The organism is Pseudoalteromonas sp. c7(2019), assembly GCF_011378625.1.
GTDB lineage: Bacteria > Pseudomonadota > Gammaproteobacteria > Enterobacterales > Alteromonadaceae > Pseudoalteromonas > Pseudoalteromonas arctica.
Genome location: NZ_WTKS01000008.1, coordinates 115,344 through 173,014, shown reverse-complemented (window position 1 = coordinate 173,014; position 57,671 = coordinate 115,344). Strand labels below are relative to the sequence as shown.

Here is a 57,671-nt window from a genome sequence, read left to right as displayed (position 1 = left end):
AACAGGCCACCGGCTGCTGTTATTAAATCACTTACCTCACCACCAATCATTAGTGGATAAATACCAGGGAAAGTAACGTTCCCGCTAATCTCAACTAATTGCATAGCTTGCTGCACTGATGCTTGCTGCTTAAATTTAGCAATAATTGGCGCTAGTAAGTTATGGCGGCTAAATAATGCGTAATCTTCAGGTTTGAGTTCTTGGTCTTCTTCTTCTTTTGCTTTACGTTTAGAAATTTCAGCAATTGTTAGTATTTTATTGTCTTCAAGAACAAGCTCTTCGTCTTCTTGATTAACGCCAATATATTTTTCGAATTCTTTTTGCTCAAACTTATGCCATTGCTCTGCTTTTTGTTGCTGCTCTTGTTGCTCTTGGCTAAGAGCCATATTTGCTAGAGCTGATTGTTCTGCTTCTTTTTCTTCAAAACGGCTGAATACAACTATTTTGTCATTTGCTTGAAGCTGTATATTATTTTCAGAGTTTTTAATAATAGCTTGAGCAACATCGAACTGATGTGCTTCTATATCGCCGTTTATATTTATTTCGCGGATTACGAGTCCGTAGCTTAAATCTGCTTGCGGTAGTAAGTCACCACGTACTGATTTAAGTACATCAGAAATACGCTTACCTTGGTGCCATTGATAATTACCTGGGCGTGCTACCGCACCAATTAGACTAACCGAATTTTGATATTGCGAGCTAACTGAATTAAAGCGAATACGGTCGCCATCTTGTGGAATATAGTTAATTTGCGATTTTGAAAAATCTACCGATAGCACTTCTTTACGATCGAAGTTAAAGCGCTCTACAATTGCGCTTTTGGCATATGCATTTGGTTTAAGGCCTCCGGCCATTGCTAATAACTGCTTAGCAGACTCACCTTTTTTAAGTTCAAAGATAGCTGGGCGTTTAACCGCACCTTCAACTCTTACTTGAGCGCCAACTGATGGAATAAATACAGCATCGCCCGGCTTTAATACGATATCGTTACTGCTATCGCCATTAATAAGTAAGTCGTAAAGGTCAAAGTTTGCAACCACGTTGCCTGCGCGTTTAACTTGAATATTACGAAGAGAGGCAATGTCAGACACGCCACCACTTACAAATAATGCGTGCGAAACGGTTGTTAACGAAGAAACACTGTAGCTACCCGGCTTATACGCTTCTCCTAGCACTAAAATACGCATGCTACGAAGTTGGCCAAGCGATATAAAGGCTTTTACACCAATAACTTCCTGCTCTACTTTTACTTTTATTAGTTCTTTAATTTCAGCAAAGGTTAAACCAGCCACTTCTACAGGGCTCAGATCAGGAATACTAATACGTCCTTCACGGTCAACTATGACTTCAAAACTGTCACTTTCTTTACCATAAAAGTTAATTTTTAATTGATCGCCGGGGCCTACAATATAAGTATCGGGTACTGCGGCATTTTCGCTTGGCATAAATGTAGTGGGTTCACCTGCAAACAACTCATAACCATATGGTTTTAATTCGTCTGCTTTTGGTTTGAAGCGTTCTTCATCTGTTAGCTTTTCTTTTTCTGGCTCTGCGCGCTCGCCAATACTGTTTTGTTGTTCTGTATTATTTTGATTATTGGATTGGTTTGTACCGGTGATCGTTGAAACATCAACACCATACTGCTTAGCAAGCGCCTCTTGCTGAGCTTTTGGCAGCTTTTTAAATTGCTCAATTTGAGATGCTGTTGGCGTAAAAGCCAAAGTACTAAAACTACAAAGTAGAATAAAAGCACTAATAAATTGTGTAAAAACTTTCACGAGTAGGTATATCCCTAGGTCTACAACCAAAATTGGTGGCTATAATACCTTAATTTTGAGCAAATAAAAAAGGGACTTTCGTCCCTTTTGTCACTTTAGTGTCATTAACTTAGTTACATTGGTTAAAAACTGTAAACCAGAGTAAATGATGTTTCTGTGTCAGTGCTTTCTTTGTCGTCAGCAACATCTGAGTTGTTAGTGACATTAAAAGCGACTTTCATTTGTAATGAGCCGTTTATTTTTGCAAGCAATGCAGTTTCTGAACGAGTTTTAGTGTTTGTATCACCATACTCTACAGCAACTAATTGAGTAAAACGTGCACTCTCAGAAATTTGCCAGTTGTAATCTAATTTACCTAAGGCAATTACTTCGCCTTCAAACTCGCCAGCAAGAGAGTTACCGTTATCATCAATTTCAGAGCTGTCATCTGGGTATTCAAAATATTTATAACCAGGACCAACTTCGGCACTTAACCACATTGTTTTTTCGTTTAATAAACGTAAACCGTAACCTGCAGAAATTACTGACTCACTTCTATATGCTCCAAAATAATCTGAAACGTGTGAACCATAAATGAATAGATGAGAATGATCTTCATTTAATTTGTAATTACCTTGCGCTGAAATCGAGTACTTTTCATTAGTGCGCTGCTTATTTTTGTCGCCATTAGCATCTTCAACTTCATCTTCTTTATAGATGCCGTCTAGTTTGTATTCGTTGTTCCAGTTTTCAAGGTTGTGCTGTACTTTAATACCACCTTTGAGTGTGGTCGTTTCTGTATTACCACTTGTGATAATAGCACCAAGTTCACTGGTAACTTCCCACGTTTTTTGATCTGCGTCTGCAGCGAATGCATTTGTTGCAGCAGATGCTGCAACTAAAACTGATAAAAGCTTTAATTTCATTAAAAAATAACCTTTGTATAAATGTATATCTATTTTATTAAAGCGTTACTTGTTAGAGCAAGCAAAACAGCTAAGTAATAATGTAAAAAATTTCATGCAGCAAATACTGCATGAAATTTTATTTCTAATAGCCGCTTTATCACTACAACAATTAAAGATAACTTTAATTAAATAACTATTTAAAATTAGTCTTGCTTGTGTAAATGAACATCCATTTGTGGAAATGGGATTGCAATATTTGCATCATCTAATGCAATTTTAATATTTTCCATTAATGACCAGTAAGTAGGCCAGTAATCAGCAGCGTTAACCCAAGGGCGAACAACAAAGTTTACGCTAGAATCACCTAGCTCAGATACAGCTACTGTATAAGCTGGGTCTTTAAGTATGCGTGTTTCTGCATCTAATACAGATTTTAATACTTCTTTTGCTTGACGTAAATCTGCATCGTAACTAACACCAATAACTAAATCGATACGACGAGTAGACTCACGCGAGAAGTTAGTAATAGCGCCTGACATTATTTGAGAGTTTGGTACGATGATTACTTTATTATCTGGAGTACGAAGTTCAGTTGAGAATATTTCGATTTTCTTAACAGTACCCATTTTATTACCTGCTTCAACAAAGTCACCAGACTTGAATGGGCGAAGTAAAATAATAAGTACGCCTGATGCGAAGTTAGATAATGAACCTTGTAATGCTAAGCCAACAGCTAAGCCTGCAGCACCTAAAATAGCAATGAACGAAGTTGTTTCAATACCAATTTGCGAAAGTGCCATTAAAATAGTAACAGCAAATACAAGTGTGTACACAATGCTTGAAACAAACGACCCTACAGCTTTATCTACTTTCTTTTTAGCAAAACCTTTTTCAGTTAAGTTAGAACAAAACTTAGCGATACGACTACCAAGTAAAAAGATAACAAGCGCAACAACAGCTTGTATACCGTAGTGTAAGATTAGGCCTGAGTTATCGTTAAGCCAATTAAGTACTGAATCCATATTTACTCCAAATGTTTTTTATTAAGCGTTTTCCGAGCATTATTATACATTAATTTACAATTTATTCTCATAGAATAATGAATTAATACTATTAAATTCGCCTGTATTCGATTTTTCGCGAAGGTTATGCGACAAATATGTTACCTAATCCCCGTAAATACTAGCTGTCCAACACTGATTAAATTTGTTTATTTAAATTATTTTAATTTATTTCACTTTTAGACTTCACAACATTTATTATTTTATGTATTATGCGCGCCACACCAAACAAGGTGTGTGTAGTGGCGGTTGTAGCTCAGTTGGTAGAGCCCCGGATTGTGATTCCGGTTGTCGCGGGTTCAAGCCCCGTCAATCGCCCCACTTTTTCTCCTAGTAATACCCTTATTTATATTTTAATAATTCCCCTAAATTATATTTTTTAATATTCTATACAGCATACCCAAGCTTTGTTACCCAAATTAATATTTTAAGCTAAATTAGTTTATCAGCAACCTCTCCCCTTTAATTAGTTTAACTTGAAGATTTATTAGCAAGTATTTAGCCTGCAATTAAATAACATTTATTTAACCAATGTGATTGCATTGGCTGTACTTAAGTACAAAAAGTGCTAGATTTCTAGTACTAATACCAACCTGCATAAATATTTGAGCAACTTAACGAATTAAATTTCACTAAAACGTTGTTGAAATTTTTTATTTAGAACAACTAGATACAAAAATTTTCGCCTAGTTCTAGCGTGATTTTCTTAACGTTAAATAGACCTCACATATAAGCAGATTGGTATAACATCACTTTATTACAAAACATCAAACTTCCTATGGGATATAAAATTAAGCATGATTAAACAGCTTTTAAGAAATTTACTATGTAGTTATTTGGCCTTAATAAGTTTTAGCTCATTGGCTCAAAGCAATGATGAATATGATAATCTATTGATTGAACTGCAAAAATTAGTTTCTGAAAAGAAATATACTCAGGCTTACGAAAAAAGTAACAGTGAATTTCAATACTTAGGTGAGCCTGTTTATGATTTTTTACTTGGAGTTTCTGCGCTTAAAACAGGAAATGCGGCACCTGCTGTATTTGCTTTTGAACGCGTGGTTGAAAACAACCCTAGATGGTATGAAGCTCGCTTGTACTTAGTTCGTGCTTATTTAACCGTTAATAATTTACCTGCTGCCGATACCCAAGCTTTAATACTGATTAACTCACCTAATACACCTAATAACATAAAGTCTTCGGCACAGTCGTTACTTGATACAACCACACTTAAAAAGCAAGAAGCTGGACGTTCTTATAAGCAAAATATTGAGCTTGCCCTTGGCGTTGATGGCAACGTAAATGCGGGTACGGCAGAAAATACGATTATAATCCCTAATATTGGTGAATTTTTATTATCGCCAGAAAGTAAAAGTACGCAAGACAACTATGCGCGACTAAATTACAGAGGAAAGTACTCTCACCCTATAGATCAGAAAAGTTTAATCACTTTGAGTGTTAATACCGGGTGGTACAAGTTTGCAGAACTCAGCCAATACGATCGTATAAATGCGCATATTAATGCTGCCTATCAATATAAACAAAATGACATAAGTTGGTTTGCACAAGTATCGACGACTCCATTAATGCTTGATGGCGATCTTTATCGTACTGAATCAGCTTTAACAGCAGGTGCTAGTTATAAGCTGAATAAACAAGTTAATTTATTTAGCTCTGCGACTGCGGGTGTTTTAAATAATAGATTTGATGAAAAGCTCAATAATTCGTTTTATGCAATAAACGCAGGAGCTAGCTATGCAACTAAGCAATGGTTTCAAAGTTTAAGTGTTAACGCTAAAAATGAAGAAGCCGATATTACTGAAGGTGAATTTAATAGCCGTAATATTACGAGTTTGTACTACCAAGTGAACACTCAACTAGCTCAACATTGGCAGTTGTTATCTCTTGCTGGATACCAATGGATTAATTATAAAGATGATCACCCTTTATTTTTACAAGAACGTGCCGATAACCTCTTTATGCTCTCAACCACTGTTCGCTATTTAGTTAATCGTGATTTAGCAATACAGTTGGCTGCCAACTATCAAGATAAATCCAGTAATATTTCTTTATTCGAATATGACCGTTTAGATATCAATTTAAGCGCTTCTTACTCATTTTAATTTAAGGTATTTATGAAACATTTACTCCCTGTAATTACCACTTTACTTTGTGTAAGTTTTTATACACAAGCAAATGATCCTGCTGGTAAAACTATTTTAGCGCGAGGCTCTGTACTAGCGGTTGATGGAAGCTCTGAACAACAACGGCAGTTGCAGCGCAGAGATACCGTTTTTGGTGTAGATCGCATTACGACCGGAGAGAAAAGCAAAGCGCAATTTTCAATGTCGGATGGTGGTTTAATCGCTTTAAAAGAAAATTCAGAACTAAATATTGCTAACTACGAATTTGATGATAATACCCAACAAGGTTCTGCTTCTATTGAGTTACTTAAAGGTGGTTTACGCTCTATTTCGGGTGTGATTAAAAAAAATGGCGGCTCTTATAATGTAAAAACCCCCGTTGGCTCTATTGGTATACGGGGAACACATTTTGAAGTTCAGCTCGTTGAAGGCAATGTGTTTTTAGCTGTATGGGATGGCGCAATAGATTTAACTTTAGAAAATAATAGCGTGGTTTCTTTGGGTGATAACGAGGCATTTTCGTTTGCACAAATTACAGCCTCTGGTGAAGTATTAAAAACGACGCGTGCCGCACGTGTGTTTGATCAAAATATAGTAACGATCGACCCTAAAGATGACAACGAAGAAGAGACTGAACAAGCATCTGTAACTGAAGTTGAAGTAAATGCTTTTGAAGCAGATACAGATACTATGGATATATATTCTGAACAACAATTTCAAACAGTTAGCAGCGCATCTTTAGTCGATCAAATAGCTCAGCGCCAAGGTGTATTTAACTATGAAGCATCAAGCTTTAATGTAAATTCGAGTGTGGGTGCTGTTACTGACTTTGCTATGACTATGGCTGTTGATTTTGATAATGGCACAGTGCCTGATGGCGAAATTAGTTTTAATGACGCGGGCGGAAATTGGTATGCGGCTTACAGCGGTTTAATAAATTTAAGCGAACTTGACTTAGCCGTTACATTTGCATCCCATGGCAACAATAAAGCCGAGGGCGATGTTGATGCAATATTTTTGAATGACTTAGACAATATTACTGGCAACTTTAATCTTAACGAAATAAATAATCCTGATGTAAATGCTAGCGGTTCTTTTAAATTAGAACCATAAACACATTGGATACAAAGCTTTTATTATGGAGTATTTAAAATGACAGCAAAAAATATATTTTTGCTTGGTTCTATGGTGTTTTTGTTAAGTGCCTGTGGAGGCTCAGAAGAAAGCCCTGCTCAAGAGACAATACAATCACCTACGGCTGAAGTAGTAACGCCAACGGTGACTAGCTATATAAATTTGGCTGGTGTTATAGCGAGCAATCAAACCAAAAATACAAAAGTTTTAGGTGCTGTCACTTCAAGTAGAGGTGTTGTTGGATCAAGCATAGCTAATACACGCGCTAATATTGTTTTTTCACAAACAAACGAAACTGTGCAAGGCAACGTTTCTTTTTTACTTGAAGCTTCGGATACTGATGGCATTGCTGAAGTTAGTTTAGTGCTCCCTAGCGTCAATAAAAGCATATCACTGTGTTCTTCTGATTGTGGTTTTGACTACGAAAAATCAATTATAGGCCTCAGCCCTGTGCTTTATGGCGTAATTCCAGGAGAGATACGCCTAGAAATATGGATAACTGACACTTTAAATAATCAAGTCCTTGCTGATGCAATTACTTTTAACTGGCAACCATATCAAATTGAAGGTGTTACAGCTCAGCGAGACGAAGATAATATTAATCTTTCGTGGCAAGCTAACCCCGGACTTAATCGTTATAACGTTTATATTGCAACTCAAGCTGGAGTTTCATCTACTAATATTAATGAATTAGAAAACGGGCAACAATTTTTAAGTATTCAAGATACTGCATTAAGCATTACCGAGTCACTTACAGATAAAAGTTATCAAGTACTTATTACCGGTATTGATGGCAGTGGTGAAAGTGGCTTTGCTAATATAATAAACATAGCACCAGTGGGTGGAGAGCTTGCATTTGCACCAGAAGCTAATGCCGATCAGTTTCAGATAAATGAAGATCAAACTCTGCAAGGCAACGTTCTAACAAATGATACGAATCAATACAGTGGCGATTTACGTGTAAATGCAGATGCATTAATTCTACCGCAGCATGGCACCATTAATATAAATGAAAATGGGGATTTTACTTATATCCCTATTGCAAACTTTAATGGTGAAGATGCCTTTAGCTATCAAGTTGCTAACGAGCTAGGTATGACAGACACCGCAGTTGTAGAGATAACCATTTTAGCTGTTAACGACGCTCCTATTGCGCTTGATAATACTTATAACATCACAAACAATGGAACCTTAGTTGTCCTATCGCCTGGCTTACTTATTAACGATAGCGATATTGATTTAGATAACTTAACTGTTGATACAACGCCTGTTAGCGAACCGACAAGAGGACAATTAACCCTTTTTGATAATGGTAGCTTTGAATACCAAGGCGAGCAGAACATGCAAGGCCAAGACAGCTTTCAGTATAGAGTTGTTGATGCACAAGGTGCTCAGGCTATTGCAAATGTAACTATTGTAAGCTCGAACACTAACGTAGCCCCTGTAACAAAAAATGATAGCTATAGTTTAAGCGAAGATGAAACACTTGTGGTTACAGCAGCCAATGGTGTGCTTAGTAACGATACTGACCCAAATAATGACAGTTTTTCAGTTGATGAAACATTTATTGTGGCACCAACACATGGCCAACTATTATTAGCAATTGATGGCAGCTTTAGTTATGTGCCGGATGCTAATTTTAATGGTGTTGATCAATTTCGATATCAAGCTATCGACTCATTAGGTGCAACCTCTACAGCCACAGTAACTTTAGTAATAAACAGCGAACCTGATAGCCCTGTCGCACAAAATGATGCCTATCAATTTAGCAAAAATAAACTATTTGAAGTAACAGTACAAAATGGCTTGTTAATTAACGATTTTAATATTGAGGCTGGCGATTTATCAGTTAACACCACGGCAATCAATACAACTCAAAATGGCGAGCTTACATTAAAAGCTGATGGCTCATTTACCTACCAACCAGACTTAGGTTTTATTGGTGTAGATAGCTTTACTTATTCAATTTCAAATGAGCAAGGCTTAACTGCAACAGCTCAAGTAACATTAAGTGAAAGCGGCGTTAATACTTTTCCAGAAGCCAATAACGATCAATTTACGTTAGACGAAGACAGCTCTGCATCTTTATTAGACGTGCTAGCTAACGACACTGATGCAGATGGCGATACGATTAGTATTTCGAACATAGAAAATATTGCTGGAGAAGCGACTATTGTCGCCGGAAAAATACAGTTTACTCCACCAGCGAACTTTTCAGGTGAGATAGTACTAACTTACACCATTACGGATGGCTATAGCACTGGTAATGAAGGCATAAACGACAGAACAGCAAGTGTGACGATTACAGTTACACAAGTTAATGATGCCCCTACTGCAAATACTGATTCAGCAACGATGAACGAAGATGCTCCTGCGTTATTAGTTAACGTACTAGCTAACGACTCCGACATTGATGGCGATACTCTTACAATAACAGCTGCTACTGCAGATATAGGTTCTGCATCTGTTGTTGATAATAAAATTCAATACACTCCTGTTGCTAATACAAATGGAACAGCAATTATTAGCTACACAATAAGTGATGGAAGCGGCGGTACTGCAACTACTAACTTAACAATTACTATACTACCAATAAATGATACTCCAATTGCAAACGCTGACTCAGCTATAATTGATGAAGATGCTGCCCCAATACTAATAAACGTATTAGCAAATGACTCTGACGTGGATGGCGATAGCCTCACTATCAGCGCTGTCTCGGCAGATACTGGCTCGGTCTCAGTGATAAGCAATCAAATTCAATACACTCCTGAGACTAACAGCAACGGTTTAGCAACAGTTACTTATACTGTAAGCGATAGCAGCGGTGGTACAAGTACAACAACATTAACTATCACTATTACTCCCGTAAACGATGCCCCAGTTGCAAACGCAGACTTGGCTACCATGGCTGAAGATGCTGCGCCAATACTAATAAACGTATTAGCAAATGATTCAGACGTGGATGGTGATAGCCTCACGATCAGCGCAGCCTCGGCAGATATTGGCACAGTCTCAGTGGTTGGCAATCAAATTCAATACGCACCTGCAGCCGATAGCAACGGCTTAGCAACCGTCACTTATACTGTTAGTGATAATAATGGTGGAACGAATACCGCTACGGTTACTATTACGATAACGGCAGTGAACGATGCACCTGTTGCTAATAATGATACCGCGACCATGGCTGAAGATGCAGCGCCAATATTAATAAACGTATTAGCAAATGACTCAGATGAAGACGGCGATAGCCTGACGATAAGTGCAGCCTCAGCTAATATTGGTTCGGTTTCAGTAGTTGGCAATCAAATTCAGTACACACCTGCAGCCGATAGCAACGGCTTAGCAACAGTTACTTATACTGTTAGTGATAATAATGGTGGAACGAATACCGCTACGGTCGCTATTACGATAACGGCAGTGAACGACGCACCTATTGCCAATAACGATACCGCGACCATGGCTGAAAATGCAGCGCCAATACTGATAAACGTATTAGAAAATGACTCAGATGTAGATGGCGACAGCCTGGCGATCAGTGCAGCATCAGCCGATATTGGCTCAGTCTCAGTAGTTGGCAATCAAATTCAATACACCCCTGCACCGAATGAAAATGGACTCGCCACTATAACTTATACTGTTAGTGATAATAATGGTGGAACGAATACTGCCACACTCACTATTACGATAACTGCAGTAAACGATGCGCCTGTTGCCAATGACGATACCGCGACCATGGCTGAAGATGCTGCACCAATACTGATAAACGCATTAGCAAATGATACTGACTCTGATGGCGATAGCTTGGTGATTGCCTCAGCCTCAGCTGATATTGGCTCGGTCTCGATAATTGGCGATCAAATTCAATATACGCCTGCAACCAATATCAATGGACTTGCCACAGTAACTTATACTGTTAGTGATAATAATGGTGGAACCAATACAGCCACAGTAGCCATTACCGTAACAGCCGTTAACGATGCCCCCGTAGCATCAGTTCAAATTTTTAGTATTAATGAAAATGCTACAGATGGTGACATTATAGGGACTGTTAGCGCGTCAGATATTGAGAACCAGACTTTAACTTATAGTTTAACTGGCGGTAACACTGCTTTATTTGAAATTAATAGCAGCTCTGGTGTTTTATCAACCGCAGGTGAAAGCCCATTTGATTTTGAAACAACTAATCAATATATCTTAAATATCACTATAACTGATGATGGCACCCCTAATGAAAGTTCAAACGTTAACATAACCGTTAATATTACTGATGAAGTTGAGCTTTTTATTCCAATTGAAGATTTGACATTTGGACGCCCAATTACAGGAGAGCTTGATCTTTCAGACATTTTTTCTGGTGGCGAATTTAAAGACAGTATAGAGCTTAATGGCAACCTTTATTTTGTTGGCTTTACCAACAATGCTGATAAAGACCTTCTTATTATCTCTTACTCAAACAATGGTGATATGAATACTGCCTTTAATAACACCGGCACTAAAATACTCGATTTAGATCAAGACGAAGAAGCCACCGCTATTATTTCTGACGGTACAGATCTTTTCATTGCCTATTCTAGTTTTGATGGCACCCATAATGAAGCTTGTATACTTAAAATGGATCTCGCTGGAACGTTAAGTACTGGTTCGGATGATGACGATGATGATGACGACGATGAAAGTGGCGCAGATATTCAATGTACAACGCTTAATAGTACTACCGTTATTAATGACCTTGAAATTGATGGCGATAAATTACTGGCTGTGGGCAAACACTTTGACGGCACTCAAAACGATAGCCTATGGATACATTACAAAAAATCAGATTTAGATTTTGAGAACTCTACTCCAGCTATTGTCGATGTTAGCGGCGCTAATCGAGATGATGAAGGCTTTGCCGTTAAGAACTTTGATAAGTCTGATTACTTAGTTGTAGGGAGTGTTACCAATGCAGAGGGAACAAAAGACTCTCTACTTCGTTATTTAAAATCTGATGGCGATAATGACAATAACTTTAATGGTGGCGCTGCACTAACAATTGATATATCTGATAATGATACAGACGACGAACTTTTTGCGGTAGGCGGAGTTGTTGATTCTGAATTTACTGCCTTTGCCGGTGGGTATGTAACAAGAACCAGCGGTGAAAAAGAAGCCGTAGTATTAGCTATTAATGAAGATGGGGAACTAATTACCACTTTTGGCAGTGCTGGTATAGCAATTTACGATGTTGATAGTAATGGCGGAAATGGTAATGGCGGCGCTAAAATTTCCGGTATTAAACACGAGCCTATTAACAATGGTATTAGTTTTTCGGGGACTACAGGCGTATCAGCCTCAGAAAAATTATTTTCAGCACGGATTAATGATGAAGGTACTCTAGATGGCGCCTATGGCACCTCCGGCATTAATATAATTGATGGTATAAGTGGTAAGCAATTTGCCAATACTTTAGCTATCGACTCTAATGACACTATTTGGGTAGCAGGTGTTAACGATGACTCAAATACAAAACCGTTTATTGCAGCAATTGACGACCAAGCCACATTATTTAGTAACTTTGAAACCAATGGTCACTTTACCTTTACTAATTCAGTAGATGCAACTAACGATGAATCAATGCAAGTTTTACAGCTTAGTAATGGCCCTGATGCTGGTAAGTATATTCTTGCATCAACTGCTAAATCGGACTCAATTACTAAGTTAGTATTAACACGCTTTACGAGTGCGGGTGATATCGATACTGGCTTTAGCGAAAGTGGCCATAAAGAAATTGCCATAGGTTTGAGTAACTCACGCATCGCTTTAACCGAGCAAAGCGACGGTAAATTAGTTATTGCAGGCTCTAAAAATAGTGAAAATGGTGAAGCGGGTTTTGTAGTTAAAGTTGATCAGTCTGGTAATTTAGACACATCATTTGCAACAGACGGGGTATACACAAGCTCTGTAAGTGGCGCAGAATTGGTAAACCTGACAGATATTGCACTTGATAATAGCGGTAACATTATTTCTGTTGGATCAATCGTAACAAGCGGTACTCCTAGCCCAATCGTTATAATGTTAACGCCAGAAGGCACCCTCGAGCCTAACTTTGGCACTGGCGGAAGTATCATAGGCTCAGCCTTTGAGTACTATAACCGCGTACATACCGACAATGCAGATATTTTCATTGGTGGTAAATCAGTATTAAGTGGCACTTCAAAGCTAATTGCATTGAAGCTAAGCTCAAACGGTACTGAGGTCTTTAAATATGTAGGTGAAGAAACCACAGATACCGACAATAAAATAGCGCAGATTTTAACTGACACAACCGGGAAGTTATATTTAATAGCAAACCTTATTGATTCGCCAAATAAAGCCAATGTTATTAGGTTGCTTGTTACGGGTGCGCTTGATACTAGCTTTGCTTTAAATGGTGTCGGTGAATATACCTTGGCATCAAGTGGTGACACTGAGCTAAATGGTGCGGCGCTCAATAGCAGCAATCAACTTATTTTAGCAGGCAAGGCTAACGATAAAGGAATGTTAGCGCGTATTTTAACTAACGGTACTTTAGATAATACGTTTGGAGCCAGTGGTGCCGGATTTTATGAAGCAAGCCAATGTGCCAGCACACATGTATTTACTTCAATTATCTTGCAAAATGATACTCAAGTTGTCCTAAGCAGCACCTGTAATGATACTAACTCTAACAATGTTAGTATTTCTAAATTCAATTTTGAAGAAGATGGAGCTTAGCCTTAAATTATGAAAGTTGAATTTTTTGGTGTTAGAGGCTCAATGGCTTCAGCTGGAAGTAATACCCACATTTTTGGGGGAAATACCTCATGTGTGTACATTGAACAAAATAATGGCAAAGATCTTATTTTAGACTCTGGTACCGGTATTGTAGAACTCGGTACACGTTTATTAGAAACACAAAGCCCTATCAATATTTTGCTAACACATAATCATTGGGATCATATTCAAGGGTTTCCTTTTTTTAAACCTATATACCAACCCAATCGCGATATAACTATTGCGGTGGGTAACGTTGATGATAAAAAAAGCCAAGATGCCATATTAAAGCAAATGAGTGGTTCGTATTTTCCAGTGTGTTATCAAGATTTACCTGCCAACATTACGCTTAATACTGATTTATCGTCTCAAAAGCAATTTACACTTAATGGTTTTTTGGTTTCGACTGCTCCACTAAATCACCCAGGTGGTGGTACTGCTTATTGCATTAAAGCGGATGAAAAAAAGGTGGCTTACGTTACCGACAATGAGCTAAACCCGCCAGAAAAAGCAAAAACAAGCATTAGCAAATGGGTCAACTTTATTGAAGGCGCTGATTTACTGATTCATGATGCTCAATTTATAGATGCAGACTTGCCTCTTAAACACGGTTGGGGGCATAGCACTATAGATCAGGTTGCTGAGCTGGCTATAAAAGCGAGTATTAAAAATGTGGTTATTATTAGCCACGACCCATCAAGAACCGATGAGCAGTTATCAGCTATAGAAAAATACCTACAAACAAATTACGGAAAACAAGTAACGATTGAATGTGGTCGAGAAGGACGAGTTTTTGATTTTTAGCCTATCAAGGAGCGTTACTCATTAGTTCCTTAAAACCAATTACTTCAAAGCACTTTTTCATTGGCGCTGTTATTACATTATTAATTGCATCAATAGAGCTATTTTCAACTGGGTCGCTCGCAAAGTTAGTTAACCGCGTAGAAGGTATAATATACGACTCTCGGCTTTTACTAACACTTTCAGAGGCGCCTAGGCGCATTGATGAATCTGTAGTAATAATTGATATCGACGAAAAGAGTATGCAAGAACAAGGACGCTTTCCTTGGAGTCGCTCAAAAGTAGCTGACCTTGTTACAAAGCTTACCGATGCAGGTGTTATTGTTATTGCATTCGATATATTTTTTTCTGAGCCGGAAGAAAATCCGGTTACAAAAATCATGTCCGAAATACCCGATTTATCAAAAAAGTACACTATTCCCTTTGCTGAAATTACTAAACAGGTAGATGCAGACTCAAAACTAGCAAGCGCACTATCTAAAAATGATACTGTTCTTGGTTTTTTATTAATTGATGAACAACTCACAAATCAAAACTTGCCAGCTAAAAGCAGTGTTGTATGGGCGAATGCGGATCATACTAATTCACAAATAAACCACTTCCCTGGTGCTATTGTAAATATTCCTAAGCTGCAAAATGCGACAACGGGTACCGGTTTTATTAATGCACATAGCGATGAAGATGGTTTTATACGTAAAGCAGCTCTTGTAAATCGAGTTGGCGATACACTCTACCCTTCTTTAGCACTTGAAGTTGCTCGGCTGTATACCCTTGCTGAAAACATAGAAACCCGTTCCAATATATTAAATGATATAACCTTATTCGAAGGTATAAAGTTTCAAGATAAGTGGATTCAAACTGATGAATATGGGCAAATATTAATTCCTTACAAAGGGCGTGCACATAGCTTCCCTTATTATTCGGCTACCGATATTTTGACCAAAAAAATTGGTTTAGAGGAATTAGAAGGCACAGTAGCCTTTATTGGCACATCGGCAATTGGACTCGCTGATTTAAGATCAACACCTGTTGGTTTGCAATACCCTGGTGTGGAGGTTCATGCCAATATATTTGAAGGGTTAATGCACCCAGAGCTACTTCCCTCTAAACCTAATTGGTCACTGGGAGCAAGCTTACTCATCATTGCATTAACGGGTAGCGTACTGTCGTTTTTTAGCCACGGTAAGAGCGCACGTTTTATTATTGTTTTGTCTCTTACAGTTACAAGTGTCGTTATATTTTTAAACGTTTATTTATGGTCAGTGCAAAAAATTAGTTTACCTTTATTAATGCCTCTTTTACTCATCATTATATTAGCGGGTTATTACATCATTGTTGGTTCTATCGCTGAAATGAAGCATAGCCGAAAAATAAAATCTATGTTTGACCAATATATGCCTCCTGAGCGTATAAACCAGATGATACTACAGGGTAAAAGTTTATCTCAAAAAAGTGAGCGAAAAAATATGACGGTGTTGTTTGCCGACATTCGTAGTTTCACTTCACTATCAGAAAGTATGTCGCCTCATCAGTTAAGTGAATATTTAAACGAATATCTTACGGCTATTACCAAAATCATATTTGATCATAACGGGACTATTGATAAGTACGTAGGCGATATGGTGATGGCATTTTGGAATGCACCACTAAAAGATGAAAACCACGCTCGCCATGGTGTTGAAGCCGCAATGGGTATGATTAACGGGTTAACGCAAATAAATCAGTTATTTGCAGAAAACAATCAGCCTGCAATAAAAATTGGTATCGGTTTAAGTACTGGCGATATGAATGTAGGTGATATGGGTTCGGTTTACCGTAAAGCCTATACAGTTCTTGGTGATACTGTTAATTTAGGTGCTAGAGTAGAAAGCTTGACCAAATTTTATGGCGTAGCTATTCTTGTTACAGAAGAAACGATGAAGGAATGCCCTCATATTTCATTTCGTTTAATAGATAAAGTACAAGTTGTCGGAAAAACAACGGCGGTACAGTTGTTTGAGCCTATAAACTTTACAGATAAGCTCGATGAAGAGCAGTTAAATGAAGCTAAAAAATCACAGCAGGCCATGACGCTTTTTTATAATAAAAACTGGCCACAAGCGCTTAGCTTATTTAAAGAACTACACAGCACGACCGTATTTAGCTCTGACGTTTATACCATTTTTATCGAACGTATTAAGGGCACTGATTTGCAAACACTAGCTAAGGATTGGAATGGTGCCTTCAAACATACTAAAAAGTAGTAAACATATGCGACAGCACATTAAAGACAAAACAAACCTTCAGCATTTTATCGATATTAGTATTAGGCTAACAACAGAAAAAAACTCGTCTAAGTTACTTGATGAAATACTGCAAGTTGTGATGTCGATAGCAAATTCTGATGCTGGCAGCATTTACTCTATTACCCCAAACAAACAACTCAAGTTTGAAACGGTAATAAATAAGTCATTAAATCTTTATTTAGGTGGCACTTTAGGGAGCCCTGTAGATTTTCCTAATATAGATCTTTTTATTGATGGCAAACCAAACGAAACCGCTATTGTTGCCCACTCTGCAAATTCTGGCGAAGTGATTAACATTCCTGACGTGTATGATGCCCTGCCCTTTGATATGAGCGCAGCTCGCAAAATGGATGCCCGCACGGGTTACCGCTCTGAGTCCATGCTAACAATTCCTTTAAAAGATCATGAAGATGACATTATTGGTGTAATCCAGCTTATAAATGTAAAAGATGCGCAAAATAAAAATATCCCTTTTAGTGAAGAGCTTGTCACTCTAATTCGATCTTTTGCCTCTTTAGGCGCTATTTCACTAACTAACTCGACACTAATTAAGGGAATGGAAGATCTTTTTTCAACCTTTGCTGAAACAATTGCGATGGCAATAGATGAAAAGTCTCCTCATACCGGTGGCCATTGTAAACGAGTGCCAGCACTCACGTTAATGCTAGCTGATGCCGTACATGATATAAATAAAGGCCCTTTGGCTTCATTTTCGATGAGTGAAGCCGACCGACATGAACTCGATATAGCTGGCTGGTTACATGACTGTGGGAAAATCGCGACTCCCGATCACATTATGGAAAAGTCGACAAAACTAGAAACTATTTTTGATCGAATAAAATATGTAGATGCTAAATTTGAAATAATTAGCCGAGATTTAAAAATAGCGTATCAGCAAAAAATCATCTGTGCGATGAAGCTGCAAAAACCTATCGAAGTTCAACAATTTGAACGCCTACTTGATACCGAGCTTAAACAGTTGGCATTAGACCGTGCATTATTACAGCGTGTGAATGTAGGGGGCGAGTTTTTAGGTGATGCAGAACTTGAGCACATTGAACGCATTGCAAACAAATACCAACTCGTTATAAATGATATTAATACACCATTGCTTTCAGCTGATGAAGTTGAAAACTTAACAATACGAAGAGGCACGTTAACCGAAGCCGAACGTGAAGTAATGAAACGTCATATGGATGTAACTAAAAATATTTTAGATGCCCTGCCGTTCCCTAAACACTTAAGCAATGTGACTGAATATGCTTTAGGTCATCATGAAAAACTTGACGGCACTGGTTACCCAAGAGGTTTAACCAAAGAGCAAATGTCGGTGCCTGCAAGGTTAATGGCTATTACGGATATTTTTGAAGCGCTATCTGCGGTAGACAGGCCCTACAAAAAAGCAAAACCGGTCAGTGAGTGTTTATTTATTTTAGGGTCAATGGTTGCTAAAAACCATCTTGATGCTGACATTTTTGCTATTTTTATTGAGTCGCAAGTCTATAAAAATTATATCAATGAATATGCTAACCCAGAGCAGCTAGATGAGGTAGATTTTGATAACTTACCCGGTTACACACCTATAAGTTAGCACCTATAAAGCCATGCCTTTATTCAAAATACGCTTATTACAGCCTATACCTATCCAAACAAAAAAATGCCACCTTACGGTGGCATTTACACACGGGGTTATTTCTACTTATAGAAATCCTTTTACTTTTTATTTGTTTTTTTATGTTGTTTTATTAACAAAAAATATGTTCCCAAAGGTAGCATTTAGCGCTTTGGGTAGCAACAGTAAAAGGTAAAGTTCATATATCTGCCATATTAACGTCATAAAAAAGCGCGAAGTAAATTCGCGCTCGTATACTTAACTGCCGTTATATTTTAATACAAACGTATTTTTCTTCTAGGTACTCATCCAGCCCTTGATGCCCGCCTTCGCGACCTAAACCAGATTGTTTAACGCCACCGAAAGGCGCTACTGGGTTTGATATAACACCTTCGTTTACACCTACCATACCAAATTCAAGCCCTTCACTAATTCGGTAAATTTGCTTAATATTTTGGCTGTAAAAGTAGGCTGCCAGACCAAATGGTACATCGTTAGCAAGTGCAAGCACTTCACTTTCTTCATCAAAAGGAATAACCGTTAATACTGGACCAAATACTTCTTCGTGGTAAATATCCATCTCTGTCGTTACGTTGTTTACTATTAATGGGTTTTGAAAGCTGCCACCTAAGTCACTATTATCGCCAATCAACGTAGCACCTTTATCGAGTGCGTCTTGTACTAACTGCTGTACCTTCTCTTTGGCTTTAGGGTAAATGAGTGGGCCAATATCAACATCGTCTTCAAAACCATTTGCCACTTTTAACGCTGCAACCTTAGGCGTGATTTTTGACAGTACTTTATCGAGAATATTACGCTGTATAAAGATACGGTTTGCAGCAACACATGCCTGCCCACTATTTCTAAATTTAGCCGCCATTAGCCCTTCTACAGCTTCATCTAAATCTGCATTATCAAAAATGATAAAAGGTGCATTGCCGCCAAGCTCCATCGAGGTGCGTTTAATTGTGTCTGCACATTGCGATAGCAACTGCTTACCTACACCGGTAGAACCGGTAAATGTAAACTTACGCACGATTTCTGAGTCAGTCAGCATTTTACCTACTGTTTTGGCATCTTGTGAAACCAGTACATTAAATGCACCTTTAACAAAACCAGCTTGATCGGCCAGATAGGCAAGTGCAATAGCACATAGTGGCGTGTGTTCAGAAGGTTTAAGTATAAAGCTACAACCCGCAGCGTAAGCTGGAGCTACCTTGCGAGTAACCATAGCAACAGGGAAGTTCCACGGCGTAATACCAGCTACAACACCTACAGGCTGCTTAAAGCTAGTTAAACGGTGCGAGTTATCTGTTGGCGGAATTACATCTCCGTAACTACGCTTGGCTTCTTCTGCAAACCATTTTATAAAACCAGCACCGTAATCAATTTCGCCAAGCGATTCTTTGAGCGGCTTGCCTTGCTCTTTGGTCATTAGCTCTGCAAGTGTTTGCTTGTGCTTTATAACTAGCTCGTACCAGCGCATCAACGTTTCGCTTCGCTCGGTGGCATTCGCCGCTTTTAACTTAACAAAAGCCCCTTGAGCTGCAGTTATTGCGCTATTTACACCCTGCTCGTCAATATCGCTTACATCAACAATACTTTTTTCGGTCGCGGGATCGTTAACGCTAAAGTGCGTGTCTGTTTTATAAAACTCGCCGTTAATAAATGAGTCTGAGAAAATAAGATTACTCAAAATAAACCTCCGAAATAGATTTTAGGGATTGGGTTGAACTCGTAGCAGCGGGTTTACCCCGCGTTTATATAATCTGAAAAATACGTGATCATTTTGATGTTCAAGTTTGAGGTTAGAAAAATTTAACTTAAAACGTTTGAGATTTAAAAACGCGACATAAAGTCGCTGCTACGTGTTTATAAATGCTTTTTTGAAACAAAAAAGCCGCTGTATCAAACAGCGGCTTTTAATATATACATCGTTAAAAACTAGTGCTCTTCATTAACGATATTGAGATTGTACTTAGGTATTTCAACCACTAAGTCTTCATCTCTTATAATTGCTTGGCAACCAAGGCGTGACTCAGGCTCTAAACCCCATGCTTTATCTAGCATGTCATCTTCTAGCTCATCACTCTCTTGTAGTGAATCAAATCCTTCACGAATCACTAAATGACACGTAGTACATGCACACGACTTTTCGCAGGCATGTGCAATGCTAATGCCATTTTTAAGTGCAGCGTCGAGTACCGTTTGGCCTGTAGGAGCTTCAATTGCAGCGCCGTCAGGACATAATTCAGGATGTGGAAGAAAAACAATTTGTGGCATTCTAATCTCTCTTAAATGTTGTCTACTGACTGCCCTGTAAGGGCCTTTTTAATTGATGCATCCATTCTACGCGATGCAAAGTCGCTACTCGCATTATCGACTTTTTCGATAGCTGCTTTAATTTCGCCAGGCTCTTGTGCATTTTCGCGCACTTTTACCAGTTCTGCAATTTCAGCGCGTAAGTTAGCAAGTTGCATATCGTCAAGTAATGCAGCATCGGCTGCAAGTGATGCATTAAGCGCTTCTATTACGCGTAACGCTTCTACTTGTTGCTCTTTAAGCATACGTGCTTGCATGTCGCCTTTAGCGTTGCTCATTGACTCTTTTAGCATGTTAGCTACTTGGTCGTCAGATAAACCAAACGAAGGCTTAACCTGAATATCAGCTTGTACACCTGTTGATTTTTCCATAGCTGAAACACTTAATAGGCCATCAGCATCAACTTTAAAGGTTACACGAATATGCGCAGCGCCTGCCGCCATTGGTGGAATACCTTTTAAGCTAAACTTAGCAAGCGAACGACAATCATCAACAAGCTCACGCTCGCCTTGCAGCACATGTAATGACATGGCTGTTTGGCCGTCTTTAAACGTCGTAAATTCTTGCGCGCGTGCTACCGGAATCGTCGTATTGCGCGGAATGATTTTTTCAACCAAACCACCCATCGTTTCAAGACCTAGCGATAACGGTAATACATCAAGTAATAACATGTCAGAATCGGGCTTATTGCCAATTAACACGTCGGCTTGAAGCGCAGCACCTAAAGCGACAACACGATCAGGGTCGATTGAAGTTAGCGGCTCTTTATCAAAAAAGCTTTGTACTTGGCTACGTACCAGTGGCATACGGGTTGAACCGCCTACCATAATAACTTGCAGTACTTCGTCGTTTTCTATGCCAGCATCTTTTACAGCACGACGACACGAACGCAGTGTTTTTTTAACGAGAGGCATAGCCATTTCGTCAAACGTTTCGCGTGTTACTTCTACTGTGTATTTTTGATCGTCAAACTCAAGACCCACGTTTACTTTAGCGTATTGGCTTAATGCTTCTTTACACGCTTTTGCTTTATTGATGAATAAACGTAAAACTGAAGGTGACAACGCTGACACACCAGTTTGCTGCTTAAAGTAATCAACAAGTAGTGAGTCAAAGTCATCGCCGCCGAGGCTTGAGTCGCCGCCAGTTGCCATTACTTCAAACACACCTTGGTGTAATCTAAGTACTGATATATCAAATGTACCACCGCCTAAATCATAAACAGCAATAATACCTTCTTGGCCAGAATCTAAACCATAAGCAACAGCTGCTGCTGTTGGCTCATTTAATAAACGTAGTACGTTAATACCAGCAAGTTCTGCGGCATCTTTAGTACTTTGGCGCTGTGCGTCATCAAAGTACGCTGGTACTGTGATTACAGCCCCTAAAATTTCTTGGTTGCCAAAACTTTGCTCAGCTCGTGCTTTTAATGCAGCTAAAATATGGCTTGATGCTTTAATTGGACTGATTTTACCTGCCGCAGTTTCTATTGCTAGCGCACCATTGTGCTCACAAAACTCATACGGTAGTTGCCCATAACTTTGCTCTATTTCAGCCTGAGTTTTACCTAAAAAACGCTTAACCGAAATAAGTGTATTAGCAGGGTCTTGCGTTGCTGCTTGTGCAGCTTCTGCGCCAACAGTAATACCGCCTGCTTGATAACGAACAACCGACGGTAACATAGCCGCGCCAAGATCATCAGTTAACGTGCGGGCTTCGCCACTTTGTACTGTTGCAACTAATGAGTTAGTTGTACCAAGATCAATACCAATAGCTAGTTTATGTTCGTGTGGTGCCGCGCTCTGCCCCGGCTCAGCAATTTGCAATAATGCCATAATGCTCTTTAAACTCGTGTTGCTCGCTTTGCAGCAAGTAATTAATCGTCAAATAAACTGTCTTCAATACGCTCTAGTTCGTCACGTAACTTATAAACAAACTTCAGTTTACGAATATTATCTGCGGCAAGTTGATATTGCTGCTCATCGTTACTTGCTAGTTGCTCGGCAAGCTGTGCACTGTACTGCGTGTTTAGTTGCTTAATTTGTTTTTCAAAATTTGCAATCGCAGTATCAGGATCGCGCGACGATGTTAGCTCTTCAAGCTCTTCGCGAAGTTCCATTTGCTGCATTAAAAACATTGGATCTTGCAAGGTTTGCTGCTCTGCACGAATATCAACGCCTAGCTCGCTCAGCATATATTCAGCACGTTTTACTGGGTGCTTTAATGTTTGTAGCGCATCGTTAATTTCGGCGGCGCTTTGCACTGCCATTAACTTATCGCGGCTGCTCGCATTCGCGTGGCGATCTGGATGTACAGTACGCTGTAATTCCAAGTAGTGCTTGTTAACCGTTGCTAAATCAATATTGTAATCAACGGGGACTGCAAATAATTCAAAGTAACGCATAACTTCAACCAATAATATTCAGAAATAACAAAGCCCTACATTAACTGGCAGGGCTTATTTATACTACAAAGATATTTTAAGCTTAAACGGTAAAGCTTTCGCCACAACCACACTCATCTGCTTGATTCGGGTTTCTAAATTTAAACCCTTCATTTAAGCCTTCTTTAGTGTAGTCGAGCTCTGTGCCATCGATGTAAACTAAGCTTTTAGCGTCAACAATTAATGTGACACCTTTAGCCGCAAAAGTTTCATCGTCTTCGTTTAAATCGTCAACAAACTCAAGTACATAAGCAAGACCTGAACAGCCCGTCGTTTTAATGCCAACGCGCAGGCCTAAACCTTTACCGCGGTTTGCTAAAAATGATTGTACGCGGTTTGCTGCCGCATCTGTCAATGTCACTGCCATGAGTTTCTCTTCTTACTTCGCTTGTTTGCTTTTGTAGTCTGCAATTGCTGCTTGAATTGCGTCTTCGGCTAAAATTGAACAGTGAATTTTCACTGGTGGTAATTCAAGCTCTGCACTGATATCAGTGTTTTTAATTGTCGCTGCTTCGTCTAGCGTTTTGCCTTTAACCCACTCTGTTACAAGTGAAGATGAAGCAATTGCGCTACCACAACCGTAGGTTTTGAATTTTGCATCTTCAATAACGCCTTCGGCAGATACTTTAATTTGCAATTTCATTACGTCACCACATGCTGGTGCGCCTACCATACCCGTTGCCACTGACGGATCATTCTTATCTAGAGTACCTACGTTACGTGGGTTTTCTACGTGGTCGATTACTTTATCACTATAAGCCATTATTCTATCCTCATTACCTGCTAGGGTATGTGCTCACACTATTAGTGGTGAGCCCATTCAACTGAATCTAAATCAATACCTTCTTGATGCATCTCCCAAAGTGGAGACATCTCACGTAGGCGACCGATAGAGTTTTTCATTAATTCGACGGTGTAATCAATCTCTTCTTCGGTAGTAAAGCGACCAATACTAAAACGAATTGAGCTATGTGCTAATTCGTCGTTACGGCCAAGTGCACGTAATACATAAGAAGGCTCTAAGCTTGCAGATGTACAGGCTGAACCTGACGATACTGCAATGTCTTTTACTGCCATAAGTAACGACTCACCTTCAACAAAGTTAAAGCTGATGTTTACAATGCCAGGTACTGATTGGTCTTGCGTGCCGTTAAAGTATACTTCGTCCATATCAGCCATAATGCCGTCGATTAAACGATTACGTAAGGCGCTGATGTGTGCGTGATCTTTTTCGAAATCTTGCTTAGCAATTTTAAACGCTGTACCCATACCCACTAATTGGTGAGTAGCTAATGTACCAGAGCGCATACCACGTTCATGTCCGCCACCGTGCATTTGCGCTTCAAGGCGAGCACGTGGTTTACGACGAACGTAAAGTGCACCAACACCTTTAGGGCCATACACTTTATGTGCAGAGAACGACATAAAATCAACTTTAAGCTGTTGCACGTCTATTAGTACTTTACCCGCGCTTTGCGCTGCATCTACGTGGAACATAATTTTGCGTTCGCGACACATTTCGCCAATAGTCGCGATATCTTGAATTACACCTAGCTCGTTATTAACGTGCATGATGCTTACAAGTACTGTGTCGTCACGCATTGTGTCGGCAAGTTTTTGTAAATCAAGTAGGCCGTTTTCTTCAACGTCCATGTAAGTTACTTCAAAACCTTGGCGCTCAAGCTCACGACATGTGTCGATTACAGCTTTATGCTCAGTTTTAGCGGTAATAACGTGCTTACCTTTTTTCTTGTAAAACTGTGCTGCACCTTTAATAGCAAGGTTATTTGATTCTGTTGCACCCGATGTGAAAACAATTTCACGTGGGTCTGCATTAATTAAATCAGCAATATCTGTACGTGCTTGGTCAACAGCTTCTTCTGCTTGCCAACCAAAACGGTGTGAGCGTGACGCAGGATTACCAAACTTACCGTCCATTGTCAGGCATTGCATCATTTCTTTAGCAACACGTTCGTCAACAGGCGTGGTCGCTGCGTAATCTAAATAAATCGGTAACTTCATTTCTCTCTCCGCTGCAGGTCAACCTTAAAGTTGACAGCTTACTTGAATGTTTTCCAACTGCTTAATTGCATTATTAATACTGTTATCTTGGCGCGATGCTATTTCTTTCACATCTGATTTTTCCACCAATTCAGCAAGGGTAATATTATTCAAAAATTCTTCTATGCGTGCGCTTAGGTCTGACCACAAATTATGTGTTAAACAACGCATACCACTCTGACAGCCGGTATCGGCACCTTGGCAACGTGTTGCATCGACCGATTCGTCTACGGCGCTAATAATATCGCCAACAGAGATAACGCTCGCTTCACGCCCTAGTAAATAACCACCACCAGGTCCACGAACAGAACTTACTAGGCCATTTTTACGTAAACGAGCAAATAATTGTTCAAGGTAAGACAAAGAAATTTCTTGTCTTTGTGAAATATCAGCAAGGGCTACAGGACCTACACCTGTGTGTAGTGCAACATCCAGCATAGCCGTAACGGCATATCTGCCTTTTGATGTTAACTTCATAACGCCCCCTGCACAAAAGAGTGCAAATTTTAATTACCAGAGTAAATTAGTCAAGTATTATCACTTGATAAAAATTTGATTTAGAAACTCTTACTTTTAAATTGTAGAGTTAACAAATTTTCAATACTTGACCTCTTTGGTCAAGTATTACAGCCATTGTAATTACCTGAGTAATTTAGTCAAGTATTAGCGCGTTAATTAGTCTAGGTCTTTTATAACTAATAGCTATACCTAAGTTACTTAGGGATAGCCTTATTAATTGAGGTGAGAATACCGCGTAAAATATTCATTTCAGCATCTTCAGGGTGAGCTCGGTTAAACAAACGGCGCAATTTAGTCATAACTAAACCAGGGTGTTGCTTGATGATAAAGCCTGTTTTAAACAACGTGTCTTCAAGGTGATCATAAAACAGCTCAGTTTGCTTTGAGCTTGGGTAAACTGCATCGTCTTCTTCAACCTTTTTAGGTTGTTGATTTAAAAATGCCATGCGAGTTTCGTAGCTAAGTGTTTGTACGGCCATAGCTAAATTAAGCGAGCTGTACTCTGGATTAGCAGGAATACATACATGGTAATTACAAAGCTGTAATTCTTCATTAGTTAAACCACTGTTTTCACGACCAAATACTAGCGCTACAGGACCATTTACGGCTTCAGCAACGAGCTTTTCACCACATTCACGTGGTTCAACCATTGGCCACGAAAGCGTACGAGAACGCGCACTTGTGCCAATCGTTAATGTACAGTCAGCGATAGCTTCTTCAACGGTACCTACAATAACTGCATTGCCTAAAACATCAGTTGCGCCTGCAGCTAATGCACTTGCTTGGCTGTCTATTTCGCAAGCAGGATCAACTAAATAAAGTTTTGATAAACCCATGGTTTTCATGGCGCGAGCCGCCGAACCAATATTGCCCGAATGTGACGTGTTAACTAAAACAATGCGAATATCATCTAAGATCATTACTGTGCTACTTTGCTATGCCAAAAAATTGCGCAAATTCTAACATGAAAATGTAATAAGATCCTAGATTCAAAAGGCTAGATCCTATGATCAAACCCAATATAACGATTCTTACATGGATAAGTTCTAGGGATATAACGTCGATTTGTTTTGATGCTTAAACCATTGCCGCCTTTACATAGACATCAAAACGGTTCTTTTTGGTTTTGATCTGCATACTTGGGGTTTTTTCGTTTAAGAATGGGGCGTAATCGGGGCGTTTTACAACGACGCGCTTACTGGCAAGTGGGTAGGCAAAATCAAGTAGGTCGTCAGCGTCGTTGTCTGCACCAACAAGCTCTTGAAATACGCGCATTTCTTTTTTAACTAATGCTGATTTTTCGCGATGCGGGAACATGGGATCTAAATAAACAACATCAGGCATGCTTTCGCATTGAGAGAGCAAAGTATGGCTTGAGCCAAATATTAGGCTCATGTTTTCTTTCATCCATAAACCAATTTCAATATCGCTATAGGCTCGCTTTAAACCATCGTATAAAAGTGCAGCTACAACCGGGTGACGTTCATGTAATATAACTTTGCACCCTAGCGAGGCAAGTACAAAACCATCTCGCCCTAAACCAGCGGTAGCATCAAGTACAACAGGCGTTACGCCTTTATTTAAACCCACCGCTTTGGCAATTGCTTGCCCTTTACCACCGCCAAACTTACGCCTATGGGCGGCAGCACCGGTTACAAAATCAACGTTAATTGCACCTAGTTTAGGCTCGTCAGTTTTAAATAGACTTAACCCTTTATCATCGTAATGTAAGCTAAAGCCACTGCAATTTTGCGCCCATTGGGCTAAACCAAAGCGTGTTTCTAATTCATTTAAATAAGGGCGTAACTCTTTAAAAGCACACTGAATAACCACAATAAACTCCGACGATAAAATACGCCTGTAGTATATCAACCGCTTTACTTTAAAGCACTAAAATAGCTCTATATCACTATGATGATTCGTATTGACCTTTGCGGCTTCCGCTTTAGTACGTAAATTAGATATAAGTTCATTGCGGCTTTCGGCAACTTGTTTAAGCTGATATTTGATAAAGGCTAAATCGCTATTAGCCGATACAAATAACTGCATCGTTTGATCCAGTTGGGATATATATAAGGTGAGATCTGCAGGATTTGCTTGTGTTTGTTGTAGCTTAATGGCGCAGTCAAGCTCATGTAGCTGTTCTATAAATATTTTAGTACTTTTGTTTTGCTCTATATTTTGAGTAGTTAACTGCTTAACAATGTCTTGAAGGGCTGTACTTATTTGAGCTGCCTGCTCATAACTGCTTTCGCTTCTTTCCATGGTAACAACCTTCTCGTTGGTTACTTCTAATATATGCGGGAACAGATCTTTGTAGCGCCCATACAAAGCATCGTTATCAACTGGCATATTTTTTATCAAAAGGGACACTTTGGGGTAATTAATGATAGTGCTGCTACCAATATCAACAAATCGTTGAGCATTTCGATGTTGCTCAAGCAGCTCTTGCTCTAACGGGCAAACACCACTTTGCTGGCTGTAAAAAATACCTTTTCCTTGATACCAAAACACCACCACAACATCTAAATTTAAAGGAGCAAAAAAGGTAAAAAAGTATTCACTCAACGATTGAAAGTTATTAGCGTGATAACTTTGTCCAACGTAGCGCATTATACGCCCCATATCGCCTGACTCTGTCATTGCTATTTCAGCTGTTTTATTCGCTTTTACTATATCCAACTTTAGTTTTGCGCATTTTTGCCTATATTCGTAAAGTACCTTTATTCGCGCTATTAGCTCTTCTGCATTAAAAGGTTTTGTAATGTAATCAGATGCGCCGACGCTATAACCTTTTACCCGATCGCTTAGCTCTATTTTAGATGAGAGAAACATAACGGGAATATCTTGAGTATTTTGACTCTGCTTTATAGTTTTACATACGTCATAACCTGACATACCTGGCATTTCAATATCGAGTAAAATAATATCTGGGTTGTATTTATTGGTTAGCCTTAATCCTTCATCGCCATCTTTTGCATGAATTATTTTACAAAACCCTGCTAAAGACTCTTCAATTATATGATGAACATACTTGTCGTCATCAATTGCCAATACCAACTTTGCCATGCCTTAGTCCATTTTATTAGGTGTGCTAAAAGCATAGTACGGTAGGATGAAATTACTAAAAATTATTAGATAATAATTTTAAAATAATAAAAAAGCGCCATATAGGCGCTTTAATTTGGTTTGTGCTAAATATTAATTTTTAAACAGCAATACCACTATGGCGTAGTAACGCGTCGACATTTGGCTCACGACCACGGAACTTTTTAAATAATTCCATTGGCTCTTCGCTACCGCCTTTTTCTAAAATATTTTGCATGAAGGCTTGCCCTGTTTCAGCGTTAAAAATACCTTCTTCTTCAAATTTAGAAAATGCATCAGCAGAAAGTACTTCAGCCCATTTATACGAGTAGTAACCTGCACTATAACCACCGGCAAAAATATGGCTAAAACCATTTTGAAAACGGTTAAACTCAGGCGGTTTAACGATTGATGTGCGGCTACGTACATCGTTTAGTACTGCTTGAATTTGGCATTGCTCACCCACTTTGTAATCGTTATGGATTTTAAAATCGAATAACGAAAACTCAATTTGACGTAGCATTTGTACGCCTGAGTTATAGTTTTTAGCCGCTAGTAATTTATCAAGTAACTCTTTAGGTAACGGCTCACCGGTTTCGTAGTGGCCCGAAATAAAGCTCAGGGCTTCTTCGTCATAACACCAATTTTCTAAAAACTGACTAGGAAGCTCTACCGCATCCCAAGCTACACCATTAATGCCAGCAACTGGCGCGGCATCAACTTGTGTAAGCATGTGGTGAATACCATGACCAAACTCATGAAATAAAGTAGTTACTTCGTCATGAGTAAACAGCGCCGGTTTATCGCCAACCGCCTTATTAAAGTTACACACTAAATAAGCCACTGGAGTTTGTAGTTCGCCGTTAGCGCGTACTTTACGACCCATACAGTCATCCATCCACGCGCCGCCACGTTTGTGGTCGCGTGCATATAAATCGAGATAAAAACGTCCGCGTAGAGTATTGCTACTATCTACAATTTCAAAAAAGCGTACATCTTTGTGATAAGTATCAAAGTCAGTAACTTCTTTTACGCTAATACCAAATAGGCGATTAACGGTTTCGAATAAGCCGCTAAGCACTTTATTTGCTGGGAAGTAAGGACGTAGTACTTCGTCTGAAATTGCATACTTTTCTTGCTTAAGCTTTTCGCTGTAGTAACCAAAATCCCATGCTTCTAATTCAGAAATACCGTGTTTTTGCTCAGCATACGCTTTTAGCTCGGCCACTTCTTGCTCTGCTTGTGGTTTTGATTTAGCTGCTAGGTCTTCTAAAAATGAGAATACTTGTTCTGGTGTTTCGGCCATTTTAGTTGCCAGTGACTTTTCAGCGTAGCTGTTAAACCCTAGTAACTGTGCAAGTTCATGACGAAGCGCAAGCTCCTCGCTCATAATATCAGAGTTATCAAACTCACCGGCGTTGGGGCCTTGATCTGATGCGCGCGTAGAAAACGCGGTGTAAGTTTCTTTGCGTAATTCGCGGTTATCTGCGTAAGCCATTATTGGTAAATACGATGGAAAATCGAGTGTAAATAACCAACCATCTAATTCTTTACTTTTTGCTGTGTCAGCTGCAAGTGCTAAAGCAGATTCTGGCAAGCCTGCTAAATCACTCTCATCAGTAATATGTTTGTGCCAAGCAAGTGTGGCATCCATTACGTTGTTACCAAATTTTGAGGCAAGTTCTGATAAACGCGCGCTAATTTCGCCGTAACGTGTTTGCTGTTCTGCCGCCAGAGCAATACCCGATAATTTAAAATCACGTAGCGCATTAGTAATTGTTTTTTGTTGTGCTGTCGTCAGCGTTTTAAATTCGTCGCTGTTATAAAGCGTATTATACGCGTTGTATAAACCTTGGTGCTGACCTACAAATGTTGAATATTCAGATATTAACGGTAAGCACTGCTCGTAAGCTTCACGTAATTCGTCGTTATTCATTACTGAATTTAAATGCGATACAGGGGAGAACATGCGCGATAATTTATCGTCCGCTTCTTCAAGGGGTAATACTAAGTCATCCCACGTGTACGAGCCTTTAGCTAACACGTCATCAATGGCTTTACGACAAAGCTCGATACCGTCTTTTAGTGCTGGTACTACGTACTCAGGCTTTATTTTTGAAAATGGTGGTAAGCCTTCAAGGCCAATTAATGGGTTGCTCATAAATACTCTCTTTGCGTTAATGCATTACATTTTAAATTGGGTCTAAAAGTAAAAAAACAACTCAACTGCTTTTAAGTTGTGTAATTTTAATAGGGTTGCTCCAGAGCAAAACACAAATAACTCATTAGTGAATCAGCCACTTTATAACGCTCTAGTACCGTATCAACTAAATTATTGCTACATACTTGTTTTTGAGTAAGCGAGCTAATGGCTATAAAGTCTTTTCGTTTGAGCTCATCTATTAAGGGATGATCTTTTTCAAAACCTCTTGGCAGGCGTTTTAGCGATTCTCCTGACATTTCAAATATAGATTTAAATTACTCATCATAAATTGCTTTTTTATAGCTATTTGGGTTTTCATCTATGCAGGTTCTAATTGCGTTAAGCGCCTTTGATTCTGGTCGCCAAATACCAGCACCTACAAAACATTCGTCATTTGCTAAGTGAAAGTAAAAACCCGGGGCGTGTACGTCTTTTCCCATAAAATGGCGAAATTGAATTCCTACATTAATTTTATACGGGGTTTTATCTTTACTAAAACGCGCGTCTTTATGGATTCTCATTAAGCTACCGCCCACTTTTTTATCTGATGCGACAAAATGGCTAGAAACATCAGCAAGTGGTGCTTGCATTTGCCTAATGAAATCTAAAGCGGGCTCTCTTACGTATTCCTCATACTGTGATTTATGGTCGTTAAACCAGTCTCTATTATTGTTTTTATCAAGCTGAGCAAGAAATTCGAATGTTTTTTTACTAAACATAGGTCACCTAAACACTCTTTATTTTTAAAACTTAATGTTATGCTAATGCGCATAAAACTCAACGCCTAAGGACATAAAATGACACAACACTTTGATTATATTGCAATCGGTGGTGGCAGTGGTGGTATTGCCTCTGCAAATAGAGCGGCAATGCGTGGCGCTAAAGTAGCACTTATAGAAGCAAAACACATGGGCGGCACGTGTGTAAACGTGGGCTGTGTACCTAAAAAAGTAATGTGGCACGGTGCTCAGGTTGCCGAAGCAATTAATTTATATGCCCCAGATTACGGCTTTAATGTTGAAGTTAAAGGCTTTGATTGGAGCAAACTAGTAGAAAGCCGTGAAGCCTACATAGGCCGAATTCATAAAGGTTACGACAGTGGCCTTGCTAGCAATGGCGTTACTGTAATTAAAGGCTTTGCTAAATTTGTAGATAATAAAACAGTTGAAGTAAACGGCGAGCACTACACAGCCGATCATATATTAATTGCAGTAGGCGGCCGCCCAAGCATTCCGCACATTGAAGGTGCTGAACACGGTATTGATTCAAATGGCTTTTTTGAATTAAAAGAGCAACCTAAACGCGTTGCAGTAATAGGCGCAGGCTACATAGCCGTTGAGCTTGCTGGTGTATTACATGGTTTAGGTACTGAGACACATTTATTTGTACGTAAGCATGCACCACTTCGTAGTTTTGACCCATATATTGTAGATACGCTTGTTGAAGTAATGGCTGCCGAAGGCCCTACTCTTCATACAGAATCTGTACCAAATAAATTGGTAAAAGAAGATGATGGCTCTGTAACACTACATTTAGATAACGGCAAAACTCATAACGTTGATCAAGTTATTTGGGCCATTGGCCGCGAGCCAACAACCAATGCTATTAACGTTGCAGCAGCGGGCGTAGAAGTAAACAGCAGTGGTTTTGTAAAAGTTGATGAGTATCAAAATACCACAGCTAAAAATGTATACGCGGTTGGCGATATAATCGAAAATGGTATTGAACTTACACCGGTAGCAGTAAAAGCAGGCCGTACTTTATCTGAGCGTTTATTTAATAAAGAACTACCTGATGATTTAAAAATGGATTACAGCCTAGTTCCTACTGTTGTATTTAGTCATCCACCGATTGGTACTATTGGTTTAACTGAGCAAGAAGCTATTTCTCAGTACGGCGAAGAAAACGTTAAAATTTACCAATCTGGTTTTACGGCTATGTACACAGCGGTAACTAAACATCGCCAGCCTTGTAAAATGAAACTTGTATGTGCCGGCCCTGACGAAAAAGTAGTTGGCCTACATGGTATTGGTTTTGCGGTTGATGAAATGATTCAAGGTTTTGCCGTTGCCATGAAAATGGGCGCAACTAAAGCTGATTTTGATGCCGTTGTGGCTATTCACCCGACAGGCTCGGAAGAATTTGTAACGATGCGCTAGGCGCTAAACTCTAAGTTCTCAATTATAAAAAGCCCTTGCTAAGTAAATAGTAAGGGCTTTTTAATGCTTGTTATATTTTGCACAACAAACTACTTAAAACGTCACATTAAAAACATCCATTCAACATTAAATAAATATCTAAGCCATTATTTTAACAGCAAAAATTTTAGACCGATAAAAATATTAAAAGTTTAAATTTTGTTTTGGCTTTAAGGCATTTTTACAATTAGAATCTCGCGCATTTATAGTTTCTCTTGGTTTTTTATGTTTTTACTACGGTCATTTATTTACTTACTGTGTCTAGCGGGCGTTGCTCATTTAATTCAACTTGAAGGTTTTGAATTAAAACAGTATGCACTTTACAGTGAAGAAACTCTTACTGAACATATGCAAGATGTTTTAACTTTTTTAAGCTGTATTTTGTTTTTCTATGCTTCGCGAATTAACTTTGAACTTAAAATACCGGCAGTATTACTTGCTGCATTAACGGCCATGATGTTTGTAAGAGAGTTTGATACCTACCTCGACTTATACTTTTTTGATGGCGCTTGGCAAAGTATCGTCTATTCAATTTTAGCTGGTGTGTTTGTTTATTTAATAACAAACAGAGGAAGTATTTTTAACTCTTTAAAAGCCTATAGCCTCACTCCTAGTTATGGTATTTGCTTATCAGGCATGGTTACTTTACTCGCATTTTCGCGAATGATGGGCAAAGGCGCATTTTGGCATTCAGTAATGGGCGATGACTACGTACGTGCAGTAAAAAACATTGTTGAAGAGGGTATAGAAACGCTTGGCTATACTCTAATCTTTATTTCAGCCATTGAGCTTGTACTCATATGCCGAAAAAGAATGGCTAAAAATCACAAACATTGCACTGATGAAGTAACTCAATAGCGTTTCTCCATTTTTATTGGTTACTTTTTTTGCACTAAATTTGCTAATTGGTTTAATAAATCAATATACTGAGCCTGTTTTTATCAACTCGCGTTTAATTGGATATTATGACTAAAGATATATTGCTGCATCCGTTTCTTCTTTCAATTGTAATGATCACAATTGCATTTGTACTAAAAGTCCTTGTTGATAAGCTGGCTAAAAATCGCGCAGAAAAAAAAGAAAAAGATATTCGTTACATCGCACACAATATTAAGCATTTTATTAATTTTGTAATGATGATATCGCTGCTATTTGTGTGGTCTACCGAAATTCAAAACTTTGCACTTTCTATTGCTGCTTTTGCTGTGGCGATTGTACTTGCAACGCGTGAGTTTATTCAGTGTGTAATAGGCTTTTTTTACCTCGTAACAACCCGCCCGTTTAGAGTCGGTGATTGGATACAAGTTGGTGATTATTTTGGTGAAGTAGCTGAAACGGATTGGATAAAAACAACCATGCATGAAATTGATATACATACTTATCAATTTTCTAGAAAAACCATATACATACCTAATAATAAGCTGATTACCAGCTCTATTAAAAACTTAAACTTTGTAAAACGCTTTGTTACACATCATTTTATTATTGTCCGAAGAGAGAGCTTTAATCCGTACCCTATTCACGACACATTAACTGAGCAAGCTAAGCTGTATTGCGAAGAGTTTCAAGAAGTAGCAAGCCGTTATAATTCGATGATTGAGCGTAAACTTGATGCAAAAATATCTGGCCCAGAACCAGTAATTCACTTTGGTACAACCGATTTAGGTGAATTTAAAGCAAGCTTTACCTTGTTTTGCCCAACAGAAAAAGCGCTTGAGATAGAGCATAAATTAACAGAGTGCTTTTTTGCATTATGGTACAAAGAGGCTGAAAAAAATAAAGAGGATGAAGGAGAAGCCTAAACCTCGCCTACACAAAGTAAAAATACAAATCGTAGGTGCGAATTTATTTCGCGCTCTATTTCTAAGTCTGTATTTAAAAAGCGAGGTGTAAAACCTCACCTACCCAAAGTAAGAATGCAAATCGTAGGTGCGAATTTATTTCGCGCTCTATTTCTAAGTCTGTATTTAAAAAGCGAGGTATAAAACCTCACCTACAATAAACATCAAGCACGTAGGTGCGAATTCACTTCGCGCTTGAGTAATATTTAAGCTGTACCACCGACTGTTAACCGATCAATTTTAAGGCTTGGTTGGCCTACGCCTACCGGTACGCTTTGACCATCTTTACCACAAACACCAACACCTTTATCAAGCGCCAAGTCGTTACCAACCATCGATATTTGCTGCATTACTTCTGGGCCATTACCAATAAGCGTTGCGCCTTTAATTGGTTGGGTAATTTTACCATTTTCGATTAAATACGCTTCTGATGCGCTAAATACAAACTTACCAGACGTTATATCAACTTGTCCGCCGCCAAAGTTAGGCGCGAATACCCCTTTTTTAACTGAGCTGATAATATCGGCTTGGCTGTGCTCACCACCTAACATGTAAGTATTAGTCATGCGAGGCATTGGTAAATGTGCATACGACTCACGGCGTGCGTTACCTGTAGGGCTTACACCCATTAAACGCGCGTTTAGCTTATCTTGCATATAGCCTTTTAAAATACCGTTTTCGATAAGAACATTGTAAGCGGCTGGTGTGCCTTCGTCATCTACATTAAGTGAGCCACGGCGATCGGCCATGGTGCCATCATCAACAACAGTACACAGCTCAGATGCTACTTTTTGGCCCACTTTACCACTAAACGCAGACGCGCCTTTACGATTAAAGTCGCCTTCAAGCCCATGCCCTACCGCTTCGTGTAAAAGTACACCTGGCCAACCGTTACCAAGTACTACTTCCATAGTACCTGCAGGGGCATCAATAGCCTCAAGATTTACTTTAGCTTGGCGTACTGCTTCTTCGGCAAATTCCATCCAACGCGGTTTACCGTCAACAAGTTCTTTAAAGTAACCATAATCTAAACGTGCACCACCGCCTGCGCCACCGCGTTCACGGCGACCATTTTTTTCAAGCAGTACTGAGCAGTTTAAACGAATAAGCGGGCGAATATCGGTGGCAAACGTACCATCACTTGCTGCGATTAATACTTCTTCGTAAACCGCTGACATTGAACTAATTACTTGCTCTGCATCGGGTGCTAGTTCGCGAATATAGTTTTCAAGTTCGCGTAATAAGCTCACCTTGTCGGTGTCGCTCATACTCGAAATTGGCTGATGCGGTGCAAATTGCTCTTTAGCTTTAACATCACTAAATACTTTAATCGCTCTATCTTCGCCGGCATCTGCAATACTACGTGCTGCTGTTGCCGCTTTATTAAGCGCTTCGAGGTTGATTGCATCAGAGTAAGAAAAACCTGTTTTTTCGCCGCTTACAGCACGTACACCAACGCCACGTTCAACGTTATAAGAGCCTTCTTTAACTAAGCCGTCTTCAAGCACCCATGATTCGTGGTGGCTTGATTGAAAATATAAATCGGCGTAATCCACTTTATGCTGATGTATGTAAGCGAGCGTTTTTTCGAGCTCTTCTCTATTTAGCTGGCTGTCGTGTAGTAAATGCTGTTCAACCGAATTCATAATAAATGCTCTCTAAATCGTTGATGAGACTGCACGGGCATGTCTCGTCTAATTTTTTGTAACTGGTCTAAATCTGCGTTGCAGCTTATAAAACCGGTGCCTGTTGGCAATTCACTCAGGGTATTGCCCCAAGGTGAAATAATAATACTGTGGCCATATGTTTGTCGGCCATTTTCATGTGTACCGTACTGAGCTGCTGCAACTACATAACATTGTGTTTCTATTGCGCGAGCTGCTAATAGCGGTTGCCAATGCGCTTGCCCTGTAGGGACTGTAAATGCACTGGGTACTAAAATAATATCGGCGCCTTGGCGTACTAGTTCGTTAAATAAGCCACTAAAGCGCAGATCATAACATACTGTTAAGCCAATTTTACCAAAGGGAGAATCAACAACAACCACATCGCTACCTGCTTGGGTAAAATCTGACTCTCGATAGCTACCTGTTTGATCATCTACGTTTACATCAAATAAATGTATTTTGTTATACGTTGCAACCAGCTCGCCTTGATTATTATATAAGTGCGATGCTGCATAATATTTATGTTCGTTAAATGGCTCAGGCATTGTCCCTGCATTTAACCAAATATTATGGTGTTGGCACAATTCACTAAGTTGTAGTTTGTATCGCTCAACTTGCTTAGCAACACGTAACGTATCGTTACCACTTTTACTAAACACTAAAAAAGCCTCAGGCAAACAAACAAGTAATGGTCTTGTTGCTGGAAGTGTTTTAAGTGCACGCTTTAAGCTTGCTATGTTGTCATCAGGGTTTAGCCCTGAACACATTTGCAGGGCAACTATTGTGGGAGTGCTTAGTATTTCAGTTTTGTTCATTGCGTTACTGTTACTTGTGCATCTTTAAGTTTTAAATCGACTGATGCTTGTGGCTGATTTTGCGCAGCTTGAGGAAGCGTAACTTCACGACTTTTTCTGTCGAGTTCTTGAACAATAGGATCGTTCATTTTACCCGTTACTTTAAAGTTGATCTCTGAGATGACGCGCGCAGAATGAATAACTTTATCAATTGCTAAGGCAGCAAGCCCTGTTACTGGGTTTACCATCCATGCAACTATAACCGGAATACTCGAGGTTACCTGCGGCGCTACAGCAAGATCATAATCTATATCAAGCGTGTTTAAATTTGCATAACCTTTAATGGTTAAATCGGCGGGTACGCCGTCCATTTTGGTATCTTTAGTGTAAGCAATACCGTTTTCTAACTGCATAGTGCCTTGCATGCTGTTATAAAAAAAGCCTTTTGAAAACACATCTCTAAAATCAAGTTTCAGCTTGCGTACTAATGAATCAAGGCTCAGTAACGAAAATACGCGTGCCCCGCCATCGCTAACTTCAGTTAAGTGACCTTCTCCTAAATCCCAAGCTATCTCGCCACTTAAACTTTTCACATCAAAATCATAAGGTGCTGCTTGCCAAGTAAGATCATAATTTAGATCGGCTTTTGAGTCTTTAATCGCGGAGGTTATATCAAACTCACCAAACAGTGCGCCTATGTCATCACTTTTAAGCTCGCCACTTAGCGTTGTTAATCCATTTTGCCATTGCCCTTTAGTGCGCAGTAAATGATCGCCTTTATCGACTACAAGTTCTGATATTGATAAACGCTCTCCATCACCTAATAATGACGCACTCACTTTATCAAGTTGGTAGCGGTCAATTTTGCAATCACTACATTCAAACTCAATGGCAGGTATTTTAGTAAGCCAGCTCAAGTCTTTCTCAGGAAGTACATCTGTTATTTCAAGTACTTGCTCATTGTGCGGTGCAAAATTAAGCCTTAAGTAATCGGCATTAATTCGTATGGGCTGGCTAGGCTGTGATGTAGGGATAAAAACCCCAGCTCTAAGTTCTTTAGCATTTAGCTTTAGGTATAAATCGTCTTTTGATGGTGCTAAACGCATTTCAAAATCATTAAAGATGATGTTACTCGCATCAAGCATACCTATATTTGCGACCACCTCATTAAGCGGTGGCATAATCCCTTTTGATTTTTTATCTGGGTTTGCTTTACCAGCTTTAATTATTTGATCAATCAGATCAAACCAAGGCACTAGTTCACTCTGTTCAAGATTTATATTTACGCTTAAGTCTTTTTGGTTTAATCCTAAATCTTGTTTTCCGAGCACAAAATGGACATTACTAAACTGTGATTTTCCATTTTCTAAAATAGCATTAAAGTAAAACTGTTGATTAGCGTTTGCGGTAATGAGATTAGAAATATCATCACCTTGTACTACTGCATCAAGCGCCCACACTTGTTCACTATTTTTATTATAAGGTGCAGGTAGATTACTTGTTAGACCAAGTAGCTCCGAAGTAACTTGGGCGCGGTAATTAAAACCTTGTTCTTCAAAATTAAGTACTAAGCCAATATCAACATCACTTTGCCCGCTTAAATAATTTTTCAATATGCCTTGTCCACTATCTATTAGTGTATCGGCATCAATTTTGGCGTTTATATCTATGTTTGCTTGGTAATTTTTTGCATCACTTTTACTGCTGTAATCAATAGTTAGCGGCATGCCCAGCCACTTCGCAGTCGCATTTTTAAGTGTGATATTGTCGTTTTTAAAATTAAGCTCGCCAGTTAAGTTTTTAAGCTCAATCCCTGGCGTTGCTATAAATACTGGCAAGTCATTTAAATTAACCTTGCCGCTAACACTGGCCCCACCTTTAAATTTTGAGCCTACTAAAAGCTCAATACTGGCATCGGCTTCGCCTTTGCCCTGCACAACTTTAAAAATTTCAGCAAGAGGTTTAGCAATAGGTGTCGCTGCAAAAAAGTCATGTAACTTTTCCATTTGTGCTTTTTTATCAATTTGCACAATAAGTTCATCAGCATGCATTAAATCTGCAATGCTTACCTGTACACTATTACCAATATCTAAATTAACCAACTTACCTTGCTGGCTATATATGTCCATACGCTCATTATCAAAATGTAGCTGTACGTCGGCATTGGTGACCAAAGGCCAATCAGGATCAAACTCATAGGTTGCGTTGTCTATTTGCGCTAATACACCAAACTGGCCACTGCCATCGGTGAATGGAAAACCAGATAAAGGTCCTGCAAATAAGACTTGTGCTTTAGATATTTCTCCGCCTTTAATTGCGCCATTTAAATAGCTAACGAGCTCAGGGCTCATAGCTTTTAATGGGAAATAATGACCTGCAATTTTGGCATCTGGGGCGAATGCTTCAGCATAAAGATCTAATCGAGGATCATCTGTTAGACTAATTTGTAATTCTGCAGCAAGAGTAACTTCATCATTATCAAACCATATATTGTCACTACTTATATACCAGCCATCATCTCGCTTAGCTAAATCTAGCTCTACATTTAGCTGATTATAATTTATGTCGTTACTAAAGCTTTCGCCTGTAACTAATGTGCCATTTTCGCCAAATAAATTTATTCGACCACTACTTTGATTAAGTAAACCATTTACTCTAAGTCCTTGTGCTGCAGGTACCGATCTTAATTCTTGCCAACCAATATTGTCAGCCTCAAACCATAATTGCCATTGCTTTGCATTGGAAAAATTTAAATAAGCTTGATCTATTTGCCCGCTAGGTTGGCGCTCTAAAAATGGTTCAAGTGCATTAAAATTACTTAGCCCTGCTAGGTTACTCAGTAATTCAAAATCAACTTGATGGAGCCACACTTCATTTGTCGCCCCTAGTTGAGCTTCAAACTCTAAACTTGGCCATGCTTTATCGTTACTATTAAATGTTAAACCGGTGCTTTTTAAGTGCCAGCTATTTTGCTCGGGATATAGATGGAATCCACCTTCACTCAAGCTAACTTGTTGGCTTTGCTCTTCTCGCTGCCAACGCACAAAGCTTGGTAGCCACTGCATTTTTATATCGCTTACAAAACCTTTATCTAGTTTTAGCCACGCTTGTAAATTAATATCGCTATGCAGTTGTTGCTTTTGCGTATTTATATATTGCGCTAACCAGTTAGATACATCGACTTTGTTAGCCTGCACATAAATGTCGCCCGCAACTTGCTCTAGGGTATCGCCAGTGAGTGCTATGCGCGCATCAAAATCACCGACCGAAATACCCGGCAGTGCTAAGCTCCCACTACCAAGATGCCGCTCATCTTCATTTTGCCAAACAATATTTTTGAGGAGTAACTTACGCTCTTTACCGTCTTCTAGAACAAAGTTAATACTGGAATTTTCTATTGCAAAATGACCCGTTTTACCCAAAAACAGTTCTTCAATTAGCTCTTTTTGCTCAAAAGAGACTTCGTCGTTGTCACCGGTTTTAAATAAGTTGGTGATATTTACACTGGTATGAAAACCATTAATAACAAAATAATTAGATCTAAGTTGCAGCGCTTTTAAGCTTTCCCATAAGTTTAGCTCTAAGCTGGTTTTAGCAATGGTGAGTGATATTGGTGCAGTTTCGTTATCTTTAAACGATAAATTCTCTAATACTAATGCAGGACCACTGCCCTGCCAACTAGCTGATATTTCACCTATAGATAAGCTTATTTCAAACTTTTCGTGTAAATAGCTTTCTATATTCCCTTTGTATTCGTTTGCATACGGAAGGGTATATTTTAAAATTGAAACAATAACGGCCAGTAATACCAAAATTATGGCGCAGGTCTGCCATAACTTTCTAAAACAAAAAAAACAGACCGCTTTTGCTTTCATTACATCATTACCACATCAAACTGTTCTTGGCTGTATAAGCTCTCTGTTTGAATATTGACTTGCTTACCAATAAATAGTTCAAGCTCGGCAAGGTTATGGTACTCATCGTTTAGTAAGGCTTCACTTACAGCAGGCGCTGCGTATACCATAAACTTATCGGCAGCGTATGCTCGGTTAACACGCACTATTTCACGTAGTATTTCGTAGCAAACCGTTTCAACTGTTTTTTGCGAACCACGACCAGAACACGCAGGACACACATCACATAAAATATGTTCTAAGCTTTCGCGTGTACGTTTACGTGTCATTTCAACAAGCCCAAGTGCTGAAAGCCCATTGATATTTGTTTTAGTGCGATCTTTTGCAAGTGCTGATTCAAGTGAATGCAATACTCGGCGCTTATGATCCTCACTTACCATATCGATAAAGTCGATAATGATAATACCGCCTAAATTACGCAGCCTAAGCTGGCGAGCAATTGCAGAGGTTGCTTCTACGTTGGTATTAAAAATTGTTTCTTCTAAATTACGATGTCCTACAAATGCACCAGTATTAACATCAACAGTCGTCATTGCTTCTGTTTGGTCAATAATTATATAACCACCAGATTTTAGTGTAACTTTACGATGTAGTGCTTTTTGAATTTCGTTTTCAACATCAAACAAATCAAATATAGGTCGCTCACCGGGGTAGTACTCTAGTACTTGAGACAGTTGTGGAACAAACTCTTCAGTAAATAACTTTAGCTCTTCATGAGTAAGTTTAGAGTCAACGCGAATGCGTTCCATATCTTCGCCTACATAGTCACGTAGCGTTCTGAAGGCAAGCGTTAAATCTTCGTGAAGGATGCTGGCCTTACTGGTTTTTTTGCGACGAGCTGTAATTTTTTCCCACAGTTTTCTTAAAAAACCGGCATCGTGTCGTAATTCTGCTTCGCTAGCGCCTTCGGCTGCTGTACGTACAATAAAGCTGCCATTTTCATCGCCATATTCTGCGACTATTTTTTTAAGGCGTGAGCGCTCTTCTTCAGTTTCAATACGCTGACTAACCCCTACATGGGTCGCATCTGGCATAAACACTAAATAGCGAGAAGGAATAGTTATATCTGTGGTGAGTCTTGCGCCTTTAGTGCCTAGCGGATCTTTTACCACTTGCACCATAATGTATTGGCCTTGACGAACTAACTCTCTAATGTCTTGTACTTTTTTTATTGGTACGTCGTCTACGCCTTCAACAATAGAGGCACTATTTACAATATCGGATGCATGTAAAAATGCCGCTTTTTCAAGGCCTATATCAACAAAAGCAGCCTGCATACCCGGAAGTACACGGCTTATTTTTCCTAGGTAAATATTGCCTACAATACCTAGATTACCAATTCGCTCTAGCTGTATTTCTTGCAGTACACCGTTTTCTATTAGGGCAACACGGCTTTCGCTCGGTGTGACATTGATCAGTAATTCTGTACTCATGTTACCTTCTTAAGAATGTTTTTAATAATTGTTCGGTTTCATATAAAGGTAAGCCTACAACAGAAAAATAGCTACCCGCAATGTGAGTTACAAAGCGACCACCTAAACCTTGGATACCGTAGCCACCGGCTTTATCTTGTGGCTCATTAGAATCCCAGTAGGTATTTATTTCTTCATCAGTTAAAGTTTTAAAGGTGACATCTGTGCTTACAACACAGCTAAGCACATCATTTTGCGTCGCAAATGCTACTGCGGTAAGTACTTGATGTGTGTTACCTGATAAACGTTTTAATGTGTGTATAAAATCGTTTTTATCACGAGGTTTACCCAGTGATTCGTTATCGATAACAACTACGGTATCACTACCAAGTACAGGGCGATCGGTATATCCAAGCTCTACACCGCTTTGGGCTTTCAAGCGAGCTAAACGCTCAACAAGTGCTCTAGGTTGCTCGTTTGGAAGTGGGCTTTCATCTGCATCAACACTAAATTGTGTAAATTCGACACCTAATTGGCTTAATAACTCTTTACGACGGGGAGAGGCTGATGCCAAATATACTGCGGTAGTCATTACCTGATCCTAAAATGTCTGCGATATTTACGAAGTAGTAAAAACACCCAAAACCAACTAACCATTCCGGTTGCTACTGGCCATAAATACTGTGGATTAAAGTAAACCCCTAACAAAAAGTGATTTAGCCAAAACTGCATTAAATGATACAGCGTTAAAAACAAACCAATTAATAAGCTTTGTTGCCAAAGCGAAAAGTTACGAATTTTTTGAAAGTTGCTCGCGGTTACAAATATACATATTGAAAATGTAAGCGAGTTGACACCTAGCGGTGAACCAGATGCTAAATCTATTAATAAACCAACAACCCAAGCAGTACCAATATTTAAACGATGCGGTACTGCCAACGACCAATACATAAGTACAAGTAAAACCCAGTCAGGTCTAAATGGTTCAAACGAAAAAGGGAGCGGCATTAATGCCATTATTAAAGCAAAAAAGATGCTTAGCGCAATTAACAATGAATAACGGTTAATCATCGTTGATTTGCTCCTGTTGATTACGCCATAAAATAACCAGCAAACGAATGCGATCTAATTGCGCAATAGGTTCTGCAAAAACTTGTGCAAACGGGCGGCCTTCATCACGATTTATTTCGGTTACTACAGCCACCGGGTATCCCTCTGGGAATGTGCCACCTAATCCTGATGTAACAAGTACATCGCCAATTCGCACATCTAAGCTGTGCGGAACGTGAGAGAGCTTAACTACGTTAATTTTACCTATGCCCTCAACAACAGTTCGCACATCGTTACGCAGTATACGCACAGGTGTGGCATGCGTAGTGTCGGTCATGAGTAATACGCGTGACGTAGTTGATCCTACTTTAGTTAATTGCCCTACTACACCCATCTCATCAATGACGGCTTGGCTTTCACTAAGTCCATCGGTGGTACCACGATTTATAACAACTTGATGGCTATACGGGTTTGAATGCACAGAAAGTACTTGAGCAATAATTTTACGATTTGATTGCTTTGCAGATGAGCCTAATAAGGCGCGTAGTTTTTGATTTTCTCTGGCTAGAAATTGATACTGCTGAAGTTGCTCGCTTTGTAGCATTTGCTTTTTTTTCAGCGCTTCGTTTTCAGTAAGAAGTTGCTCTCGCGTATGCAGGCTTTTAGCACTTAAGCTAAATAATTCGTAGGGTAAATTAGCAACATAAATTAGTGGGCTAACTAAGGTATTGAGGCTGGTACGAACAACGGTACCACCTTGCGTATATCTGTCTCCAACAATGAGTGCGATACTCAAAAGCACTGCGACAAAAAGTCGCAGTTGCAAAGAGACTGTGCGTCCAAACATTAATTTCATTAGTCGTAACTAAAAACGTCACCACCATGAACATCGATCATTTCCAATGCTTTACCACCACCACGTGCAACACATGTAAGTGGATCATCAGCAACAACAACCGGAATACCCGTTTCTTCCATTAATAAACGGTCTAAATCTTTTAACAATGCGCCACCGCCAGTAAGTACCATACCGTGTGCAGAAATATCTGATGCCAGCTCTGGTGGTGATTGCTCAAGCGCAACCATTACTGCACTCACAATACCCATTAATGGCTCTTGTAGAGCTTCTAGGATTTCGTGTGAGTTAAGTGTGAATGAACGCGGAACACCTTCAGCAAGGTTACGACCGCGCACTTCAATTTCGATTGGCTCATCAGTTTTAAACGCAGAGCCAATTTGATGCTTAATATTTTCAGCTGTCGCTTCACCAATTAAGCTACCAAAGTTACGGCGTACATAATTAATGATAGCTTCGTCAAACTTATCACCACCAATACGAACAGATGATGAGTAAACAACGCCGTTAAGTGAAATAATAGCAACTTCAGTTGTACCACCACCAATATCAACAACCATAGAACCTGTTGCTTCTGATACTGGTAAGCCTGCGCCAATAGCTGCTGCCATTGGTTCTTCAATTAAGTAAACTTCACGAGCACCTGCACCCATTGCAGATTCACGTATTGCACGTTTTTCTACTTGAGTAGCACCACACGGTACACAAATTAGTACACGCGGACTTGGACGCATAAAGTTATTGTTATGCACTTGTTTAATGAAGTGTTGTAACATTTTTTCTGTTACAAAAAAGTCAGCAATAACACCGTCTTTCATTGGACGAATCGCTTTTATATTACCCGGTGTACGACCTAACATAAGCTTTGCTTCTGTACCTACAGATGCAACACTTTTAGGTCCACCAGCACGCTCTTGGCGGATAGCAACAACAGAAGGTTCATTTAATACAATGCCTTCGTCTTTTACATAAATTAGGGTATTGGCTGTACCCAAGTCGATCGATAGATCGTTAGAAAAAATACCACGGAGTTTTTTAAACATGAGGCTGGATGACCTTTGAAATACGTTCTTATATTAGCTGCCTCACTTTAACATGCTCAACTATATGAGCAATATAAAGCGCAGCGCCTTTGTGAATTTGTGAAAAAAGGAAGCAAAGCTTCCTTAATTGAGTTTTATCGTTCGCGAACTAAGCGAAAACCAATGTAGTTAGATCTAAAATCAGGCGCTAAAATTAAACGCGTAGATGCACGAGCAAGGCTTGGTGCAAAGTTCCACGCTCCGCCTCTTACTGCTACATCAGACTCACCTGATTCTTTATCGGTCCATTCCCATACATTGCCTACGGTATCGTATAATCCAAATGCATTTGGAGAAAAAGAACCTACTGGTGATGCACGTCTGTTTGACCATTCACTACCACACCAACCACAGTTAGCTAGGTTTTTACCAATTTCGTTACCCCAAGGGTATTCTGTTTCAGTTCCTGCGCGTGCTGCGTATTCCCACTCAACTTCGTTAGGTAAACGAAATTGCTGTCCTGTTTGACCAGATAACCACTCAGCATAAGCTTTTGCATCGTTATAAGTTAAACATACAGCAGGAAAGTCACTACCTTGCTCAAAACCAGGATTACGCCAATTTAAATTTGCTTCCCATACTGGTTCGCCATTTAAATAATACGCACACCCTTTATTTTTTTCCGCTTGAGTTTTATAACCTGTATTTGCTACAAACTTTTCGTAGGCACCCACGGTTACTTCTTTACTTTGCATAGCGAAAGAATTTGCTATTACTTTTTCAATTACTGGACGTTCATTAGCTAAACCATTGCCGTTAATATCGCCCATTTTAAATTTGCCTGCAGGAATAACGACAACCGGCGTTTCAACGTTTGCATTTAATACATTAACGTTTTCACTAACCTGGCGTGTTGTTACTTCTGGTTGCTCTCGAGTATAGGCCGGTGCAGCAATCGACTTAGGCTTTTTTACTAAATTTGCATTAATTGTTTGCGCTTTATTCAAATCAACACGAGCTTGATAAGGTTTATAACCAAGTTTACGTATTTCAATGTTATGAATGCCCGGCGGTAAACGTGTAATCAAGCGTGTTGAGCCAAAGCTTACACCATCGATAAACACTTCATCGTCGTATACGTTTGATCGTAATGTTAGCTCTACAGATTGATCCTTCTTCTTATTAAGGATAGAAGGGTAATCTTTTTTCACCGATGCAGGTTTAACTGAATAATCACGTACTGGCTGCTCATTTAAACGAGAAACCGACACTGTGTTGCTATTATCCGCGCTATTACTGAATGTTAACTGACTATCAGTAAATGTATTGTTATACGCTGGTTGATAAGCAGCCGTAAGTGGCGTGCCGTACTCAGAACAATAGCGGTTATCTATGCTTAATAAGCTACATAAACGGCTGCTATTAACTTCGCCGCGCATAGTTACGCTTAAGTTAACGTTGTAATTACCTTGGCCGCTAAATGCACTGTTAACTACATGGCTACTTAATATTTGTACTTGAGCGCCCGCCAAATTGCGTTTTGGCTCAACAATGCGCTCTTCTGTTAGATTTGCAAAAATTTGATCAACAAAGCGTTTAGTTGCTTTTTGTAGACCCATTTGCTGACCGCGTTGCTCACATGCTGCTAGCGTTTCTGTTCGCTTACAGTTAATAGTGTGGTTAACCTCAAGCGTACCTTCACGTGTAAACTCGTTACGTAAACGCTCTACGCGGGCTGTAGTTAACTGCTCTTTTAAACTTTCTAATGTATTTAAAAGCGTATGCTTAGCAACACGAATTTGTTCTATATCTTTACGGTGGGATGCAATTGCCGCCAACTGCATAGAAATGTCATCTTTATTTTGCTTATGATCAATCACCGCTTTTTGATAGCGTGATTGAGCCGCACTAATATTAATAGTGGGATCGTCAATTAAACGACGGTACATTTCGTTCATCGCATCGAGCGCTTGGTTTTTTTCTTTATCTAGCTCTGTAGAACGAGAACGAAGTAGCTCTAATTGATTTTGTAACTGACTTTCTTCTTTAAGATGTTTTTCAAGTATTCTTGTCGAGTTATCGTATTCTGTCTGTTTAACACTAATCTCTGAGTCAATTCCAGTCACTGTAGCTGTGTCTTGTGCAAATGCACTACTAGCTAACAAACTAGCTGAAATTAACAGAGATAAAGGAGTAATTCGCATATATTCCAGTCCCAAAAAGCGGCAATTATTTGGTCGTTATTATTTTTTATAATTAAAGCCTTATGCTATGTACTTGCAGCACAAAACACAAGCTTTGTTCAATTATTATATTAGTTTACAACTATTCGCGTGTTTCACGCCAGTAAATAACCCGATCATTTCCTCTAAAGCGTCCAAATTGTAAAATAGTACGAGGATCGAGCTGTGTTCCATCGCCCTGCCAATCCCACTTTAACCAATCATAAGTATTATATTCTAAGGTAAATTCACCCAAACCATTTGGCTGTGCATAAATACCGTTATCTGCCGGATATACTCCCGCTTCTAGCTGGCCAGATACACCAGTCCCATATTTATAGGTTAATTGTGGGCTGCTAGGTGATATTTGAGTGATTTGGGTATGATCAAATACACTACAGTTATCTTCAGTGTTATTTACAAATCCACTGCCGTTGTAATACTGAGCCTGCATAGGAATAAGTAAAGGGTCGAGATCGGAGCCTGCGTTATTGCCAAGGACTAAGCGTCCAAATCTAAACTCTATTGGTAATGCATTTAGTCGTACGCTATTACAACCACCCGAGCATGCTGTTTGTGTATTAGGTTTATCATTTGCATCAATAAGTGTTGCCCCTTCTATGTCAGAAAGCGTTGCCATTAAGCTCACCATAGCGAACGGTCCGTCTACTTGCCCTACACCTAATCTTTTAAGTGTCGTGTTGAGTTGGCTCATTTGCCATTGGCCGTCGCTTATATCTCCCCAGTTGTTATTTCCTAGGTTTACTAAGCGGCTAGTAAAATTAGTTGCAGGTACATAGTTACCTACTTCATTATTTTCGGCATTAACGTCTACACTGGACTTATCAAAGCCCTCTTTATAATTAGCCATTAGCTCACCATTTTGATTTTGTGCTTGTACTGTAAAGCCAAGTTCAAAAGGTTGATCAAGATAAGTTAAATTACTGCCGTATTGCGTGCATTGCGCGGCGGCTTGAACCCCCACTACCTGAAACTGCGAAGGTGCAAAACGACCAACGTTATATAGCTCACCTTTTACATCTCCCGCACCAAAATAATCGGCATCTTGAAGGCCTGCTGTTAAATCAATTATGCCAACTTGGTCGTAATTATATTGCGATATAGATTCACTCAAACTACCTGTATCACTAAACGCAACAGTACTCATCGCTTCAAGCGTACCTTGAATGCCTGGCGTAGGCGCTTTAAGTAATGCCTCTACAAGCGGTTGCTCTGTAATAAAATGCTTAGCTATGTTGTTATTTGTAATATTGCTGTAGTTGTCTGGGAAACCATCGTTGTTAGTGTCTTGCCCTGTTTGCCACTGCACCGCATTCATTTTTAAATCGAATGCTTCGCCCGTTAATCTAAATAAGCTCCCATTAGCGTCTGCTGCATAACCATCACTTGCTACCTCCATGGCTAATCCAAATGGTTTTACGACATATTCATTTGAACTACCCGTTAAATTTACTGATAAATTAGTTAGTGGGTCTAAAATTAAATTGGTATTTACATTTAAACTCAACTTTCCTGCATCGGGGTAATTTATAACAATCGGGGCTTTAGACTCACTATCAAAGTTAAGTATGAATGATTTAGAGGCTTGCTCTACCGCAAAGGTATTATTGTTATTACTAAGTGAAACCGTATCAGAGCAACTTGCACCAGCACTGCATGTATACGATAAATCTAAGCTTACATCGCCACCAGCGGGAAATGCAGCTTCGCATACGCCCGTAGTGGTATTTGTTTTTACCGCTTGAATAGATAGCGCTTTTGCATTAAATCCAGTATTTGAAGGCTTTGCTGATAACTGAGTTGGAATTGTAGTATTTCCATCAGTATCATTATTAAAAATAAATCCAGCATCAGAAAACGTAACTTTACAGCCACTCAAACCAACATTATTACCACCGATATAACAACGAAGAGGTGCAGAAGGATCAGCAGTGTTATATCCAAATGTAACACTGCCTGTGGTGCGTTTAGCAAACTCAACAGTTGTTGAGCCTGTAAAATTAATATTCTCCCCTGTAACCCAACTTTGCTGACCACTATTATCTGGAGAAAGGTTTAAACTAGACGGCTCAGCAAATAATAAATCGCAGGCATCATTAGCGCAGGCTGTTAGTGTCATTTCTTTAGCTTCACACGTTAGACCTTTGTTATCGCTTATTGTTAAACGATAATGATCCAGTGTTTCTGGTGTATAAATACCACAAAAACCAGGGATACTTTCGGGTACTGGTAAAGCGTCAAACGTTGAGCTCCCTTCGGTAATAATTTGAGTAGCCGATGTAATTGATCCCTGATACGTTACATTTTGAGCGATTCTTACCTCACCAGTTGCAACAATATAGCCCGCAATATTTGCATCGGCTGCAATAGCAACCGCACCATCCACATAAATAGCCAAGTACGCGCCAGTTTCTACTACTATATTTGTTTTACCTATATTCAAAAATGAAGTTGATAGAAGTGAGGTTGTGTCTTTTAAAAAAATACGTGTAGGCGCTGTTACTCTGTATTGTGTTTCCAGCATACTTAACTGCAACTCATCGTAATAATAGTCGCCAGCTAAAGAAGTAGGTACGGGCCCTGTTGAGCTACCATCATTTGTAACCGTTGGCACCTGCGCCGCTTGATTCGGTTCTAAAGAGTTATAACCACCAGCAACACACGCCTGACCATTACACAAAGGAGGGCTCGTCAGCGCTGTAGAAATTAAACTTGTGGTGGTGACAAACTGCGCATTACCATCGGTTATTTCTACTCCCTGCACCAGCTGCACTTCACCATTGTTATAAGTAGAAATAGCGCCCGGGAATAACGTATCACAATCTAAAATATCACCATTAAATACAAAGGTACTGGTCATGGCGAGTATTGATGCTTCCTCGTTTACGTGACGGCGCTCGTTATCGCCATCACGATCTTCGTCAACAACTAGCCCTAACCTGTCGGTCCTTAGGTTACAGCTGCGTAGCCACCCGCCATCATCTTCTTGGCGTGAGTTTTTACTTGCTACAACTAACGGAGCCACACTAAAGTTATTAGTAAAACTAAAGTAATTACAGCCATTGCTCCAGCCGTCAACTTCAAAGCCTGTGAAAAAAGTTTCCCACGATACCTCAACGCCATTATCATCAGAAAATGTGCGGTTACTTCCGGGCTCTACAGCCATATAGGCAACAGTTTCGGTTTTTATGAGCCCAAGTGCTGTTTCAGATGCTTCTAAAGCAATATTAACGCCGCTGGCAGATAGAGAATTACTTTCTACTGCAACTGTTAAAAACGGAATTAATGCCTCAGAAGGTGGATTGCTGTCTATGCTATTGAGTGTTTGTAACGAATGGAAAAAGTTTGGCCTTTGAGTAAACGGTTCAGCAAATGTTAAAGGCTTATAGCCTTTAGGTGTTAATGGAGCAAAGCCAGACTTAGAGCCATACTGTAATTCGAGCAATAGATCAGTATTACCTACTTCCATAATTGTGCCGTCTGGAAATTGATGCACACCATACTCAATGGCTAAATAGTGCGCTCCCATACTAATATGCCCGCCATCCTCTCCTGAAGGTTCAAGCGGTAAGGCCTCAAAGCTAGTTGTGGTTATATTACGTATTCTTATTATTGCAGGGTTTCCGCCTTGGTTTGTTGAGAGCATAAAAACAGCAGGAGGCGTTATATATTGCTGTTGAAAATTAACTTTTGTCCAAACAGGCGATGTATATGTATCTTGCAGCTCTATATAACGGCCTTCGATTTTTGGAGGCACTGCATTTGCGTAATTACAAAGTAACACGCAGCTAAAAAATATAGTGACCAATGCATTTTTCATCATGGTAAAGTTTTAGCCTCCACACTGAGCGTTCTTTGTGTTTGCCAATAATCTTTTCTGCAGCTACTCCCTGCAGGGCAATCAATTGCGGCGCATGTTGCACTGCTTTGTAAGTAATATATATTCACAAGCCCGTTGGTTGTACTGCTATCAGGTAAGTCTATATATTCATCGCAACTCACCACTACTTTACAGTTAGCTAAATATGCAGTTTGGAAGGTTAAATCAGTAGTAACTGATGTACAGCTTTGAACTGAGCTATTTGTTGGAAATAGTTGCGTTAAACCACTTTCTAGGCCGCTTTGTGCTGCCATAAAAGCGCGAGCCCCATAATACTCAATCGTATTTTGTTGAGATGCACCAGAAAGCACTTTAACTAATGCTAATCCTAGTGCTAATAAAGCAACAATAATTACCAAAGAAACAATTATTAAGTTCCCTTTTTGTTTACTGAGTAAGGCTTTTCCGTGAGGATTTTTTTTAAGGTACATTAGGAATATGTACCTCATGGTTAAAGTTCATTACTTCAGTATCGTTAAATTGCATTTGCGCATTCACATTAAGCACAGCGTTTCTTTGTAGGGAGAGCGCATCAAGAGTAAAAAATAAATCGCTCGCTAAATTATTGGCAATGTAAATACCTAATAAATCACGTTTAACACCACTGCTTATTTGTAAGCTCACGGCATCTAATTGATTAACAGTAAAACCGTAATTGGTATATCTATATAAATACTGCCCTTCAACGCAAAAACTTACAGGTTCTGAAAGTAAATAAAGGCGTTTACTCGGCGACTCTTGGGTAAATGCTTTGCTAAATTGCCACTCATCAATTTCGCTCGCTGAACTATTAAATGCTGATACTTGCAAACGCTTATTATTATTCTCATCGTATATATCAGCACTGCTTAATGGGTATATCGTTGCCCAATTTCCAGCTTGCGGCTGCGTTAAGTTATTAAGTTCAAAATCAACAGCGCTAACATTAAAAGGCGCTACGGTAGGTAGGTAATTTGTATAGTGAGTCGCTGATAAAAACGGCGTATATTCTAAGCACTGCTGAGCACTACACGCTCCGCTAGTACTGTTATCGCAAGAGAGCCTTAAAGAGTTTGGCGTAGCGTGGCGAAGCTCTTTACTAAGTCGCGTTATTAAAAAGCGGGCCTGGGCTACTGCTTCTTGGCGTTCAACCCCTTGCGAATAAATACTGACCCCAGCACCAATAAACGAAAATGCACTTACGGCTAAAACACCAATAATAACCATGACAAGTAATAGCTCTATAAGGGTAAATGCATTTTGGTATTTAGCTCTTTGCATTAGTAATTCCCTTTATATGCACTAAATCCGTAAACTTCGCCTAAGGGTGATGTTACTTCAATAGTAATACGCTTAAAGGTTGTGCCATCGTTGATGGTCAATTCGTTAACGTCGCTATCGTACTCAACAGTAACAACTAAGTTAAAGTCACTGTATTGGCTTAACACCTCTCCTAAGCTATTAGTAATAGGCTGGTTAGACAGTGCAATATAGTCATCTACATCGTTATAACTAGTTCGGGTTTCTAGGCCTGCCCCTAAGTTATCGACGCCTAAATCGCCCTCTGCGGTACAAGGTTCAGCACCCAAGGTTGTTTCGCCGCAACGTCTAAAAGGTGCGCTTCTATCGCTGTGCTCATCAAACGATTTACTTTGAATTTCGTTCATTAGTGATTGACCAAATTCAGAGGCTCTTAAAGCAATAATTGGCTCTGCACTTTTTTTTGCTTGCGGGGCAATTAAAGCGGTAATAATGCTTAATGCAATAGCAAACATCACTATGCCAATAATAAGCTCAATTAGAGTAAAACCTTTTACTTTAAGGGCACGCATATATAAGCCCTTCACCACTTATGCATACGCCAGCTAATCCAACATCTATTCGACACTGCGAAGTGCAGGTTTGATTTGATTTACCTAAAGGATCAAAACTAATTTGGGTAAATATATTTGCGTTACTATCTAAAGCGCTAAATGTTATATCACTTCTTTGCGTGTTTATTTGTACCACTAAATGATCGGTGTTGTTGGTATCAGCGCCACCAATACATGTATCAGGTGTGGGGGGAGCAATAAGTGTGGAGGTTATATAAAGAGTATGGCAACTTGTTGTCGCTGTATTTTGCATTGCACGTAACTGCACTGTTCTAAGTGCATTTAAAGTACGGTCTCGATATGAGTATGCATCTTCTGTTGAGCTGCCCAGAAATTTGGGAACTGCCGTTACCGACAGTATTCCCAATATCACTAGAGTAATAATTAACTCAATGAGTGTGAAGCCACGCAATCGTTGCTTACTACTGCTTATCATTTATGTAATTAACAGCCCGTAGTAACAAGTGTTATTACTGGAGGAGTTACAACTACAGGGCCCGTCGTCGCAGTAGCTTGCTTATAATCAATACGGCAATCATCTCCCTTTACATAGCTGTTAGGATAAATAATTAAAGTACCATCGGCTGCTGAATCATCTAGATTAAAATCCGCAGAATCATCAGTAGCGAAACTAACATCTAAAAATGCTTCAAATGCAGCAAGTGTTGCTGCTGGGTAACCATAAACTGTATCGACTGCATCCCCTGTATCTACAGTAACTTCAGCCGTTGCCTTTTTGTGATCACTAGCAATAATAGACTTACCATTTACAATATTCATACCACTGCGAATCGACCCTTGTAAGCCTTCAAGTGTTGAAGCATTCGCATCACCTTGCAAGTTTAAAAAACGAGGGGCTGCAGTAACAGCTAAAATGCCTAAAATAACAATTACGATGATCAATTCAACAAGTGTAAAACCTGCTTGTTTATTTATTGGTAAACTTTTTAACGATTGCGTTTTCATAGATAAGCCTCTTTTTAATTACTTAGTTTTTAAATATTTTTACTTTGCCTGTTTTAGCAAAGTATGAAAAACCTGTTAAACCTGATATTTCACCCGTATTGGTAGGTATACTTTTAATATCAATGGTATGAGTTAAATAATAGACGCATTGCGTACTTTCTGCATTGTACCTAACTAAAAAACTTACACTTTTTATTATCGATATTTCACTACTTAAGGTACTGCTTGGTGCATCTTGTAAAATTACATTTAATACTTGGCGGCATTTATGAGCATTTATAGACTCTGCGCGAGTACCTTTTTTTTCTGTTTCGTCACCCGTTGGTGTACCTAACGATCCATCAACAGCAACTATCACTCCTCCATAATTAACGAATGTTATATTTGACTTACTATTTGGTCTCCCTTCTAACTCCCATTGACCTCTAACCATGCCAACAGCCGATGAAAAACTACCCGCAATAGCATCTACGCTTGCATTATGCGCTTGATTTTTAATACCTATATATTGAGGTATAGCAAAACTCAAAATTACTGCCAGTAAAATAACAACAATAACTAACTCAAATAATGAGAAACCTTTTGAGTAAGCTATTGTTGTGTTCACCTTAATTCCCTTTAATTGCCGACATCATGTTCCACATAGGCATAAAAATACCCAATGCTAAAATCAGCACCATAATGGCAACAAACACAGTTAAAATAGGTTCTATTTTTGCAGTTAAGCTTCGTAAGTCATAATCAACTTCACGCTCATAATAATCAGCTGCTTCTTGAAGTAACTCATCAACCCGACCGGTTTCTTCACCTACGGCGACCATCTGTAATACAAGCTGAGAAAACAGCTCAGAACTTTTTGAGGCTCTAAGTAAGCTATCGCCTTTTTCTATATCTTGGCGCATAGTAATAATCGCTTTTTCCATATAGCTATTATCTACAGCATGCGCTGTTAGCGATAATCCCGTGGTCATAGGTACACCAGACCGTAATACCATAGCTAAACTTTGACTATAACGTGCAAGCAACGTACGTTTTAAAATATCGCCAATAAAGGGGATTTTTAATTTATATTGATCCCACTTGAAGCGTCCTGGTTCTGTATTTAAATAACGCTTCCAAGCGAATACCGCTCCAATCCCCACAACTAATAGCAACCACCAATAGTTAACAAAAAAGCTACTGGTGCCAATTAATATTCGTGTCATTAACGGCAATTCGGCATCAAATTTGGCAAACATGCTCGCAAAGGTAGGAATTACAAAAATATTTAAAATGACCATAGCTGCTACAAGAGCCAAAATAACAAAAGTAGGGTAGCGCATAGCTGCTTTGATACGCTTACGAGTTTCCTGTTCTTTTTCAAAGTAAATAGCGAGTTGATAAAATGCATCTTCTAATCGGCCAGAACCTTCACCAACCATTACCATTGACACAGTTAAGCGGCTAAATACCTCGTTATGAATTGCCATTGCACTGGATAAGTCGCGGCCTTGCTCAAGTTGCCTGGTAACTTCCATCAATACATTTTTAAATTCTTTATTTTGTGTTGTATCTGCCAATCCAATCATTGCTCGTATAATTGGAATACCCGCTTTTAGTAGCGAATACATTTGTCTAGAAAACATAATCATGTCGTCTAGCGTTATTTTTTCGACAAATAAATTATCAAAAATTTTAATATTATTTTTTGTTTCAACTAAAGAAATTGATATGGGTATAAATTGACGCTTCATTAAACTATCAGCTACGCCAGCTTGGTTACTCGCTTCTAATTGGCCTTTTACCAATACACCTTTGCTGTCTTTCGCTTTATAGCTATATAGTTGCATCAATATCCCCTACTATTTCTGGGATATATTCAGCCACTTTAAATACTTCATCTAAAGAGGTAATACCTTTCTTAGCGTAATTTAATGCCATAGCCGAGAGTGGTGAAAAGTTAGCACTATTTTTAGCAGCCTTTGCAAAGCCTTGTGTATCGTTAGCGCGCAATGCATCCATCATTGCATCATCCATTTCGAGCAACTCAAAAATACCTACACGTCCTTTATAACCAGTGTGATTACATGCTGTGCAACCTTGCCCTTTAGAAAATTGAGCATCTGTAATCTCTTCGCCTAAATATTTTAACCAACTTATTTCTTGGCGATCTGGCAAGTACGGTACTCTACAGTCATTACATACTCGCCTTACTAATCGCTGAGCAATAATCGCTCGCAGTGAGCTTGCCACTAAGTAAGCCGGTGCACCCATGTCGATTAAGCGCATAGCGCTGGTAATTGCATCATTGGTATGTAACGTTGATAGTACTAGGTGGCCTGTTAAAGCGGCCCTTAATCCAATATCTACGGTTTCTTGGTCACGCATTTCGCCAACCATTATAATGTCAGGATCTTGCCTTAGAGCGGTCCGTAAAATACTGGCAAAACTTAGCCCTATTTTATTATTTATTTGTACCTGGTTAATACGTCCAATACGATACTCAACAGGATCCTCTACTGTAATAATTTTACTTTCTTGTTGGTTTAACTCACTTAATGCACCATAAAGTGTGGTTGTTTTACCCGAGCCTGTTGGCCCAGTAACTAAAACCATGCCATGTGGACGTTTTATAATGCTGCGCACACGTTTTAATATGTGTGCCGGCATGCCTGTTTCATCTAACGATAATAATCCTGCAGATTGATCAAGCAAGCGCATTACAACTGATTCACCATGCTGAACCGGCATGGTAGATAGGCGCACATCAATACTATGGCTGCGCACTTTTATATTAAACCGGCCATCTTGAGGGAGGCGTTTTTCAGATATATCTAATCCCGACATAAGCTTTAAACGTAGCACTAGTGCCGATGCTATTTTTA

At 39.3% G+C, this 57,671-nt stretch carries 42 protein-coding genes, 1 tRNA gene and 1 pseudogene (2 of these 44 cut by a window edge); 10 read left to right on the top strand and 34 right to left on the bottom strand.

Features of this window, described 5'->3' with window-relative positions:
- The 3 genes from GQR38_RS11015 to GQR38_RS11005 form a co-directional block, all read right to left on the bottom strand.
- On the bottom strand, positions 1-1,778 hold the 5' portion of the coding sequence (locus GQR38_RS11015; RefSeq protein ID WP_165721196.1) for an SLBB domain-containing protein. It extends 901 nt beyond the left edge of the window; the window shows 1,778 of its 2,679 coding nt (coding positions 1-1,778); the start codon lies at positions 1,776-1,778; its stop codon lies beyond the left edge, outside the window.
- Positions 1,779-1,900: 122 nt separating this feature from the next.
- Positions 1,901-2,683, bottom strand: coding sequence for a DUF481 domain-containing protein (locus GQR38_RS11010; protein WP_024593750.1), 783 nt, complete (start codon positions 2,681-2,683; stop codon positions 1,901-1,903).
- A 185-nt stretch (positions 2,684-2,868) separates the two neighbouring features.
- The gene (locus GQR38_RS11005; RefSeq protein WP_007582322.1) at positions 2,869-3,687 is read right to left on the bottom strand and encodes a mechanosensitive ion channel domain-containing protein; all 819 of its coding nucleotides are present in this window, start codon (positions 3,685-3,687) and stop codon (positions 2,869-2,871) included.
- Positions 3,688-3,971: 284 nt separating this feature from the next.
- Between GQR38_RS11005 and GQR38_RS11000 the strand changes: the two genes are divergently transcribed.
- The 7 genes from GQR38_RS11000 (at position 3,972) to GQR38_RS10970 (ending at position 18,455) form a co-directional block, all read left to right on the top strand.
- Positions 3,972-4,047, top strand: a tRNA-His gene (locus GQR38_RS11000).
- A gap of 476 nt (positions 4,048-4,523) precedes the next feature.
- Positions 4,524-5,849, top strand: coding sequence for a surface lipoprotein assembly modifier (locus tag GQR38_RS10995; RefSeq protein ID WP_165721197.1), 1,326 nt, complete (start codon positions 4,524-4,526; stop codon positions 5,847-5,849).
- A gap of 12 nt (positions 5,850-5,861) precedes the next feature.
- Entirely contained in the window at positions 5,862-6,983 is a 1,122-nt protein-coding gene (locus GQR38_RS10990) for a FecR domain-containing protein (protein ID WP_007582324.1), read from the top strand.
- A gap of 39 nt (positions 6,984-7,022) precedes the next feature.
- Positions 7,023-13,739 carry an Ig-like domain-containing protein gene (locus tag GQR38_RS10985; RefSeq protein ID WP_165721198.1) on the top strand — a complete coding sequence of 2,239 codons (6,717 nt, stop codon included), beginning with the start codon at positions 7,023-7,025 and terminating at the stop codon, positions 13,737-13,739.
- 9 nt (positions 13,740-13,748) lie between these two features.
- On the top strand, positions 13,749-14,582 hold the full coding sequence (locus tag GQR38_RS10980; protein WP_206006156.1) for an MBL fold metallo-hydrolase: 834 nt from the start codon (positions 13,749-13,751) through the stop codon (positions 14,580-14,582).
- 20 nt (positions 14,583-14,602) lie between these two features.
- A complete protein-coding gene (locus tag GQR38_RS20700) occupies positions 14,603-16,822 on the top strand; it encodes an adenylate/guanylate cyclase domain-containing protein (RefSeq protein ID WP_346774062.1) in 2,220 nt (739 codons plus the stop codon).
- Positions 16,794-18,455, top strand: coding sequence for an HD domain-containing phosphohydrolase (locus GQR38_RS10970; protein ID WP_007586383.1), 1,662 nt, complete (start codon positions 16,794-16,796; stop codon positions 18,453-18,455). The genes GQR38_RS20700 and GQR38_RS10970 overlap by 29 nt, the downstream gene beginning before the upstream one ends.
- A gap of 289 nt (positions 18,456-18,744) precedes the next feature.
- Here the strand turns inward: GQR38_RS10970 and GQR38_RS10965 are convergent, their stop codons facing one another.
- The 13 genes and pseudogenes from GQR38_RS10965 to GQR38_RS10905 form a co-directional block, all read right to left on the bottom strand.
- A complete protein-coding gene (locus tag GQR38_RS10965) occupies positions 18,745-20,172 on the bottom strand; it encodes an NAD-dependent succinate-semialdehyde dehydrogenase (protein WP_165721199.1) in 1,428 nt (475 codons plus the stop codon).
- Positions 20,173-20,420: 248 nt separating this feature from the next.
- Positions 20,421-20,759 carry an ISC system 2Fe-2S type ferredoxin gene (fdx, locus tag GQR38_RS10960; RefSeq protein ID WP_007586379.1) on the bottom strand — a complete coding sequence of 113 codons (339 nt, stop codon included), beginning with the start codon at positions 20,757-20,759 and terminating at the stop codon, positions 20,421-20,423.
- An 11-nt stretch (positions 20,760-20,770) separates the two neighbouring features.
- A complete protein-coding gene (gene hscA / locus GQR38_RS10955) occupies positions 20,771-22,633 on the bottom strand; it encodes a Fe-S protein assembly chaperone HscA (RefSeq protein ID WP_165721200.1) in 1,863 nt (620 codons plus the stop codon).
- A 41-nt stretch (positions 22,634-22,674) separates the two neighbouring features.
- Entirely contained in the window at positions 22,675-23,202 is a 528-nt protein-coding gene (gene hscB, locus GQR38_RS10950) for a co-chaperone HscB (RefSeq protein WP_007586374.1), read from the bottom strand.
- Between the two features lie 82 nt (positions 23,203-23,284).
- Complete coding sequence (gene iscA / locus GQR38_RS10945; protein ID WP_007377674.1) at positions 23,285-23,608, bottom strand: iron-sulfur cluster assembly protein IscA; 324 nt, start codon at positions 23,606-23,608, stop codon at positions 23,285-23,287.
- Positions 23,609-23,620: 12 nt separating this feature from the next.
- Positions 23,621-24,004, bottom strand: a complete 384-nt coding sequence (iscU, locus tag GQR38_RS10940) for a Fe-S cluster assembly scaffold IscU (RefSeq protein ID WP_007377675.1) — start codon at positions 24,002-24,004, stop codon at positions 23,621-23,623.
- 41 nt (positions 24,005-24,045) lie between these two features.
- Positions 24,046-25,263 carry an IscS subfamily cysteine desulfurase gene (locus GQR38_RS10935; RefSeq protein WP_002958425.1) on the bottom strand — a complete coding sequence of 406 codons (1,218 nt, stop codon included), beginning with the start codon at positions 25,261-25,263 and terminating at the stop codon, positions 24,046-24,048.
- Between the two features lie 24 nt (positions 25,264-25,287).
- Positions 25,288-25,779 carry a Fe-S cluster assembly transcriptional regulator IscR gene (gene iscR / locus GQR38_RS10930; RefSeq protein ID WP_007586371.1) on the bottom strand — a complete coding sequence of 164 codons (492 nt, stop codon included), beginning with the start codon at positions 25,777-25,779 and terminating at the stop codon, positions 25,288-25,290.
- Between the two features lie 236 nt (positions 25,780-26,015).
- Complete coding sequence (gene trmJ, locus GQR38_RS10925; protein ID WP_024589846.1) at positions 26,016-26,741, bottom strand: tRNA (cytosine(32)/uridine(32)-2'-O)-methyltransferase TrmJ; 726 nt, start codon at positions 26,739-26,741, stop codon at positions 26,016-26,018.
- 157 nt (positions 26,742-26,898) lie between these two features.
- On the bottom strand, positions 26,899-27,654 hold the full coding sequence (locus tag GQR38_RS10920) for a class I SAM-dependent methyltransferase (RefSeq protein WP_165721201.1): 756 nt from the start codon (positions 27,652-27,654) through the stop codon (positions 26,899-26,901).
- A gap of 57 nt (positions 27,655-27,711) precedes the next feature.
- Complete coding sequence (locus GQR38_RS10915; protein ID WP_165721202.1) at positions 27,712-28,890, bottom strand: response regulator; 1,179 nt, start codon at positions 28,888-28,890, stop codon at positions 27,712-27,714.
- A 139-nt stretch (positions 28,891-29,029) separates the two neighbouring features.
- Positions 29,030-31,069 (bottom strand): oligopeptidase A, encoded by a 2,040-nt coding sequence (gene prlC, locus GQR38_RS10910; RefSeq protein WP_165721203.1) that lies wholly within the window; start codon positions 31,067-31,069, stop codon positions 29,030-29,032.
- Between the two features lie 86 nt (positions 31,070-31,155).
- Positions 31,156-31,830 (bottom strand): annotated as a pseudogene (locus GQR38_RS10905) (DUF2461 domain-containing protein).
- Positions 31,831-31,908: 78 nt separating this feature from the next.
- On the opposite strand from GQR38_RS10905, the gene gorA reads away from it, so the two are divergent.
- The 3 genes from gorA to GQR38_RS10890 all read left to right on the top strand — a co-directional run bounded on the left by gorA (position 31,909) and on the right by GQR38_RS10890 (position 35,111).
- On the top strand, positions 31,909-33,270 hold the full coding sequence (gene gorA / locus GQR38_RS10900) for a glutathione-disulfide reductase (RefSeq protein WP_007586359.1): 1,362 nt from the start codon (positions 31,909-31,911) through the stop codon (positions 33,268-33,270).
- Between the two features lie 264 nt (positions 33,271-33,534).
- Positions 33,535-34,167, top strand: a complete 633-nt coding sequence (locus GQR38_RS10895; protein WP_165721204.1) for a hypothetical protein — start codon at positions 33,535-33,537, stop codon at positions 34,165-34,167.
- A 107-nt stretch (positions 34,168-34,274) separates the two neighbouring features.
- Complete coding sequence (locus GQR38_RS10890; RefSeq protein WP_024594472.1) at positions 34,275-35,111, top strand: mechanosensitive ion channel family protein; 837 nt, start codon at positions 34,275-34,277, stop codon at positions 35,109-35,111.
- Positions 35,112-35,356: 245 nt separating this feature from the next.
- On the opposite strand, the gene tldD is transcribed toward GQR38_RS10890, so the two are convergent.
- The 18 genes from tldD to GQR38_RS10800 all read right to left on the bottom strand — a co-directional run.
- Positions 35,357-36,796, bottom strand: a complete 1,440-nt coding sequence (gene tldD / locus GQR38_RS10885; RefSeq protein WP_101163214.1) for a metalloprotease TldD — start codon at positions 36,794-36,796, stop codon at positions 35,357-35,359.
- Positions 36,793-37,632: a carbon-nitrogen hydrolase family protein gene (locus tag GQR38_RS10880; RefSeq protein WP_165721205.1), complete on the bottom strand. Its 840-nt coding sequence runs from the start codon at positions 37,630-37,632 to the stop codon at positions 36,793-36,795. The genes tldD and GQR38_RS10880 overlap by 4 nt, the downstream gene beginning before the upstream one ends.
- On the bottom strand, positions 37,629-41,486 hold the full coding sequence (locus tag GQR38_RS10875) for a YhdP family protein (protein ID WP_165721206.1): 3,858 nt from the start codon (positions 41,484-41,486) through the stop codon (positions 37,629-37,631). Before GQR38_RS10875 ends, GQR38_RS10880 begins: the two co-directional genes overlap by 4 nt.
- Positions 41,486-42,958 carry a ribonuclease G gene (rng, locus tag GQR38_RS10870; protein ID WP_007586345.1) on the bottom strand — a complete coding sequence of 491 codons (1,473 nt, stop codon included), beginning with the start codon at positions 42,956-42,958 and terminating at the stop codon, positions 41,486-41,488. Before rng ends, GQR38_RS10875 begins: the two co-directional genes overlap by 1 nt.
- A 1-nt stretch (position 42,959) precedes the next feature.
- Positions 42,960-43,529, bottom strand: coding sequence for a Maf family protein (locus GQR38_RS10865; RefSeq protein WP_007586343.1), 570 nt, complete (start codon positions 43,527-43,529; stop codon positions 42,960-42,962).
- On the bottom strand, positions 43,529-44,008 hold the full coding sequence (gene mreD / locus GQR38_RS10860) for a rod shape-determining protein MreD (protein ID WP_007586341.1): 480 nt from the start codon (positions 44,006-44,008) through the stop codon (positions 43,529-43,531). The genes GQR38_RS10865 and mreD overlap by 1 nt, the downstream gene beginning before the upstream one ends.
- Positions 44,001-44,843, bottom strand: a complete 843-nt coding sequence (gene mreC / locus GQR38_RS10855; protein ID WP_197111979.1) for a rod shape-determining protein MreC — start codon at positions 44,841-44,843, stop codon at positions 44,001-44,003. Before mreC ends, mreD begins: the two co-directional genes overlap by 8 nt.
- Positions 44,843-45,886 carry a rod shape-determining protein gene (locus GQR38_RS10850; protein WP_007586338.1) on the bottom strand — a complete coding sequence of 348 codons (1,044 nt, stop codon included), beginning with the start codon at positions 45,884-45,886 and terminating at the stop codon, positions 44,843-44,845. Before GQR38_RS10850 ends, mreC begins: the two co-directional genes overlap by 1 nt.
- Positions 45,887-46,020: 134 nt before the next feature.
- The gene (locus GQR38_RS10845) at positions 46,021-48,069 is read right to left on the bottom strand and encodes a formylglycine-generating enzyme family protein (protein WP_165721207.1); all 2,049 of its coding nucleotides are present in this window, start codon (positions 48,067-48,069) and stop codon (positions 46,021-46,023) included.
- Positions 48,070-48,190: 121 nt separating this feature from the next.
- Positions 48,191-51,931 (bottom strand): H-type lectin domain-containing protein, encoded by a 3,741-nt coding sequence (locus GQR38_RS10840; protein WP_165721208.1) that lies wholly within the window; start codon positions 51,929-51,931, stop codon positions 48,191-48,193.
- On the bottom strand, positions 51,928-52,419 hold the full coding sequence (locus GQR38_RS10835; RefSeq protein ID WP_165721209.1) for an agglutinin biogenesis protein MshP: 492 nt from the start codon (positions 52,417-52,419) through the stop codon (positions 51,928-51,930). The genes GQR38_RS10840 and GQR38_RS10835 overlap by 4 nt, the downstream gene beginning before the upstream one ends.
- On the bottom strand, positions 52,409-53,248 hold the full coding sequence (locus tag GQR38_RS10830; protein ID WP_165721210.1) for a type II secretion system protein: 840 nt from the start codon (positions 53,246-53,248) through the stop codon (positions 52,409-52,411). Before GQR38_RS10830 ends, GQR38_RS10835 begins: the two co-directional genes overlap by 11 nt.
- The gene (locus tag GQR38_RS10825; RefSeq protein WP_165721211.1) at positions 53,248-53,799 is read right to left on the bottom strand and encodes a type II secretion system protein; all 552 of its coding nucleotides are present in this window, start codon (positions 53,797-53,799) and stop codon (positions 53,248-53,250) included. The genes GQR38_RS10830 and GQR38_RS10825 overlap by 1 nt, the downstream gene beginning before the upstream one ends.
- Positions 53,786-54,277: a type II secretion system protein gene (locus GQR38_RS10820; RefSeq protein ID WP_010553771.1), complete on the bottom strand. Its 492-nt coding sequence runs from the start codon at positions 54,275-54,277 to the stop codon at positions 53,786-53,788. The genes GQR38_RS10825 and GQR38_RS10820 overlap by 14 nt, the downstream gene beginning before the upstream one ends.
- 8 nt (positions 54,278-54,285) lie before the next feature.
- Positions 54,286-54,807, bottom strand: coding sequence for a prepilin-type N-terminal cleavage/methylation domain-containing protein (locus GQR38_RS10815; RefSeq protein ID WP_165721212.1), 522 nt, complete (start codon positions 54,805-54,807; stop codon positions 54,286-54,288).
- A gap of 22 nt (positions 54,808-54,829) precedes the next feature.
- On the bottom strand, positions 54,830-55,414 hold the full coding sequence (locus tag GQR38_RS10810; RefSeq protein ID WP_165721213.1) for a prepilin-type N-terminal cleavage/methylation domain-containing protein: 585 nt from the start codon (positions 55,412-55,414) through the stop codon (positions 54,830-54,832).
- Position 55,415: 1 nt separating this feature from the next.
- Positions 55,416-56,636, bottom strand: a complete 1,221-nt coding sequence (locus GQR38_RS10805) for a type II secretion system F family protein (protein WP_165721214.1) — start codon at positions 56,634-56,636, stop codon at positions 55,416-55,418.
- Positions 56,623-57,671 carry the 3' portion of a GspE/PulE family protein gene (locus GQR38_RS10800; RefSeq protein ID WP_024594461.1) on the bottom strand. It continues 679 nt past the right edge of the window, so the window shows 1,049 of its 1,728 coding nt (coding positions 680-1,728); the start codon falls outside the window, past its right edge; the stop codon is at positions 56,623-56,625. Before GQR38_RS10800 ends, GQR38_RS10805 begins: the two co-directional genes overlap by 14 nt.

What these genes read in the sequence shown, in the direction of transcription:
- mreD (WP_007586341.1), bottom strand. Translation starts at nt 44,008, where the DNA reads ATGATTAACCGTTATTCATTGTTAATTGCGCTAAGCATCTTTTTTGCT.
- iscR (WP_007586371.1), bottom strand. Translation starts at nt 25,779, where the DNA reads ATGAAGTTAACATCAAAAGGCAGATATGCCGTTACGGCTATGCTGGAT.
- GQR38_RS11005 (WP_007582322.1), bottom strand. Translation starts at nt 3,687, where the DNA reads ATGGATTCAGTACTTAATTGGCTTAACGATAACTCAGGCCTAATCTTA.
- GQR38_RS10915 (WP_165721202.1), bottom strand. Translation starts at nt 28,890, where the DNA reads ATGGCAAAGTTGGTATTGGCAATTGATGACGACAAGTATGTTCATCAT.
- GQR38_RS10880 (WP_165721205.1), bottom strand. Translation starts at nt 37,632, where the DNA reads ATGAACAAAACTGAAATACTAAGCACTCCCACAATAGTTGCCCTGCAA.
- hscB (WP_007586374.1), bottom strand. Translation starts at nt 23,202, where the DNA reads ATGCGTTACTTTGAATTATTTGCAGTCCCCGTTGATTACAATATTGAT.
- GQR38_RS11010 (WP_024593750.1), bottom strand. Translation starts at nt 2,683, where the DNA reads ATGAAATTAAAGCTTTTATCAGTTTTAGTTGCAGCATCTGCTGCAACA.
- mreC (WP_197111979.1), bottom strand. Translation starts at nt 44,843, where the DNA reads ATGAAATTAATGTTTGGACGCACAGTCTCTTTGCAACTGCGACTTTTT.
- GQR38_RS10825 (WP_165721211.1), bottom strand. Translation starts at nt 53,799, where the DNA reads ATGCGTGCCCTTAAAGTAAAAGGTTTTACTCTAATTGAGCTTATTATT.
- GQR38_RS10890 (WP_024594472.1), top strand. Translation starts at nt 34,275, where the DNA reads ATGACTAAAGATATATTGCTGCATCCGTTTCTTCTTTCAATTGTAATG.
- GQR38_RS10845 (WP_165721207.1), bottom strand. Translation starts at nt 48,069, where the DNA reads ATGCGAATTACTCCTTTATCTCTGTTAATTTCAGCTAGTTTGTTAGCT.
- GQR38_RS10830 (WP_165721210.1), bottom strand. Translation starts at nt 53,248, where the DNA reads ATGCAAAGAGCTAAATACCAAAATGCATTTACCCTTATAGAGCTATTA.
- GQR38_RS10875 (WP_165721206.1), bottom strand. Translation starts at nt 41,486, where the DNA reads ATGAAAGCAAAAGCGGTCTGTTTTTTTTGTTTTAGAAAGTTATGGCAG.
- GQR38_RS10895 (WP_165721204.1), top strand. Translation starts at nt 33,535, where the DNA reads ATGTTTTTACTACGGTCATTTATTTACTTACTGTGTCTAGCGGGCGTT.
- GQR38_RS10820 (WP_010553771.1), bottom strand. Translation starts at nt 54,277, where the DNA reads ATGATAAGCAGTAGTAAGCAACGATTGCGTGGCTTCACACTCATTGAG.
- hscA (WP_165721200.1), bottom strand. Translation starts at nt 22,633, where the DNA reads ATGGCATTATTGCAAATTGCTGAGCCGGGGCAGAGCGCGGCACCACAC.
- iscA (WP_007377674.1), bottom strand. Translation starts at nt 23,608, where the DNA reads ATGGCAGTGACATTGACAGATGCGGCAGCAAACCGCGTACAATCATTT.
- rng (WP_007586345.1), bottom strand. Translation starts at nt 42,958, where the DNA reads ATGAGTACAGAATTACTGATCAATGTCACACCGAGCGAAAGCCGTGTT.
- fdx (WP_007586379.1), bottom strand. Translation starts at nt 20,759, where the DNA reads ATGCCACAAATTGTTTTTCTTCCACATCCTGAATTATGTCCTGACGGC.
- trmJ (WP_024589846.1), bottom strand. Translation starts at nt 26,741, where the DNA reads ATGATCTTAGATGATATTCGCATTGTTTTAGTTAACACGTCACATTCG.
- GQR38_RS10995 (WP_165721197.1), top strand. Translation starts at nt 4,524, where the DNA reads ATGATTAAACAGCTTTTAAGAAATTTACTATGTAGTTATTTGGCCTTA.
- prlC (WP_165721203.1), bottom strand. Translation starts at nt 31,069, where the DNA reads ATGAGCAACCCATTAATTGGCCTTGAAGGCTTACCACCATTTTCAAAA.
- GQR38_RS10980 (WP_206006156.1), top strand. Translation starts at nt 13,749, where the DNA reads ATGAAAGTTGAATTTTTTGGTGTTAGAGGCTCAATGGCTTCAGCTGGA.
- GQR38_RS10985 (WP_165721198.1), top strand. Translation starts at nt 7,023, where the DNA reads ATGACAGCAAAAAATATATTTTTGCTTGGTTCTATGGTGTTTTTGTTA.
- GQR38_RS10805 (WP_165721214.1), bottom strand. Translation starts at nt 56,636, where the DNA reads ATGCAACTATATAGCTATAAAGCGAAAGACAGCAAAGGTGTATTGGTA.
- tldD (WP_101163214.1), bottom strand. Translation starts at nt 36,796, where the DNA reads ATGAATTCGGTTGAACAGCATTTACTACACGACAGCCAGCTAAATAGA.
- GQR38_RS10840 (WP_165721208.1), bottom strand. Translation starts at nt 51,931, where the DNA reads ATGATGAAAAATGCATTGGTCACTATATTTTTTAGCTGCGTGTTACTT.
- GQR38_RS10935 (WP_002958425.1), bottom strand. Translation starts at nt 25,263, where the DNA reads ATGAAGTTACCGATTTATTTAGATTACGCAGCGACCACGCCTGTTGAC.
- GQR38_RS10990 (WP_007582324.1), top strand. Translation starts at nt 5,862, where the DNA reads ATGAAACATTTACTCCCTGTAATTACCACTTTACTTTGTGTAAGTTTT.
- GQR38_RS10865 (WP_007586343.1), bottom strand. Translation starts at nt 43,529, where the DNA reads ATGACTACCGCAGTATATTTGGCATCAGCCTCTCCCCGTCGTAAAGAG.
- GQR38_RS10970 (WP_007586383.1), top strand. Translation starts at nt 16,794, where the DNA reads ATGGTGCCTTCAAACATACTAAAAAGTAGTAAACATATGCGACAGCAC.
- GQR38_RS10835 (WP_165721209.1), bottom strand. Translation starts at nt 52,419, where the DNA reads ATGTACCTTAAAAAAAATCCTCACGGAAAAGCCTTACTCAGTAAACAA.
- GQR38_RS10815 (WP_165721212.1), bottom strand. Translation starts at nt 54,807, where the DNA reads ATGAAAACGCAATCGTTAAAAAGTTTACCAATAAATAAACAAGCAGGT.
- gorA (WP_007586359.1), top strand. Translation starts at nt 31,909, where the DNA reads ATGACACAACACTTTGATTATATTGCAATCGGTGGTGGCAGTGGTGGT.
- iscU (WP_007377675.1), bottom strand. Translation starts at nt 24,004, where the DNA reads ATGGCTTATAGTGATAAAGTAATCGACCACGTAGAAAACCCACGTAAC.
- GQR38_RS10850 (WP_007586338.1), bottom strand. Translation starts at nt 45,886, where the DNA reads ATGTTTAAAAAACTCCGTGGTATTTTTTCTAACGATCTATCGATCGAC.